Source organism: Candidatus Woesearchaeota archaeon (genome assembly GCA_018302225.1).
Taxonomy (GTDB): Archaea; Nanobdellota; Nanobdellia; order SCGC-AAA011-G17; family JAGVZY01; genus JAGVZY01.
The window spans coordinates 1-49,216 of record JAGVZY010000014.1 but is presented as its reverse complement, the minus strand read 5'-3'; the positions used below and the strand labels follow the sequence as shown (position 1 = coordinate 49,216).

The window sequence follows — 49,216 nt, the reverse complement described above, 5'->3', positions numbered from 1 at the left end:
CTTTTGTTTTTCAAGTGAAGCACAGATAAAAAAGGTTAGTGCAACAAAAACGAAGATAATTGCAGATAGGGTGTAACTTTGTTCTTTTATTATACAAGCAGTATAAAGGCTACTGGATGTTAAGGCAGTACAAGTTTTTCCCCAACTTAAAGATAATAATTCAAGAAAAAAACTCAAAACTAATGCTCCTACTGCAAACACAAACCATTGACGTTTGTTCATAATATCTTCTAAATTTGTTCTGCCTTATAAATCTTATTCTGAATCTTAATTTTATTTATAAAGCAGTGAACTAAAAGTTCACAAATCGTGCACATCAACTATATATCCGACTTCTGCGTTTAATTCAATATGAAAAAGCGTTACGAATTACGTTTAACTGAAGAACAAGAAAATAAGCTTAAAGAAAGAGCAGACGCTATGGGCTTTGCTAAAAAGAGTGACTATCTTAGATTTATGGTTTTTATGGAACTTTCTTTTATTGAAAAAATAAATCAGATTCATAAGAAAGTGTGTGAAGATGTTAGAAAAGGTTAGAAAAAGAATGAGATCCAAAAGCATTAGTATATCCTTGGAATTATGGGAGAGAATTAAAAAAGAGTGTAATGATAATATATCTATCTCTTCATTTATTAGAATGACTACATTAAAAGAGTTAGAAAGAAGAGGTATGCTGAGAGGTTAAAGTTTATTTATCCTTTTTTAGTTTTTCTATATCTAACTTTAAAATCATATTTTAGAAGTTTATCAAATTCTTGTTCGTTGAGGGGCATAGAAAATAAACTTGACCCTTTCTTATCTTGTAATTCAATTCTATACTTAAATTCTTTCGGAAGCTTACTAGAACTAATTTTAAGCTTTCCGCAAGTTGGGCAGACTTTCACTTTTAGGTTCATCTAACTTATTTGATTAAAGAAGTATAAAAAGATTATTGTGATATGAAATAAACTTTTTAGAAAGTAAAGATAACCTAATGCCCCTTTCAGTAGTTCAACGCTCCGCAGGGTTACGTATTTTTCATTAAAACCATTAATATATTTCTGCTACTATAAGATTAGTATGAATTGTCATTGCTGTCCAGCAAGCAGAAGAAATTAAATAACGGAGGGTTTTAAAAAATGTAAGTTCAAAAGAGAAAATTAAGTGGGATGCATTCCAAGAGGAATGCACCTCGTTGGGAGCGTTTGAGTTATAACTTAACAGTACCCCTCGATTTGAGTGAGGGTAGACTTGTCTATCTTTTTTACACTCAACTTTTTCTGAGATCCACACAATAAGGAGGGGATTTGAATGCAAGATATCTACCGAAGAGAACCAAATTATGAGAGAGAGTTGAAGCGTTTAGAATCAGGAAATATAAGCCAAGAAAATAAAGAACACATTTTGAAATATCATAAACATCTTTTTTCAGATGGGGTGAGTAAAAATAGGGTCATAAAAGTTTCTGGGGAACTTAGGAGAATTGCGATTCTGTTAAAAAAAGATTTTCTTAACACAAATGAGGAAGACCTTAGAACTTTGATTGTTGATGTCAACAAGCTTCAAGGAATTAGAAATGGTTGTCCTTTATCTGAAATGACCAAAGTAGATTATAAAAAAACAATAAAAAGATTTTACAAGTGGTTAGAAGGAAACAATCGAAGATATCCTGAAAAGGTTGATTGGATAAGAGGTAAGGAAAAAGTTAATGGTAAAGAAGGGATGGATATTCTTACTCCCAAAGATATTAAGAAAGCTATTTCGTGCTGTGTTACTCCGCGAGATAAAGCACTTGTTTCTTTACTCTATGAAGGGGGTTTTAGAATTGGAGAAATATTAGGAATGAAAATTAGAGATTTCAAAAATGAACAAAAGTATGGTAAAGTAAGAGTAACTGGAAAGACTGGACCAAGAGAGGTTTTGATTGTGCAATCAATTCCTTATCTTAATCAATATCTTAGTTTTCATCCTTCAAGAGATAATCCTGAAAGTTATTTTTGGCTTAAAAAATCTGATTCGGTTCTTCCTGAAAGATTGATGTATTGTGGTGCAAGAGCTTTAATTCAGAGACTATTCAATCGTGCAGGAATAAGCAAAAAAAGGCTTTATCTACATTTATTTAGACATTCAAGAGCAACTGAGTTAGCTAAATATTTGACGGAAGCACAAATGAAAGCTTATTTTGGTTGGACTCAAGGATCCAATATGGCTTCTGTTTATGTGCATTTAAGTGGTAGAGATATAGACAGTAGTATGTTAGGATATTATGGATTAAGTTCTCTTCAAAGAAGTAAAGAAAGAGTGAGTAAAAATGTTAATTGTTCGAGATGCAACACTCTTAATCCTGCAAATAGTAAATTTTGTTCTCAATGTGGTCTAGTTTTGGAACTTGAAGAATTTATTGGTACAGAAAATGAAATTCAAGAAAAAGATTTAGACAATAGTCAATTGTTTATGAGAATAGCCAAAAATCCAAAATTAAGACACGCCATTGAAATTCTTGAGCAGAATTAAACTTTTTTTATTTTTTTATTTGTGCTTCCGTTGTACACTTGCGGTCAATCACTTTTATTAATATGCATTGCTTTCTAGTAAGAAGTTTGTGTTGCTGCTGAAAGGCAGTTGGAAGATGGCTTTAAAATTCGAAAGGTTTATATATTATATAAGTTTATGAATATATAAGTTTATATAACTAGGTGAAAAACATGCAAAGTCAAATATTACACTATCCAAATTTAAGGACCGTATTGATAATCGAAAAGATTATACAAGAATCTGATACTGTGGTTTCTAAAGCGGAATTAAAGAGAAAACTGCCTGCCCAAATTATGCATCAAACTTTAAATCTGATTTTAGATTACTTAGAAGAAAGTGGTAAAATAATGGTGGGATCAAAGGGGATAACTTGGATTAGTGATACAAGTCCAAAGCTAAAAGCGTTACTAAAAGATGCAGTGAGGGTAGCATAAATGAAAGGTAAAGAAGTTTGGGTGCAATTTTCAAAAGATGCAGATAGTAGCTATAAAGAATTACAAAAAAAAGTCTTACTTGAAATAGAGCAAGGCATTGAAAATTCACAAAATATGCAATTGTTAAAAGCTATTGAAAGAGAAAAGAATAATATTAAAATTGATCCTCAACATGGAATCCATATTCCTAGACAAAATATTTCTAAAGCTACTATCACTCGTTATGGAACTGATAGATTGTGGAAAGTAGATTTAGTTGGCTATTGGAGAATGATATATACTCTCACTGGAGATGAAGTAAAAATAATTGCATTTGTTCTTGAATTTATGGATCATAATAAATATAATAAAGTCTTTGATTATAGAAAAAGATAATCCTTGTGCCTTCCTTGTACACTTTTAGTCAAACGCATTTATTAATATGCATTGCTTTATAGTAAGAAGTTTGAGTTGCTGCTGTTCAGCAAGCAGAAGATATTAAATAATTTGAAGGTTTTCACATAATTAAAATCAGAAAACTAGTTGGGAGGTATTGCGTTGTTATAACAGAGCAATTCGGCGGGAGCGTACTTATTTTTTCTTAATGAATAGCTTTATAAATAGACTTCTTAATCTAAAGCAAATGGGAGATTTCAGACGCGATAGAGGAAGTAGAGGCCGTGATAATAGAGGCTCAAGAGATTTTGATAGAGACGGAGATTCTGGTGGCTTCAGAGAAAGAAGAAGCTTTGGAGGAAGAAGTTCTGGTGGATTTGGTGGCGGCTTTGGAAGAAAACCTCGACGTGAAATGCATGAAGCAACTTGTGATAAATGTGGAAAAAGTTGTCAAGTTCCATTTAGACCAAGTGGAGATAAACCTGTTTTATGTAGCGAATGTTTTGAAAAACAAGGTAATACTCATAGACCTTCAAGAGAAGGATCTTCAGGTATATCAGCAGATCAATTTAACCAACTTAATTTAAAAGTAGATAAGATTTTAAAAATACTTGAAAGTCTTGAATTTGAACCTATGGATGCTGACGATTCAGAAGATGAAGAAGAAATTGAAGAAAAATCTGTTGAAGAGAAAAAAGCAAAAAAGAGTAAAATTAAAAAAAATTAATTCTAATTTAAAGTATATTTATATATAAGTAAATTATTTCAAGAAAAAGTAAAGGAGGAAAAATGGTAGCAAAAATCGGAGAATTTAAAGGACACAAAACCTTAATATTAACAGAAGGAGATGCTGAACAAGATAAATTTCCATTTTCTTTTGGATTGAAAAAAGCAAAGTTAATACTTCAACATATTAATGATATTAAGAAATTTGTAGAAGATAACGAAAAGTAACTTATTTTCTTTCTTTTAATTTTTAATTAGTAACACCCAATCAATAGCCCACCATAATCAATAACTTTTTATATCACTTCAGACCATAATCTAATATGGAAGAAGTAAATCAATTCTTAGAATCCCAAACTAGAGAAATAAAGAGATTATATATTCAGTCTGCTTATGCTTGGTGGGATTCAATGATTTCTGGAAAGCTAGAAGATTACAAAAAATCTGAAAAATATAGTAAAGAATATGCAAAATTCTTTAATAATAATAAAAATTTTGAAATTGTTAAGAGATTTCTAAAAACAAAAATAAAAGATAGGCTAGTTGAAAGACAATTAAAATTATTATACAATTCTTATCTTGGAAGTCAAGGAGATATAAGTTTAATAAATAAAATAATTAAAAAATCAACAGAAATTGAGAAAAAATTTAATACTTTTAGAGCTAAAGTTGATGAAAAAGAGTTAACAGATAATGAAATTAAAGAAATTCTTAAAAAAGACTTAAATTCTGAAAGATTACAAAAGGTTTGGGAAGCAAGTAAAGAACAGGGAGCATTAGTTGAAAAAGATTTGATTGAACTTGTTAAATTAAGAAATCAGTTGGCTAAGAGTTTAGGATTTAATAATTATTATGAAATGTCTCTTTTTTTAAATGAACAAAAAAAAGAAGAAATAAAAAAAATATTTGATGAGTTATATAAACTTACTAAACGGCCGTTTAAGAAGGTAAAACAGGAAATAGACTATTATCTTAAAAAAAGATTAAATGTTAAAGAAATAAAACCTTGGCACTATCAGGAATTATTTTTTCAGACAGGTCCAGAGATTTCTAAAGTTAAATTAAATAAATATTGTAAGAATATTTTGAGAGTAACCAATAGATTCTACTCAAATATGGGATTGGAAACTGAAGATATTTTTAATCGAAGTGATTTGTATGAAAAGAAAGGAAAATATCAGCATGCTTGTTGTATGAGTTTAGATAAAACTAATGATATCAGAGTAATCATGAATCTTAAAGATGATGCGTATTGGTTTACTACTTCATTACATGAGTTAGGACATGCAGTTTATAATAAATATATTGATAAGAAATTGCCTTTCTTGTTAAGAGAGGCTTCGCATATATTAACTACAGAAGCAATTGCTTTGTTATTAGAAAGAAATTCTAAAAATCTCCTTTTTATTAAAAGATATTTAAATGTAAACTCTAATGAAATTGAACAAATTCAAAAAGATATTGAAATAAGTTTGAAAATAAGACAATTAGTATTCTCAAGTTGGGAGCAAGTAATGGTTAATTTTGAAATGAAAATGTATGAACATCCAGATCAAAATCTAAATAAATTATGGTATGATTTAATCAAAAAATATCAATTAATTGATTTTGAGAGAGATAAACCTGATTGGGCTTCAAAAATACATATAGCAACTTCTCCAGCTTATTATCATAACTATATGTTAGGAGAATTATATGCTTCACAAATAAATAATTATATTACTAAAAATATTTTAAAACAAAAAAATGCGAAAAATTTAGATTATGGTGATAAGGAAATTGGAAACTATTTAATCAGTAAGATATTTTCTCCAGGTACAAAGTATCCTTGGAATGAATTGATTAAATATTCTACTGGAGAAGAATTGAACCTTAAATATTGGGTTAAAGAATTTTGTTAGTTTATGAATAAAAAGCAATATTTTTATAAAGATTAAAAATTTTAGAAAAGTATGCCTGAATACAATTCTAGCTCATTAAAAGGAAAAGATGTTAATTCAATATATACCTTTAATGATTTAAGGTTTATTATCGATTTATATCGATCTTTAGCGGTGGAATCTGGCAGGATAGATTTAAATGCTAATAAAGAGACTAAAAATAAACTTGAAATTTTATTAAAACAGATAGATAATATTCCTCTAGCATTATTACAAGACAAATCATTAAAGCAGGAGATATATAGGTATAAACAAAATATTGAATTTCGATTAAAAAGATATAAGTTTCCAAGTCAGTGGTCAGGGTTTAATCTTGAAGATGAGACTATTACACAAGAGTTGTGTGACAAAATTAATGAAGCAGGCAGAGAAATTGCTAAATCAATAAGCCCCGAAGATATGGACGCACTTTTGGGTAATTGTAGTGATGGGAAATAAGAGATAAACTTAAATATTTCTGGGTTTTTTGAGATTATATGAAAAAAAGGATGATTATTGGTGCAATTATAGTTATCTTGATTTTAACAGGTTTCTTTTATTTTAATAGATTTTATTTTAATAAGAAAGACAATCAAATTTTAGATAAATATTCTTGTAACCAAGATTCTGATTGTGTTAAAGGGCAATGCTGTCATCCAAGTAGTTGTATAAACAAGGAGTTTAAACAAGAATGTGGTGAAGATGTTATATGCACTGCTCTGTGTGCTCGATGTATTGATTGTAGGTGTGTTAATAATAAATGTACTTCAAAGCCAGTATTGACTGAAGGATGTTGTTAATGAAATCATTAAAATTTGGTTTGATTGTATTGTTTCTTTTAATTAATATTAGTTTGGGGTTTACAATTAAAACTGCAAAAGTAGATTCTGAAATTGAAAAACAGTTTGAAAAAGTAAAGAGTGAATCTCAAGGGAATGAAAAAGAAATTGAAATTCCAGTTATTATTCAAATGAGAACTTCTGAATTAAATGTAAAACAACAAAAAGAACTTGCAAAATCAGGGGTTTTAGAAAATGAATTTAAAACAGAAAATGTTGGTTTAACATTAAGATTTTTTTCTGGAAAAATGACTGAAAAAGGATTAAATAAATTAAAATATAATGAAGAAATTGAATCAATCTCTTATGATTATCCTGTAAAATTAAGTGTTAATACTGCTCAGATAAATTCAAGTGTGTTAAATACAAAAATTATTGATAATTTAAATATTACGGGTGTAGATAATTCTGTGTGTGTTGTTGATTCGGGTGTTGATTATACTCATGAAAGCCTTGGAGAGTGTTTTGGTTCAGGATGTAAGATTGTTGGCGGTTATGACTATGCAAATGATGATTCTAATCCTCTAGATGATAATGGACATGGAACTCATGTTGCAGGCATTGTAGCTGGAAATGGAACTATTGTCGGTGTTGCACCTGGAGCAAATATTGTTGCTTTAAAAGTTTTAGACTCAAGTGGTGGGGGATCTACTAGTGATGTTGCATCTGGAATTGATTGGTGTATTACTTATAAAGAAAATTATAACATTACTTCAATGACTTTAAGTTTGGCTTTAACTTATGCAAACTTAACAGAAAAAATATTTTCAAGTTATTGTGATAGCAGTGATACAAGTGGTATTGCAGCAGCTGCAAGTGAAGCTGCTTCCTATGGAATATTTGTCGCCGCAGCTGCAGGAAATGATGGTTCTACAGAAGGTATAAGTTCACCTGCATGTGGAATTAATGTTACAAGTGTTGGTGCTGTAAATTCAGCAGATTCAATTTTATATAATCGTGGAAGTATATTGGATGTTTTGGCTCCAGGTGTAGATATTCTTTCTACGAGTTCAAGTCAAGGGTCTGTATGTGGCGCACCAAGTAGTGATGGCTCTGGAACTTGTTCTGGAACAAGTATGGCTACACCCCATGTTGCTGGTGCAGCAATTTTAATTGTGCAATATAAAAGGTTAGAATCTAATACAACTTTAACACCCCAAGAAATTGAATCTTATCTTAATAGTACAGGAATTTTAATCAATGATGCTAGTTCTGGTCTAAATTTTCAAAGAATAGATATTTTAAATGCAACCATAATAAGTGATGGTCTTGCACCTGCATTAGAACTATCTTCTCCACTAAATCAAACATATAATTATAATGAAAGTTTAATTTTAAATTATACAACAAGTGATATTTTCTTAGAAAGTGTATGGTATGGGGTTGATAATACTAATAATCTCTCTTTAAATGGGGAAATAGAATTTAATGTAAGCGATGGAAGCCATAGTTTATTTTTATATTCCAACGATAGTAAAGGAAATATAAATGCAACACAATTAGACTTTACAGCTAGTGGAGATTTACCTTTGAGTTATATAATTTCTCCAAGCGATAATTATATTGGCTCAACAGGAAATTTTACAGTTATATGTAATGCAACAGACAATGTTTTAGTAAATAATATTAGTTTATACCATAATTTAACTGACGAGTTTGTATTAAACCAAACAACTGAAATCTTAAGTATTTTTAATGAAACTGAATTTAACATAACTAATGTTCCTGATAATACTAGTTTTATTTTTGGTTGTTATGCAGCTGATGCAACAACCGAAGGTTGGTTCAGTGAAAATAGAACTGCAATTTCAGATTATAATGATGTGCCCATATTTTTAGATAATTTTAATGATTTGAGTTGGAATGAAGATACTTCAACTGCTATGAATCTAAGTTTAAACTTTAGTGATCCTGATCATTGGGATACTTTAACTTTTAGAGCAAGTGAAACAGAAAGTATTAGTATTTCTATTGAGAACTTAACAGGCATTGCAACTTTTACACCTACATCTAATTGGTATGGTTCTGAAAATGTAGTATTCTATGCTTATGATTCAAGTTTTGCTAGCATAGAAAGTAATAATATTACCTTAACAGTTTCTAACACTGCTGATTGTGGAGATGGAAATAAAGAATCTGGAGAAGGATGCGATGATGGAAATACTGCAAGTGGAGACGGATGTTCAAATTCTTGTCAGACTGAAAGTTCTGGTGGTGGTTCTTCTGGTGGGGGTGGCGGAGGCGGTGGAAGTTCAACTATTGCAAGTACCCCCGTAATTTTAACTAGAATAGTTACTTCTGAAATTAAACCAGTTATAACTTCTTCTGGTCCTATAATTGAAGAAAAAGAATATGAAAACTTGGTGTATTCAGAAAATGATTATCTTGCTAAAGTAGAGTTAGATAATTCGTTAAAACAAACTGCCGAAAGTATTTTTGGAAAGGAGTATAGTAAAAAGATAATTAATTCTGCAGAAGTTTCAAAAAGTATAAAGAGTTCAAAAAGATTAGAAATAAATGAAGATAAAAGTGAATTAAGTGTGAAAATTGAATATACAGGCGAAAAGAATATCAATAAACTCTATATCTATGATGAAGTTGATAAAAGATTTGCAGAAAATGCAGATCAAATTGAAGTTATTACTAATGCTAATATTACTATAATTCAAGCAGATCCAATATTTATGTTTACATTTGAAAATGTAAAAATGAATGAAAGCCAAGAAATAAAGTATTCTGTGAATAAAAAGGTTGATTTAAAAATCAGTGAAATAAAAGAATCTGTTTTTCTTTCAGATATTAAAGAAGAAGTAGACATATTTGAATGGTATAATTATTTAGGAATTGCATTTATTTTAGTTTCGTTAACATTTGGTATCATTGAGTTGGCCAGATATAGAAGTATAAAAAATGAAGAAGAAAGAATAAAAAAACAACTTGAGAGAATGAAAGAAAAAAAGAAATAATTTTTTGTGTGTATTTGTTAACTATAATTTAACGAAATTAAGTTTATTTTAAAAATAAATTATAGTTTCTTAAAAAAACTAAGTTAAATTTTTCTAATTTAACAATAGTTAATATTAAATTTAGAAAAAAAGCCATAATCAGGCCTGGCTTTTTGAAAATTGGGTTTAATGATGAGTTTTCTCATTTAATTTTTGTTGATTGCAAGGTAGGTTAGATAAAGTAAAATGAGTAAAGCACTTATTGTTCCAAACACAAAAGTGCATATTAATGCAGCTTTCTTGATACTCATCTGAACTTTAGGATTTGATGTCCAAATGTAATTGGTAGGGTATTTATTTTCATAATATACAAAATAGCTAAAAGAACTGAATACTAAAGAAATGAAACTGTATAACCTTAACATAATTTTCTCCTTTTAATTGATTTTGATATCCTTGAAATAAATTAATTGAATTAAGATTCAAAAAAGAAATAGACTATATCGCACGCACCGATTAAACCTGTAATAATTAGCATGGCTATGCCTATTGTAGAGGTATAAATGAATAAATGTATTGAAATTGGAAGATTAGAGGGTATTGTTCCAAATACTTCATTTTGATTAGGCCATAACAAATAAGCAAAACTGATTAGGAGGTTAAATACTATTACTAAGTAGGTATGCTTCCGATTGCACTTTCTATTCTCTTCTTTCTCAAAGATTTCGGAATTACTAATAGTAGTGATTGCTTTTTTATCTTTTATTTTGAGCTCAGTTATATTACCTAGAAAAAAAATGAAAGTTATAAAGATGCCCCACATTATAATACCAAAATGAGCAAATTGCATTACTGACAAAGTAGCATTAAACATAAAATTTTCCTCCTGAATAAAAATTAAATTTTAAATTGAAATAAAGCAGGGTAGATGTATAGTCCACCCTGCTAAAATTTAGAAAATAAATTCTTTCAGTCCGAAACGAGTCAAGAGCTTTGAAAAAGCTTTTGATTCATAATGATCTATGCTCGCACTAGGAAAGTTCCAAATGGGTGCAAGTATTGAAATCAGATCTTTCTGTTGATCTTTTGAAAATTTTGATGAAAACAATTCTTCCCAGACCGTATCTTTAATATCATCTGGAGATATATTGTGATGAAATAATCTGGAAAGTAAATCCAGCTTGTTCCACCATTCTTTCAAAAGATAAATCTCGAAATACTTTGCACCTTCAGAAGAATCGTTAAAATAGAAACTGCGAAACCCATAGGCCCCAAGATAATCTTTCACTGCTTGAGGCTTACCTGATCTTAAAAGTGGCCCGATTATCTCCCGGAGTTTATCCTCAAATTTAGGATAACTATTATAATAGGGATATAACTTTTCGCCTATGATTTCTGAAAGCAAAAGTAACTTTCTTTCTTTGCTTTTGCTTGAACCACTTTTTATCTTAGAAATTGCCTCAAGGATTTCAGTTCTATTAAACAACTTTGTGCAATTGGCCAAGCCAACCAGTTGCTTTAGCTGTCTTATGCGCATGAGGGGATTTGCAGAAATGTCTACAAAGTCATCATCTTCATCATCTAATTCTCTCTTAAGAGTTATAGATGACAAGATTTTTGAAAACTCAGCTTTTATAATCTCTTTGTTAAATTCAGGTCCGCAGGAAAAAAGAGAGTATATAGAACTGAGATTATTTAACCTTCCATTCACATCTGTTTCGGTTGCAAGATAATTTAATGAAAAAGAAGTAAGCAACTTAGAGATGCTAGTGGGAGATTCATTTGGAAGTGCTGAACCACCTGAAGGAAAGCAAGTCTTGTACAGGAAAAAGAGAATTCTCAAAGTAGAACGATTTCTTGGCTCCTGGCTTTCTAAGAGTTTGGCAAAAAAGTATGTCCCTTCTTGGAAAGAGACATCACTTGCTTTATCAAACTTACGAAGGAATGAGAAACATTTTTCAAAATAGTAACAGGTTACTTTGTCTTCATCCATTCCAGAAATGATATCCTTAAAATAGGTGTCCATTTCTTCAAAAACCTTCTGAAAAGGAATATTTTCCTGAATAATCGATTGAGGGAATGAAGCATCCAATAAACTATCTGTTAAAGTCTCAACATTGTTTATACCCTTTACACCATCAAACAAATTTCTTACAAAAATTTCCTGATTCAAAGTTTCCTTTTTTTCAGGATACTTTTTTAGAAAAAGTTTGAATGCTCCGATGCTTTTACTGTGGAGAATTAACTCTGACAAATGTTCTGCAGGAATTTCTGGAAAATCAAGATTCTTTGGATCTCCTAATTTTTCCAGAAAAGAATTAAACAAATTCTTGTACTTAATCTGATCCGCGTTTGAAATCTGGGCTACGCCCTGTGTGTTTGACATACTTGGTTACTCCTTTGTCAAATTTTTTAAAATACAAAGAAAAAATTCACCTCCTTTCAAAAAAATAATCAAAGTTTATATCCCTTTACGAAGTGCATAGAAAATTATTCCGAAAAATGAAGTGAGCATAGTTCCTAAGAATAAATTGTCTGGTTGAACTAGCCCAGGAAATGAAATAATCAAATTCGCGATGTGACCTAAAAAATTAAACAAAATGAATCACTTCTCCTTTAAAGAATGTTTCTAAGATTATCAAATCCAAATAGAATTTTGTATCCATTTTTTTCTGGAAACCAAGAAGAGAGCAATTCTGATGCAACCTTTTCTCCCTTTTCTATGTTGTGGGGGATAGAGTTTAAATCATCAAATGCTCTTTGTGCTGTGTCTCGGGGTATGATCTTGTCTCTTCTGAAGATAATATATGAAAACAGACGTTTGGATTTATCTTCACCCTTATCTATGCAAAGTACCCTGTACTTAGTTCCGGCATTTTTAGACGCTTCGTAAAAATGAAAAACCATTAATCCATTTCTTTCTATATTTGTTTCTGACATTTAAATTTCCTCCTTAGTAAAAATATTATTGAGTATCAGAATTAGAATTAAGAAAATGAAATAATTTTATCCTTAACGATTTACTAAAATAGTCCTTTATTTCCTGGGGATATTTATCCAGAATGACTTTTTCATCTTCTTTTCTCCAGATATCTCCCCAGTGTTTTGCACCTACTGCCCTTGTGAGAATTTCTTCTTCTCTGGTAAGAAAATAGGGTGTGTCTGAAAGGTTATTTCTTTTTAGAATTTCTAGATCTTCAGAATATTCTTTGCCGATATTTTTCATTCTAGCCCCCCATAAATAAGCTAATTTCGAAAGTTCTTCTGATACTTGGTATTTTAGATAAGCAACTGAATCTTCTGAATTAGTAATCTTGTGAGTCTTTGTATCTGAAGTGATTGGAATAGGTGTTGCTTTTTGCGAAGATTCCTGGAGAGTGGTGTATTCTATTTGGAGAGAGTTGTATTTTTGTTCAAGTGAAGTATATTCTTTGTTTTGATATAAAAAAAGAGATGCTGAAGCGAGGCAAATAAATATCAAAACTATAAGAAAGAAAATAATTCGTGAGCTAAATATAATCCTTTTCATGACTTCCTCCAAACTTAAAATTTAAATGATTAATTATTTATTCTCTTAAAAGAGGAGTAATTAAAGGCACAACATAAATGCTTATTGCACAGATAAATGAAAGGATTAAATAAGCATAAAAAATGTCTTCTTTAAAGTGATATCTAAAGAAGAATGTTAAAAGAAAAAGAACAAAATAAAAGAGAGTTAGAGTTACAAAAAAGAGAGCTATAAAAAAGGTGGGGGGTTGGTTCTGAATTACCAGACTATGAAAAAAATTAAACATAATAATATCCTCCTTAAAGATTAAAATTTATTTTCCAAGTTATTCCAAGGGTTTTTATTAAAATAAGTTTAAATTAGAAAAAAGTTTGAGATTTAAAACTAAACAAAAATATGCTTAAATTGAAAAAGTTGGAATATCCAAAAATTCAAAGGTATTTCGCCTTTGAAAGGCATCCATATAAGCTCCTATTTCAGTTAAATTAATTCCAAGTATTTATATTTAAAGAGTTTATAAAACTAATCAAAAGGTTTATAAATAATGTTTTGTTTAAGTGTTATTGTGAGAGAGAAAGAGAATAAGAGCAAGATGAGAATTAAGACATTTACTTTCTCAATAATATGTCTTTGAAACCTAGTTTAAGACCGAACAAAAGATATATAGCATTTAGGTTAGAAGAAAAAGCATATTATGATGCAAAGGAAATAAGCAAAAGTATTATTGAAGCTTATTCAAAGCTTAACAAAGACTGTTCAAAAACAGGATTAAGGCTACTTTCTCACGAATTTAATAAAAATAAACAAATAGGAATAATAGTAATAAACCGAGAATATTTAAATAAACTAAAAGAAAGTTTAGAACATACAAAAATAAAAACTTTATACACTTCAGGTGTAATAAATAAGGTAAAAAAGAAAATAGATTCAATAGTATTAAAGGAGGAATAAAAATGCAACAAATGTCAAATCAAATGATGGGTTATGATAGAACTCAGTCAATGTTCAGTCCAGATGGAAGATTATTACAGATTGAATATGCAAAGAAAACTGTAAGACAAGGAACAACTGCTTTAGGTATGGTATGTAAAGATGGAGTTATACTAATTAGTGATAAGAGGATTATAAGTAAATTAGTTGTTAGTAAGAGTATAGAAAAATTATTTCAAATAGATGAGCATATTGGTGCTGCGGTTTCTGGATTAGTGAGTGATGGAAGAATTTTGTTTGAAAGAGCCCAAATAAAAGCACAACAACATAAAGTTACTTATGATGAACCCATAGATATTCAAAGTTTAGTTAAAGATATTTGTAATGTTAAACAAGCCTATAGTCAGTATGGTGGAGCAAGACCCTTTGGTGTAAGTTTATTGTTTGCTGGAATAGATGAAGATGGTGCAAAATTATTTGCAACTGAACCGAGTGGAATTTTCTTTCAATATAATGCAGCCGCAATTGGTGAAGGTGAAACTGAAATTATGGATGCTCTTGAAAAAGAGTATAAAGATAATTTAACTATGGAACAAGGCTTTGCATTAGCAATAAGTATTTTCAAAAAAGTATTACAGAAAGAATTTGATATAAATAGATTCTGTGCATCATATATTGCATTAAAAGATAAGAAATATGTTGCAATAGGACCAAAAGAATTAAAAAAATACGCATGAGGTTAAAATGGATTTCAATAAAGCTACAATTGTAAAATTAAGAAAAGCTGGAGAAGAATTTGAAGTTCTTGTAGAATTAGAAAAAGCTCTAAAATTTAGAAAAAATGAAATAATAAGTTTAGATGATGTTTTAGTCGCAGATACAGTCTATAAAGACTCTAAAAAAGGAATGAGAGCTTCTGAAAATGAAATGAAAAAAATCTTTGGAACTGACGATTCTAGAAAAGTTGCTGAAATAGTAATTAGAGAAGGAAACTTAGAAGTAAATGCAGATCATAAAAGGAAATTGTTTGAAGAAAAAAGAAAACAAATAGTTTCAATTATACACAAAAATGCAATAGACCCAAGAACAAAATTACCCCATCCACCTCAAAGAATTGAGGCTGCAATGATTGAAGCTAAAGTAAAAATTAGCGAATTTAAAAATGCAGAAGACCAAATACAAGATGTTGTGAAACAATTAACTGGTGTTCTTCCAATTAAATTTGAAACAAGAATAATTGAAGTTAAGGTTGCTGCACATTTTGCTGGAAAGGTAAATAATGTTTTGAAAAATTTTGGAAAAATAAAAAAGTCTGAGTGGGGCAATGATGGCTCTTTGAAAGCTGAAGTAGAAATGCCTGCTGGACTTTCAACAGAATTTTATGACGAAATAAATCGAATAAGTCATGGTGAAATAGAAACAAAAATCATATCGTAGGAGGATATAAGATGAGTAAAATATTAGTAGAAAATAAAGATATAGTAACTCCTGGACAAGTCTTGGCAGAGGGAATGGATTATTTGCCGGCTGGAGGAGCATTTAGAGAAAATGATAAAATTGTCGCATCACAAATGGGATTAGCAAATGTTGATGGTAGACTTATAAAAGTCATTGCTTTAAGTGGAAAATACGCTCCTAAAAAAGGAGACACAGTAATAGCAAAAGTTGTTGATATAAATGTTTATGGATGGAGATTTGAAATAAATTGTGCATACCAAGCATTTCTTTCAATGAAAGAAGCAACACAAGAATTTATAACAAAAGGTGCTGATTTAACCAAGTTTTATGACTATGGCGACATAGTTGCAACAAACATTTTAAGTGTTTCAGCTACAAAAACTGTTGATTTATCAATGAGAGGACCAGGATTAAGAAAATTAATTGGTGGAAGAATTATTGAAGTTGCACCTTCTAAAGTTCCAAGAATAATTGGAAAACAAGGAAGTATGATAACTATGATAAAAGAAGCAACAGGTTGTAAAATTGTTGTTGGACAAAATGGTTTAATTTGGATTTCTGGAGATAATGCAGAAGCAGAATTAAGAGCTACTGAAGTTATATTAAAAATAGAAAGAGAAAGTCATACTGAAGGATTAACAGACAAAATAAAACAGCTTCTTGAAAGCGAGACTGAAAAGAAAAACAGTAAGGACAAGGAGGCTAAAAAATGAGTTACGACAAAAGAGTAGACGGAAGAAAATTTGATGAACCAAGAAAAATGGAAGCTAAAGTTGGCGTTGTAAAAAGAGCTGACGGAAGTGCCATGTTTAGAATGGGAGATACAATAGCTATAGCTGCTGTATATGGCCCAAGAAACCTTTATCCTAAATTCTTACAAGATCCTCAAAAAGGAATATTGAGATGTAATTACAACATGCTTGCATTCTCAGTAGATGAAAGAATAAGACCGGGTCCATCAAGAAGAAGTAAAGAAATCAGTTATGTTACTGAATCTGCACTATCAAGTGTTCTTGACTTAAGTCAATTTCCAAATGCAGTTGTAGATGTATTTATAGAAATTATACAAGCTGATGCTGGAACAAGATGTGTAGGAATAACTGCTGCTGCAATGGCTTTGGCTGATGCAGGATTGGTTATGAGAGATTTAATAGCTGCAGTATCTGTTGGAAAAGTTGGAGATAAGATAGTTGTTGATCTTAACAAAGAAGAAGAAGATTATGAACCAAAAGATGGACACAAATCTGTTGATATACCTGTTGCAATTTTGCCTAGAACCGGTGAAGTAAGTTTATTGCAAATGGATGGGGAATTAAAAGCTGAAGAACTAATAGAAGCTATAGAAAAAGCAAAAATAGCTGCTAAGAAAATAAATGAAGTTCAAAGAGAAGCTTTATACAAAAAATACAAAGAAATAGGGGCTGATGAAAAATGAGTCAAATTAAAGCTTCAAAAGAATATATTTTAAAATTACTTAAAGAAGGAAAAAGATTGGATGGAAGAAAATTAGATGAATTTAGAAAACCAATAAAGATTGAATATGGGATAAGCAACAAAGCTGAAGGAAGTGCGAGAGTAATAATAGGTGAAACTATTGTTGCAGCTGGAGTTAAATTAGAAGTCGGCGAAGCTTATCCTGATACACCTGATCAAGGTGCAATTATGGTTGGTGCAGAAATGTTACCCTTATCATCTCCTGATTTTGAAATGGGGCCGCCAAACAATAAAAGCATTGAATTGGCAAGAGTTGTTGATAGAGGTATAAGAGAAAGTCATGCAATTGATTTGAAAAAATTGTGCATAAAATCTGGAGAAAAAGTATGGATGGTTTGTATTGATATCTATACTCTAAATGACGCTGGAAATCTACAAGATGCAGCATCATTAGCCGCATTAGGTGCATTAATGGATGCAAAATTACCTACCTATAATGAAAAAGAAGACAAAGTTGATTATAAGAAAAGAACAGGAAAAATTCCACTTGTAAGAAAACCTCTTGAAGTTACTTTAATTAAAATAGGCGATGAAATTGTTGCAGATGCTTCTTTAGCAGAAGAAGAAGTGATGGATTCTAAGCTAACTATTGCAGTTGATGACAATGGGATGTTATGTGCACTGCAAAAAGGTGGCTCTGGAACTCTAACTTCAGAAGATGTTAAAAAAATGACTGCAATTGCTATTAAAAGAACTGCAGACTTGAGAAAAGTTTTGTAAGCCATTCTACAAGGAAACCTTTGTAAAAACAAAGGGTTGTTGGTCTCAACCAACAAAATCTCTGTAAAACAGAGAGTTGTTAGCTTCGCTAACAAAAGGTTTATAAACGCTTTCTTTTTTATTTTTTATATTCAAAATGATTCAAAATACTAAATACGAAAAAGCAAGAATAATTGGTGCTAGAGCCTTACAAATAGCTATGGGTGCACCTATAATTGCTAAGCTAGGAAAAGAAGATTTTGAGAAGTTACATTACAATCCTATTGAGATTGCAAAGTTAGAGTATGATAAAGAGATTATACCTTTAACAATTAAAAGGCCAATGCCTCAAAAAAAAGAGTAAAATTATTTTTAAAAATGAATTTCTTTTTTGGTTATATCTAATTTATTTATATCATAAAAAGTTAGTAAAGCATATCGTTCAAATAGATTAACTAGGGCCCAATCTTTTTTGTTTGATACTAGAGATATATTTGAACTCTTTTTTGTAGAGATATAACCATTAAAATAATCATATAATTTGTTAAAGTTTATTCTTCTTTGTTTAAAATCATCACAAATATCATCTATTACATTTGGTTGCCAAGGATATTTATCTGGATGTAAATTGATTTCTTGATTATCTAAAAGGGTATTAATAATATAAGAAGGAATAATTCCTTTTTTTAATGATTTAACTATATTTTTATATTCCTCACTAGGAAAACCTAGATTAGTTAAATCTGCGCAGTCTATAAGGTCTTTGTTTATTCTTAATTTACCCATAATCTGAAAAGCTAAATAAGCTTTATAAAACTAATGAGCCAAATTTTCTTTTAAACAATTTTAAAGGATACCTGACATCCTGACATAGATGCAGAGGTTATATAAATAGGAGTTATATCCTCAAAATATGGAAAAAATATTTCCTTATGAAAAGATTAGAGAGTCACAAATAGACTTAATTAATGATATATCCTTAGCAATAAAAACTGAAAATCACTTAATTGCGCATGCTCCAACAGGTATTGGAAAAAGCGCTGCATCTCTAACGGCTGCTTTAAAATATGCACTAGAAAAGAAAAAAACTATTTTTATTATAACTCCTAAACACACACAACATAAAATAATTATAGAAACTGTGAGATTAATTAATCAAAAAACAAAAGTAGTTGCTGCAGATTTTATTGGAAAAAAGTGGATGTGTTGTATTCCTGGAATTGATACTTTATCAAATCAAGAATTTTCTGAATATTGTAGAGAAGCAAAAGAAAAGGGTTTGTGTGATTTTTATTCAAATACTCGAAAAGGAAAGGATTTGACGACTTTAGGAAGCTATACTGCTGAGCAAGCAATGCATAATCCATTGCATGCTGAAGAATTATGTAGTTTATGTTCACAAAAAAGACTTTGTCCTTATGAAATAACTGGTGCAATTGGTAAAGAAGCAAATGTAATAATTGGAGATTATTATCATATGTTACAACCAAGTATAAGAAAAAATTTATTATTAAAAACGGGAAAATCTATTGATGATGCAATTGTTATAATTGATGAAGCGCATAATGTTCCTTCTAGAGCAAGAGAAATTTTAACTACAGCTACAAGTTTAATTGCAATTAAATTTGCATTAAAAGAGGCAAGAGCCTTTAATTTTGAAGATGCCTTAGACAAGATTAAAGTTGTAGGCGATGCTTTAAATGAACTTTATAGTAGGTTGGATTTAAACACTCATGAAATTACAATCAAAATTAATGAATTTGTAGATAAAATAAATATAAAATATAATTATTCTAAATTAATTAAAGAATTTGAAAGTTTAGCTGAAGCAGTTAGAGAACAAAGAAAAAAATCTTATATTGGAAATCTTGGTGCATTTATGAGCTCTTGGCTTGGTCCAGATTATGGTTTTGTGAGAATATTAAAACGAGTTTTTAGTAAACATGGAACTAATGCAGTCTTGACTTATAGATGTTTAGATCCAAGTTTTTGTACAAAAGAATTAATCGAAAATGCACATTCTGTAGTCTGTATGTCAGGAACATTAACACCCTTAGAAATGTATAGAGATTTAATGGGTTTTGATAATAAAACACTTTTAAGAGAATATAAAAATCCTTTTCCAGAAGGAAATAAATTAAGTTTAATTATTCCAGATACAACTACAAAATATACTGCACGAGATGAATCTATGTTTAAAAGAATTGCAGGAATTATTGCAGGAATAACAAACACTGTTCCAGGGAATACAATTTTATTTTTTCCATCTTATGATTTAAGAGATAAAGTATATATTTATTTTAATAAAATTTCAAGTAAAACTGCTTTCTTAGAGCAAAGAGGTTTAAAGAAAAAAGAAAAGAATGAATTACTTGAAAGATTTAAATGTTATAAAGATGTAGGTGCAGTTTTATTAGCAACATCTTCTGGAAACTTTGGTGAAGGAATAGATTTAATGGGAGATTTTCTAAAAGGTGTGGTTATAATTGGTTTACCATTAGATAGGCCAAATATTGAAACTAAAGCTTTAATTGATTATTATGAAAATAAATTTAAAAAAGGGTGGGATTATGGTTATATTTTACCTGCAATAACAAGAGTAATGCAAAATAGTGGAAGATGTATTCGTTCTGAAACTGATAGAGGAATAATTGCTTTTGTAGATGAAAGATATGCTTGGGAAAGTTATAGAAAATGTTTTCCTAATGATTCTAATTTGAAAGTAACTAAAAATTATCTTGAAGAGATTGATAAATTTTTTAAGAAAAATTAGTTAATTGGCTTTTTTCTTATTATGCATTAATTGAAAGCTTGAAGCAATGTCAATAATATATTTACCTTCATCCATTTTGTAAATTAAAGGATTTCCATCAAATAAGTGTAATAAATCGATCTCGAATTTCCCTGGTTCTAGAACTCTTATACTTTCGAAATCAAGGATAACTGGTTTGTCTTCATCTTGATCACCAATTATTTCTCTTATGTCTACTTCAATTTGTTTTTTCTGATCTTTTGAAAGGTTAACAATTTTATCTTCTTCTTTTTTTAAATTATCAAATTGTTCTTGTCGAATAAAATAGAAAAATTTTCCACCACATTTACATCCAGTTAAAAGTTCAGCAGAACCATCCTCATAATAAGAACCACACTTTACACATCTGTGAGGCATTAACTTCTCCTAACTGAACTTGTCAGTAAAGTTATTTTATCTGGGTCTCTTTTGATTTCTTTGATTATACTTGCAGGACCAATTATTGTTAATCCTTCTCGTTTTCCAAGAAGTAAACTGTAAACTGTTTTGGAAAAAGATTCTAACACTGTAAGATTTTTTGAGCTTGAAGAGATTGTACAAATTTCAATTCCTTTAAATTTTCCTTTAATCTCTTGCATGGTAATTTCTATTAATTTTGCTTCTTCTAGAGAAGATAATTTTCCTTCTAATAAAATTATTTTTTCTGCTTTTACTATTTTTAATAATTTTCTTATTTTTTCTTCTGAACTTAAATGTTGTAATTCATAATGTGGAACATATTGCAATTGCAGTTTTACCATTTTTTCATAACCTCTTTTTTAGACTAATTCAAATTAAACTAATTCGAATAATGATTCGTAAAAGTTTTCGATATTATCTCCATATTCCGCTGAAATTCCTAAAACTTTGTATTGTGGGAATGCAGCTTCTATTTTTTTCAAATCTGCTTTTTTTAAATCAACTTTGTTTGCAGCAATTAAAACAGGAATGTTTCTTGCGGCAATATTGCCAATAATAGTTATATTAACTTGAGAGTATGGATCCATCGTACTATCTAAAACAACAATTATTGCATCCATATCATCTAACCATTTTATGGATTCAACAACACCTTTTGTTGCTTCTTTTGCTCTATCTCTTGCTTCTTTTCTTTTTAAACCTTCTTTAAGAAAATCTTCATAATCTATTCTTGTTGCGATTCCAGGTGTGTCTACTAAATTAAAACTTAACTTTTTACCTTTTGATTCGACAGTAATTTTTTCTTTAATGTGAATCTCTCTTGTTTCATGAGGAATATTGGAAACTGAACCCATTTCTTCTCCAATCCAATCTCTACAGATCCTATTTGCTAGAGTAGTTTTACCAGAATTTGGTGGGCCGTATAATCCTAATTTGATTTGCTTCTTACCTCTGAATAATTGCTTAAAGAATTTATTAAAAAATAGACTTAACTTTTTTAGCATGTATTTTTGCTATTTTAGATTGTTTTTAAAGTTTTCTATGCAGTAGAATAGAGATTATTTTATCACTAATAAGTAACCAAAAGGTTTATAAATAAAAAGGTTATTCCATTGTTATTACGGGGCTATTCCGGGTTAATGAATATGAAAGAAGATTTACTTGCAGGATTTTTAGATGAAGATACTAATAAAGGTAAAACTCCTGTTAAAGCTAATCCTTTTAATATACCTCTAACACCTCAAAAATCTAAAGAGGTTTTACAAAAATCAATTCCACCTATAGCACCAAAAATGCAAGAGTCTTTTGTGAATAATCCTCACCATTATACTATGGATTTTCAGCAAAGACCTGCTAAACCTATTCAATATATAACTCCACCACAATTAAGACAAGAAAATCCTTTGAAAGTTCCTGAAGATGAGGATGATATGGATGCTTTGCTTAAAGAGATTCAAGGTTCTGGAATTGATTCTCTTAAAGAAGTAATTAATGATATTAATATTCTGATTGAGGCAAGAAAGATGTTAAATCTAGAATTGTTTAGAGATTTAGAAGCTATAAAAACAGATATTAATAATTATATCTTACAACTTGGAACAGATACAGATGTCAATAAAGCAGAGCAATTAAAATTAAGACAGAAACAAGTAGATATAGAAGAAATAAAAATTCAAGAGAAATTAAATTGTTGGAGAGATATTGCTAACTTAAAAGAAGAATTAAGAGAAAGAATAAAAGAGTTTAGAGAAAAAGAAAGTAGTCTTGCAACTATAGGAAAGATACTCGAATAAAATGGGCTTTTATAATCCAAATCGTCATCAACAGGGCAATAGAATGAGACCAGAGAATTATTTAACAGTGCCGGAAATTTGCAGGAAATTAAAACCAATATTTGGTAAAAGAATTGATGTTCTTTTTTTAAGATATACTTTGTCTGATGACTTAAATCAAAAAAGAGAAATTGAGCAAACAATAAATGCACTTTATCAAAAACATTTGAGTGAAAGTTTATTGGTTGAAGAATTATTATTAGAGCCTCCAGAACAAGGTATTGTAAATGGAGAATATCCCCTAGGAAAAATAGTTTATGCAAATAAGCAGCTTTATACTTTTGGTTTACGAGAGTCTGACTGGCCAAGACATGTTTGTATAACAGGTATGTCTGGTTCTGGAAAAACTAATTTTGCTTTTCAGATATTATTTAATTTTATAAAAAAACAAAAACCGTTTATCGCATTTGATTGGAAAAAGTCTTTTAGACCTTTGATGTTAATTAATGAAGAGATTTTATGTTTTACAGTTGGAACGGAAAAAATAAGTAATTATTTTAAATTAAATATAAACAAACCTCCAAAAGGGGTTCCACCAAAAGAATGGATAAATATTCTTTGTGATATTTTAAATGAAAGCTTCTCTGCAAGTTTTGGAGTACATAAATTATTATCTGAAACTTTAGACAGAACTTTTACAGAATTTAAAGTGTATGAAGGTTCTGAAAACTACCCAACTTGGTACCAAATAAAAGATAGATTAAATGAAATGCAAAATGATAAAAAGTTTAGAGGTAGAGAATCTGAATGGTTAGAAAGTGCTTTAAGAATTGCTCATTCTTTAACTTTTGGTGCATTCGGTGAGGCTTTAAATTATAAAGGCCCAGATTCTTTAGATATAGAAAAATTAATGTCTAAAAAGATAATATTTGAATTGAATTCATTAGATACTGCAGAAAAGAAATTCTTCTGTGAATATATGCTAACTCATATATTTAAATTGAAAAAGGCCAATTATGAAACCAAACATAATTTTGAATCTGCGATTTTAATTGATGAGGCGCATAATATTTTACTTAAAGATAAACCTAGTTTTATGAAAGAAACTGTAACTGAAATGATTTATAGAGAAATTAGAGAGTATGGGGTTAGTTTGATATGTTTGGATCAGCATATCTCTAAGTTGAGTGATGTTGTTGCAGGTAATAGTGCTTGTGAGATTGCATTCCAACAGACTTTACCCCAAGATGTTGATACTATTGCAAATATTATGCAAATGTATGATAGAAAAAAATTCTTCTCTATGTTGCCTGTTGGTTCAGCAGTTGTAAAGCTTGTTGAAAGATTTCATTTACCTTTTATTATTACTACGCCTTTAATACCTTTAAGAGAAAAGATAGTAACAAATGAACATGTCCATAACTTTATGACTGAAAAAATGAAAAATATGAAAAGAATAGAGATATTTAATGAGTCTGTCAAAGATTCTGAGTTAAAAAAGAAAATAGAAGACTTATACCATACCTTTGGGACTTCAGGTGTGGGAACAACAGAAAGTTTTTTAAAGGAACAACTTGATATTTCTAATTTATCAGATATTTCAGAAGAAGAAAACAAATTTATCAATGCAGTTAAGCAGAACCCAGGTTCTGGCACAGCAGAGATATACAAACTTTTAGGCGTATCAGCTCGAAAAGGCAATATACTTAAAAGTCAAGTAATGGCAAAAGGATTAATCAAAGAAGTTGTTGAAAAGAACGACAAAGGTTGGAAAAAGATTCTTGAAGCCATTAAGTAAGTGGAATAGACTGGAAAAACTGGTTTTATTTCTGATTTTTTTAGATTTAGGGATAAATTATTTTCTGAAATAAATTAAATTCTTTTGAAATATGTGCGGAATACCTTGGAATTGTTTGAATTTATGGTGGGTTAGCATGGCTGAATGTTTCATTTTGAGGCAGATTAATTTTATGGTTATATTCATCTGCCTCCTTTTTTGAAATTAATAAGGGTAGGGATTCTCAGGGAGCAGGTCAATTTTGAAATTATAATTGAGAAGTTATAATATGTCTGCTCCCTCTTTTTGAATTTAATTCATTTTTAAATAAATTTAGGAGTGATTTATGAATCTGGCGAAACAACTATCTAAAAAAGAAATAAAGAAATTTTTAAGTGAAAATTTTGAAAGATTAAAAATTATTAAGGTGGCTGTTCAAAAAGAGATTAAAGCAAATGAAAAACTGAGAAAAAAACTTGAATCCGGGGAAAATCCATTTCGAAATCAACAAATAAAAAGTTTTGTTTAAATAAAGGCTGAAAAAGGAGTAAGCAATTACATCCTTATTTTCTATGACAGCCCGCTTGTAAATTTTCAATGCTTTTTTAAGCTGAAAATAAGCGGGTTGAAAACAATTTCAATGTGTAATAAATTTCTTAAACAAATTTTAGGAGGTGAGATATGATTTGTTTTAAAATCATGGAGAAGGGGGTGTATGAATCTTTATTGCCCCTTTCACGTCCAGATTGGGTCAATTCAAGGAATAGGGAATGTACCAAGGAAAGAAATTGTTCAAGGATGAACACAAAAAAATAGAAAAAGAGGTACATATGCTAAAACTTAGTGATCCTTTAACTATTAATCTCAAAAAAAGAGCAAGAACTCCTGAAGAGAAAAAAGTTGTGCTTGCAGCTATCCAGGCTGTAGAAGTATTCAGAGAGAATGGAAGAGATATGAGTATCCATATGGGTAGAGATGGAGAAGGAAACGAGCAGATTATTAAAATCCGCAGTAGCGAACCTTTGGACAAGGCACTTCATAGTGCAGTTACTTGTGCTCTCACTAATCATCGCAAGAAATTCTAAAGTTTGTTAAAAAGGAGGTTGAAAAATGGCATCAAAAAATGCGATAATGGTGGGTGAGAACAAGAGTGAAGCTGCCGCGGGTGTTTCAGTCAAGGTTGGAAAGATATACCATATCTTTGAGACTGTGGAAGATGTTCCTCAGCATCTTAAGGATTTGATTGTTTCTGACAGCGTTATTATAACTGGTGGCAGGAAAAATCGCAATAGCAATTCTTCGATGTTTTTCAAGCGTCAGCTCAAAAGAGGGAAGTAGTTTGTTCTTTTCATAGAAAAAAGATGAGTAATAAAAATTTAAAATTATAGCTATTTCTGCACGATTAATGCAGGAAGAATTCGCACTGATTTAGTGCAACTGGAATTTCTTTGCAATATTATTAAGTGCAATGAGTTTTGCTATAGTTCTTACTTGTGCTTAATCTAGGGTATATCGGTTCGATTAAAGCAGCCCAACAAATAAACCTCAATGGGTTATCTTGTCTCTGCTTTTTGAATCTAATCGTTTAGACTATTTTGCAAGGAAATTCCTTTTATTTTATGTATGGCGCCCCGAATAATTAGGCCTTGACTTAATTTATAATTAATGATGTCATAAGGATATCTACTATTCGGGGCGCTTTTAATTTTGAAAACAAGCCAAGAAGAGATATATTTTTTATTTGTTTAATAAAAGCTACTTCAACCACCTAACCTTGCATAAATCATGCACTCTCATAAAAAGTGTATGTAATAGGTGTTAGATAAGTAAGTGTTGGAGTGGCTTTTTAATTTTCTATTAAAGGAGGTAGATAGTATGGGAAAACCAGGTGACGGAGCAAAAAAGCCGAATGATGGCGGGAGGAAACCTGATGAAGGTTTCAGTTGTGAAGGCGCGAGCACATCAACTGCAAGAGAAAGCAGAAAAGGATTACATGCAAAAAATGAAGGCTGCAGCGATAAACCTGATGGCGGAGCGCATTCCAACAAAATGCATCATGTCCAAGCCGGCGCGAAGTGTGAAAAAGAACGCGGAGACTAGAGAAGTAGCTACTAACTGTTCCATTAAAAAAAGGCATCTTCTTTAATTTCTATAAAAAGAAGTTGAGAGTGCCTTTTTTATTTCTCAGAATATTAACTATTGTTAATATTTAAGATTAAAAAATAAAATTATCTCTCACAACAATTTTCTAAACTTGCTTGTTTATCTTTATCCAAATCAGATTCGTGTTAAATTTTTAGGATTTCAAATAAACAATTAGTAACATCTTTTATTTCAGATATTGGGCTATTATAGGTTATCTTATTTGACAAAGGTGTTGAATGAATGTCTAAGACTTCTCCTTTTTGAGATAGGGTGCGCATAATATTAATATAATAATTAATATTATCAGGAACTATTTCTTGCTTTCTTATAACGCGATTATATAGTTCTTGTGCTTTGTTTATTTCATCTTTAGAAATATGTACAATAATTTGTTTATATTGCTGTTCATCCATAAAATAACCGAGAAATTAAAGATTTAAATAGCTTTTTTTTAGTTTATAAATAAATTATCTAAAATGTAGGGGGTGCAAAGGTTAACATAATTAAAGCAGAGGTAATAACTAAAATAACTGCGTGTTTAATTCCATCTTTAAAATGTCCTTCTGAGAATTTACCTATCATCAAACCTGCAAATAAACCTTGAATTAAAATTAACGCTGTAAATATCATTGAGAAATTTAAATTTGATTTTGCAGCAGCTACTCCTGCGACTGAGAGTACTCCGCCTGCACCACTCAAACCAGTACCAATATCTACAGCCATGTCTGCAATCTTTGGAAGCAATTTAACTTCTAATAACAACATAATTCCTAAAAATACAAAGAAAACTACATAACCTTGCATAGTTTGAGAATATGAACTTGCTTTCATTTCTTCTTTTAATTGTTTGACTTCAATAACTGAATTAGAAACACTTTGAAGAACATCACCCATATCTCCACCACTCTCTTCTGCTTGTATAACAATAGCCATAGATCTTTTGATTACTGCGTTTTTAGTATCATAAGAGAATCTTTTTAGTGCTTCATGAACTGGAATTCCCCATTCAAGTTGGTTTGCTAATTTTTTTATGTAAGGAGATAATGCACCATAATCTTCTTCTGCAACGTGCTTTACTGCTTGAGGTATTGGAATTCCTGAACCTACAGTTTCTACTAAATTTCTAACAAATTCTAAGAATTTTGTTTCTATTTCTTTTTGTCTTTTATTTTCTGCTAAGAAATCTAATAAGAAAGGCAAAAATATAATTACTATTGAAACTACTAAAGTTGGCCAGAACCACCTTGCATTTATTAAAGCTAATTGGAATGTAACTAAGACACTTGCAACTAATAAAATTATTCCTACAAATATTGAAATTGCGTGTTTTGCACTAAATTTTATTTCATACATTTTTATTTTTCCCAGTTTATATTTCCATATGAGTAATATTAAGGAAAGCCATAAATATTATATTAAGGAAAGGTATTAAACCAAAAACACCTATTAAACCTATTGTGTTTATGGATACTCCACCTAAGCTTGCTAAGTCTGGAATAGCATTCATAATTGCTAAAATAACTACAAATAATAATGGGCCTGCGATAAGTAATGCAGTATAAATTTCTGAATAAGTTGATAAGCTTTCAACATACTTTTTTCTATCTAATCTGTAAGTATTCATAGAATCTTCTGCTTTTCCTTTTAAATATAATTTTAAATCACCACCACTTTCTATTGTAGCTACAATACCATTTAATAATTCTGAAAATTCTTTTGAAGGTGTAGTGTTTGCAACTAATTTTAAAGCAGTTGTTAAGTTATAACCAAATAAATTAATATAATTCATTAAACGTTTAATTTCATTTGCAAGTTCACCATATTCTTTATTATCTAAAAGCATTTGAAATATAGTTATAGGCTGAGCACCAGAACCTGCAACTGCAGACATGTGTATTGTTGCAAAAGGAATACTGTTTTTTATGCTTCTACGTCTATCATCTACTAGCATAGAAGGATAATAATAAGTTACTGCTGCAGCTATAACTGCAGCTACAAACCCTGCAGCAAAACCTTTTAAAATTGCAAGAGGTATTGAACCTCTTATACTTAGAATAGTTACTATAATAAAACCAAATATTCCTCCAAGAAGACCAGCCATAAAAATCATATTAACATAAGTTTTGGAAAATATTTTCATGCCTGAAAGGTTTAATGAGTAAAATAAATCTTTGAAAGTTTGAGGATTTTTTTCAATATAATCAGAGGTAATTGAACTGAAAAATCTGTTTGACATTGCTCCAAAAGTAGAGGTTTGATAAGCTGAATAAACCTCTTCTTTCTTTAAATCTTTTTGTGATTTGGTTTGTTTAGTTAAATTTTCTTTAATTTCTTTTAGTACATAAGGATCTAAGTTTAATTCTTTTGCGAGTCTTTTTGAATCTGCTCTAAGAGGATTTTCAGAACCATATTTTTTTCCAGAATTATTTTCTGGTATGGGTGTTTCTGAAATTTGTTTTGGTAAAACAAAATCTTTTTTTGAAAGACTTGTGGAATTTAAGGTTAATAGCTGGAAAGTGAGGTTTAAGGCATTCTCTATAGCGGTTTTAACATTTTCTAGATAGTATTCGTGCCATTGGTTTTCAGTTTTGTCTTTAAGCAATTTTTTCATTGACGTTTGGAATTGCTCTTCAGTTATTTTCTTTTGAGATTTCCAGGTTCTTAATTTTAATATATAATCTTCAAAATTCTTTTTATAATTAGAATAGAGTATTGCTCTATTTACATTCTCTATTATTTTTCGTGTGCTATCACTAAGCGACATTTTCTAATTCTTCCTGGAGAAGATTTTTTAGTTTTTCTGAAGCAGAGGAGATAAATTTTTCTAATTCTGCAGTTTTTAATTTTAATTCTTCTATTCTTTTGTTTGAGTAGGCAAGTTTATCTCTATCTTTAAGAAGAGGTTTATTTTTTTCTAGTTTTAACTTTTCATCTTTAAAAGATTCATATTCAGAAATAACCTTATTTAATGATTCTACAGTCTGCTTAGCCAGTTCTAAACTCATTTTAAGCAAACCTCTTTTTTAAGTTTTCAAACCATCCTGCTTCATTTTTTGGTTGGGTTTGTTGAGTTGGTGCTTGACCCAATTGATTAATTTGAGGAGTTTTTTGCTGTAGTGAAGGACGGGCAGTTATAATTTGAGCATTTGTATCTATGTTAAACTCTTTTAGAATGTCTTTTGGATTTTTATAATATCTATGGATTATTTCTTGTACTTTTTCAGAATCAAATATTTTTTTATTAAGCATTTCCATTAATAATTTTGAACGTATTCTAAATTCTGAGGCCAATTGTTCTTTTGTAACTCCATGGCGTGTAGTTATTTTTTCAAATATTCTACTTTGTGTTTTGAAAAAGAATCTGTCTGTTGCAGGATCCCAAACAAAAGGAGTATTAAGTTTAACATCTCCAAGGGTTTGTCCTACTGAAACTACTTCTTGAATAGCTTTTAATCTTCTTGCAGGTGCACCTTTTATAGTTACATGTGCCATTAAACAAACTGTGTCTAAACTTTCTACTAAAGCAGGAGAAAGATTTATTGGTGGAGTTTCAAGTCTTCTGACTACAGTTGGAACATCATTTGCATGCATTGTACCAAAGCTTGGATGACCTGAGGCCATACCCTGAAATAAAACATAAGCTTCTGCACCCCTAATTTCTCCAACTATAACATAATTAGGATTTTGTCTAAAGCTTTCTTTTAATAAATCAAATAATGTAACTTCTCCGTGTTTTCTTCCTTCTATATCTACTGAACCAGAACCTTCTCTTGCAACACTTGGAAGCCAGTTATCATGAGATAATTGCAATTCGTGAGTATCTTCAATACTTACTACTCTTGCTTGTGGGGGAATAAAAAAGGCAATTGTATTTAACAACGAAGTTTTACCTGAACCTGTCCCACCAACCATCAAAATATTAAATTCATATTCTACTGCTAACCATAAGTAAGCCATAATTTCTGGACTAAGAGTTCTTGTTTCTATCATTTTAGTTGGTGTCCAAGGTGTTTTTGTGAATTTTCTAATTGTAAATGTTGGACCTTTTGAAGAGACATCTTCTGTGTATGTTGCGTTGACTCTTGATCCATCCGGCAGTGAAGCATCTAATAAAGGATTTGAATAAGAAACATAACGTCCTGATTTTTGTGCAAGTTTTTCTACAAAGTTTGCAAGTTTTTTCATATCAGTATAAGCAACACTTGTTCTAATATTTCTGAATTTTCTATGGACAATATAAATGGGTGCACCAAGCCCATTACATTCTATATCTTCAATATGATAATCTTTCATTAAAGGTTCAATTTCATTTAAACCAACAAAATCTCTGTAAATATAATACATAACTTTGTAATAAGTATCTTCAGTGATTTTTAATCCTAATTCTGAGATTAAAAGTTTTACATTTTTTTCTAGATATTCTATAACTGTTTCTTTTTTGTTGACAGCTATAAAGCTCATATTAATTAATTCTTTAATTCCTTCGCTAATTATATTAAGAGTTTTTTGTTCTGATTCATCTATTATTGGCTCTTCAACTTGATAAATAAGTTCGTTTCTAGAAGAATCCCAATAAATATGGGCATAAGCAAAGGGTTCTATTAAGGGATATCTTACATCTACCTGATCTTTACTTTTAAAATCTGGAATTACAGGTATTTTTTGTTCTTCTTGGATATTAAAGCCCTCTTTTTTAGAGTCTTCAGATTCAGGCACAATATCACCTCTTTTTTAAATCAAAAGAAAACTTTACTTTTAAATGTTTTGGTGAGAAAATGAGTTAATTTTGATTAGATAGCCTTGAATGATAAGGTTAAAGTAAGATAAAAATTAAGATTGAAATAGTTATTGGGGTGAGGAGATTTTGATTATTATTCCTGACTTTGAATCTATCTCATCGAAGTATGCTCTATATCCTTCATTAGAAACTAAAATATTTGTCTTTGCAATTTTAGGAATACTATCTTCAGTTATAATAATTGCTCTATCTGAGTAATCTAATTTTATTTTTAATTTGTATGAATCTTCTGAAATTTTGTCTGCATGCAATAATAAAGCTCCTTCTTTTACCCATAATCCAGGTTCAATTCCCAAATTATTTTTAGAATCAAATGTCCAGATTAAAGAATTATTTTCTGAATTTCCAGCTATAGTAGAATTATAACCTAAAATTTTTAACTCACCTTCTTTAATATTAACTGAAGCAGGCATTTGTGAGCCTGCAGATTCACTTGCAACTTGTCTTATCATATCATTGATATTATTCATTATATCTTTTGTTTGAGTAAAAGTATTTTTTGCACGCATTTTTGCAAGAATTGGATTTCCTGCTGCAAGAATAACTGTTAAAACTACAACACTAAGAGCCATGTAAATAGCAACTGATATCCACATATCACCTTTTTTGTTGTATTTTTTCATTTTTAAAATGTTAAACTCATTGCTCTTTCTGGGCAGTCAATTAATTTGTTATCTGCTTTTATTCTTGGAACTATTGTGACTTCATTGTTTGTACTAAATGAAATCGGGGTATTTGTCGCGTCTAAAAGAGTATATGCTCCGAATGCAGGAATTAAATGAGTTGTATAATCTTCTGCTGCAGCACCATTTTTTCTGTAATGAAAACCAATTATATCTATTTCACCATCATTAGTTATAATTAAATTAGTGTCTGCTTTTTTTAAGTCCATTGCAACTTTATCACATTCAACAGAAGTAATAAGACCTTCTTGTGTTGAATCTATTGCTTTTTCAGTTGTTGAACGCATAAAAGTAAATATTGTTCCACCAATTGCAATTGTAAATGCAATTAATAATATGGTTGCAATTAAAGGTGAAACACCTTTTTTATTTGAACTTTTTTTATTTATCATTTTAGACTGTTTTTGAAACGGTTGAGCAAACATTGGTTCCTACTTCTGTACCTTCTTTTGCTTCATTAGCTTCTATAATTATTTGAGGAAAAACTTTTACTTTACTAGATGGACTTAATCCAGGTATATCAAATGAACTAGAACCATAATTGGATAATTCTGCCCAATCAGATTTTAAAGAACTTGCCATATAAGTTTTTATATCGGCAGTATCTGGATTTATTTGAACAAAAATGTCTTTAATTGTTCTTGGAGAGCCATTTTTAACTGTAATTGTATTTCCACTTCTTGTAACTTCGAATCCAATTACGGTTTTTAAACAAATACTATCTGCATTAAGTTTTTCTGATTGTTTTTGTCCAAGTTCTCCTGTTGAACTTCTTATCCAGACAAAAAGAACTCCTGCAATTGCAACTGCGAATCCTATTAGTAGAACTGTTGCAATTAAAGGTGAAACACCTTTTTTATTTTTTAAATTTGTCATTTTTATCACCATTTGAATATTATACTAGCCCACATGGTGGGAAGGTACTTGCTGGACAAGTTCCACCTGAAGCTTCAAAACTTACTTTTTTATTACTGCAAGCTTTTGGATTTCCATCTTCATCATTAATGAAAGGAATTATTTCTAATCTTTGAATTGTATCTCCAAGAGTTATAGTACATACACTGGGTTTACCTTCACCATTTGAAGGGTAAAGTTTTGTTTCTGAGCTTATTGAAAATTTATCTTTTAAGCTTGGGTCAGTAGATATACTTCCATCATCATAATATTGTCTTGTTGCAACTTTAACTATACTTAATGTTCCTGTGTTAGAAATTGTAAATCTATGTTGAGTAGTAGGAGGAGGAGTAGTAGTAGTAGTACATCCTTCAATTATCTGCAAACCAACATCTTCTCTGCATTCAGATTCTTCAACCATACCTTTTGTTTTATCAATTAATTTATCTGTAGAACTTGTAGTAAAATTCATAACTATGCCTGCAATAGCTAAACTAAAAGCAATTAATAGAACGGCAGCAATTAATGGAGATACACCTCTTTTAAATCTCATTTTAAATTAAGAAAACTTTGGGATTTAAAAACTTAACTAGTTTTAAGCTGTTCATTCATTTTTTCAAAGATTTATTGTTCTATATTTGTTTCTTGATTTGATTCAGGTAATTCATCTAAGCTTGTGCTAGGATTTTCTTCTGTTAAACTTTCTTTATCAGAACCAAATAATCCTTTAAAGAATCCGCCAATTGCATCAATTACATTTCCAACTGTATCTCCAACTTTAGATAAAATTATCCCTGGACCAGTTCCAGGTTCATCTCCAAATTCTGTAGAAGCATCTTTACATTCAACATCAACTATGCATTCATAACCTTCACCTGAATCTCCCATTATAGGTTCACCATAACAGCGTTCACAAGTATTACATGCTGATTTTTTAGCTTCTAATTTTTCTTCATTTAGACAAGGCCCAGCATAGAGATGAACACATTCTTCAGCACATCTTTTGCAAACTTCATTTCCTTGCTCGCCACCTTGTGCAGCTTGACACATTATTGAAGAATCTACTTTTGCAATACAATCCCTAATACATTGTTCTTCTTCACTCTTTGCTTCAGGTTGTTTAATCATATTACATTGTTTTTCACATTTGTCTTTGTATTTATTCTGGCAAGCAAAATCATACTTATCACAATCTTGAGTAATACAACTTTGCATACATTTTTGGTCTTCATCTTGAGGTTCTGGCTCTAAATTACACTTACCCATACATTCAGCCTGATTACCTGTGCAATTCACACCAATAGAAACACAATTCATACAACTAGCCATGCAAGTTATAGAATCTTGACTTGGACCAAGAGTTGTTGGCGCTTTTTTAGAAGAATCATAATTACTATCAAAAGCTTTTCCAGTTATTTTATTCCATGTTTCTTGCAAGGAAAAAGCAGAAACAGAAAGACATAGTAAGAGTGTTATTAATAGCACCAGACTTATTTTATACTCTTTTTTATAACGCATGATTATTAAATAAATAAGGTTATTTAAATAATTGTCGCCAAAATTAGAGTTTAAGATAGTTTTAAATAGTTTTTTCAGAGTTTATAAGTGAAGTTCTACTGACATAATGACATCTATGCATAGACTATTTAAAGCTAGTTTTATAGAATAATAAAATGATAAACATAAAAGAAAAACCAGATACTGAAGAGCAGGTAAGAAAGATATTAAATCCTGTTGTAGATAAATGGTTCTTTAGTAAGTTTAAGGAATTTTCTTTACCTCAATTGTATGGAGTTAGAGAAATTCATTCAAGAGGTAATATTCTCATTTCTGCTCCAACAGGGGCAACTAAAACTTTGACAGCTTTTTTATCTATTTTAAATGAATTGGTTGATTGTTCACAAAAAGGAATATTAGAAGATAAAATTTATTGTATTTATATTTCTCCATTAAAAGCTTTGTCAAATGATATTTTTAGAAATTTAGTTGAACCATTAAAAGAAATTGAAAATATTCAAGGCAATGATTTAGGAATAAGGGTTGCAGTAAGAACTGGAGATACTACGCAAGCAGAAAAATCTGAAATGTTAAAACATCCGCCACATATTTTAATTACTACACCTGAGTCTTTAGGCATTCTATTAAGTTCTATAAAATTTAAAGAGTATTTTAGAAATACTGATTGGTGTATAGTTGATGAAATTCATGCTTTAGCAGAAAATAAAAGAGGAACTCATTTAAGCATAAGTTTAGAAAGATTAAATTTAGCAAGTCCTGGAATAACAAGAGTTGGATTAAGTGCAACTATTTCTCCAATAGAAGAAATTGCAAAATTCTTAGTTGGAAATAATAGAGATTGTAAAATTGTTGATGTGCAGTTTATTAAAGAACTTGATTTGAAAGTTTTGAGTCCTTCAAAAGATATGATTAATAAAAGTTATGAAGAAACAACTAGAAAAACTTATGAGTTAATTGATAAATTAGTTCAAGAACATAAAACAACTTTAATCTTTACAAATACTAGGGCAGGAACTGAGAGAGTTGTTCATCATTTAAAAGATAAATATCCTAGTAAGTATACTGAAATTGAAGAAGGACCACCCCAAATTGTAACCAGTTTAATTGGGGCACATCATGGCTCATTATCTAAAGATCATAGATTTAGAATTGAAAATGCGTTAAAAGAAGGCAAATTGAAATGTGTAGTTTGTTCAACTTCTTTAGAATTAGGAATTGATATTGGTTATATTGATTTGGTTATTTTACTTGGTAGTCCCAAATCTGTTGCAAGAGCACTCCAACGATGCGGTAGGAGTGGTCATCAATTACATGCAAAAACAAAAGCAAGAATAATTGTAATGGATAGAGATGATTTAGTTGAATGCTCTGTTTTATTAAAAAATGCAGTCGAAAAAAAGATAGATAAAATACATATTCCTGAAAATTGTTTAGATGTTTTAGCACAGCAAGTATTTGGAATGTGTACTGAACAAGAATGGGAAGTTGAAGAAGTTTTTAAAATTGTTAAACAAGCTTATCCTTATAGAAATTTAACTAAAAAAGATTTTAAGGATATTTTAGATTATTTATCTGGAGAATTTGCTACTTTAGAAGATAGGCATGTTTATGCTAAAATTTGGAATAAAGAAGGTATAATTGGTAGAAGAGGTAAGATGGCTAGAGTTATCTATATGACAAATATAGGTACTATTCCTGATCAATCTGGAATTATAGTAAAAGTTGGAGAACATAGAATTGGAATGATTGATGAAGGTTTTCTTGAAAGATTAAAGAGAGGAGATATATTTGTTTTAGGCGGAGATACTTATAGATTTAAATTTGGTAGAGGAATGACTGCGCAAGTTGAAGCCGTTTCTGGAAAAAAACCAACAGTACCCTCTTGGTTTTCTGAAATGTTGCCTTTAAGTTTTGATTTAGCTTTAGAAATACAAAGATTTAGAAAATTAATAAAACAAAGATTGAAAAAATGCGATGAAAAAGAAGAAATAATTAAATTTATTTTAGATTATCTTTATGTTGATGAAAATGCTGCAGAAGCAATTTATCGTTATTTAAAAGAACAATATGATTTTTCAGAAATTGCAGATATAGATGATATTTTAATTGAGACTTATGATGATGGAAAAAAGAAATATCATGTTTTCCATACATTATATGGAAGAAGGGTTAATGATGCTTTATCTAGAATTTTAGGTTTAATAGTGGGTCGAGGAGAGCATAAAGATGTTGAAGTTGGAATTAATGATAATGGTTTTTATTTATCTGGAAAAAATATTAATGTTGTAAAAGCTTTAAATTATTTGAAAGAAAATGTAAAAGAAACAAGAAAGTTAGCTGAGATGGCAATTGATAATTCTGAAATTCTAAGAAGAAGATTCAGACATTGTGCAGGAAGAGCTTTGATGATATTAAGAAATTATAAAGGGAGACGAAAGGCAGCAGGAAGACAACAAGTAAGTTCTATGATTTTACTAAATGCTGTAAGAAGAATTTCTGATGATTTTTCAATTTTAAGAGAAGCTAAAAGAGAAGTTTTAGAAGATTTGATGGATGTTAAAAATTGTGAATTTATAATTTCACAATTAAAAGAAGGCAAAATAAAGGTCAAAGAAGGATTTACATTAATACCTTCACCATTTGCATTTAATATTATATTACAAGGTTATTCAGACCTCTTAAAAATGGAGGATAGAGTTGAATTCATTCGAAGAATGCATGATATGGTGCTGACTAAGATTGCCTTGAAAAATGGAAAAAGTAGTTGAAATAATCCAAGGAATTAGAATAGTAAAAGAATGTTTGTATTTAGAAAAAGAAAAAATTTTGATTATTTCTGATTTGCATATTGGTCAAGAAGAAGCATTAAACAAGCAAGGATTGTTAGTTCCAAGATTTCAATTGGAAGATATAATTAAAGAAATTAATGAAATAAAAAGTAAAGTTGAGTTTGAAAAGGTAATTATCAATGGAGATTTAAAACATGAATTTGGTTTAATTTCTAAACAAGAATGGAATGATACTTTGAAGTTTTTAGATTTATTTGAAAATAAAAAAATAATTCTTATAAAAGGAAATCATGATATTATTTTGAAACCTTTAGCAAACAAAAAAAATCTAGCGGTTGTTGATAATTTTAAAATTGGAGATATTTTGATTATTCATGGAGATAAAATAATTAATGAAAAAGAAATTAAGGATATTAAGATTATAATTATTGGGCATGAGCATCCTGCAATAAGTTTTCCAGAAAGAAGAACTGAGAAATATAAATGTTTTTTAAAGGGAAAATATAAAGGAAAAACTTTGGTGGTTATGCCCTCTTTTAATTTTTTAAATGAGGGTTCTGATATTACTAAGGAGAGCTTATTAAGCCCTTTAATTGAAAATATAGACACTTTTGAAGTTTATGTTATTACTGATGAAATTTTAAATTTTGGAAAATTAAAAGATTTAAAAGAATAAATTTATTTCTTTTTATACCAATTTATTAAGAATAAGATTCCTACTAAAAATGCAATTCCTGAGATTTGTAAAATCCAAACTAAAAAATGCCATTGAAATTCATTTCTTCCAAGAGTAAAAAAAATATAAGTAATTCCTGCCAAAATGTAAGTTATTCCGCCGACAATTTCATATTTCCAAGAAATAATTAAAGCTATTGTTAAAATAAATACAGGAATATTATGCATAAATAATCTTAATAATATTTGTTCCAGAGGTAATTCTGGTGAGATAACATCTAAAGAAAATAATGCTAAGAAAAGAATGAAAGCAATTGATAATATTCTTGGGGTCCAGTATATAAATTTACTAATTTTTTTAGGTTTCATTTAAAATTCTTATTATTTTATTTGTTTTAAATTTAATACTTTGTCTTTTAAATAATTATCCCTTAAAATAGTATTTAAAATGTCTTTAAGGCTTGTTTGCTTTCTTTTTAAGTAAGTACATAAACGTTTATTTTTTTCAAAAGTAGATTTGTGTTTCTTTTTAAAAGCAAAAGCATGCTCGGTAAGTTTTAAAGGTGGACCAAAGATTAAAACTTTTTTTGGAATTTCTTTGTTTTTTATAGAGATATAAAATAAAGCTTCTTTTTCTGAAAATCTCCATTCGGATTTTAAAACTTTAAATTCTCTAAGTTTTCTTAAAATAAATTCAAAAGCTTTTAGTGCTTTTGCACCCGCAACATCTTCTTTTCTTTCTAAGGGTATGGCTTTAATTATTAAATTATATTTGGAATCGTCTACTTTTTTTTCTATAAAAAATTCGTCTGAAGGTTTTTTTAGGTAAGATTCTGCAATTTTTTTAAATTCCAAAAATTTTTCTTGGGATAAAGCAGCTGCAGCATTTCGGTCGTATTGCACTGGATCTATAATAATTAGGGGTGAAAGTTTTGAATGATTTAAAGATTTAATTCCATGCTTTTCAAGGTCTATTCTATCCCCTATTTTCCATTTTAAAGCATTTTTAAGCAGATTTTCTAAGGATTTGTACTTTGAAATTAAAATCTCTAGACTATATCCAGAAAAACTTTTAATAAATGATTCAGCACCATAAACATTATTTGCCTTACAAAATAATTTTGCTTTTCTAACTTCATTTGAAAGTTTTTCTGTTGAAATGTGTTTGTTTACCCAAGTGACATGCAAAGGAGAAATATCAGTTATATTTTTAGCTTCTGAAGATTTATTTATTTTTATTATTGGAACGATTTCAAAGGAAAAGGGTTTTTGTATAATTCTATAATAATCTCTTGAGCCATGTAGGACTTCAATTTTTTTAAATTTCTTTTTTAAATGTTTGTGTAAAATCTCTGAAATTTTTTCTGTGTTTGAGGATTTTGGAAATCTAATAAATATATCTAAATCATAATTATCTTTTAACCAAGTATGTTTTGCAAAAGAACCCCCAATTAATAATTCGGTTTTTAAGGGTTTAATTTTGTTTAAAATAGGTTTAATTTGTTTTAGAATTTCTTTTTCATCTTTTAATGTTGGAAAGTTAAAGTTCATTAATTAAAGATTATAAAAATAGCTTATATAGTTTTCTATAATTTGTTAAATGCTTTTAGAGCATTACTTAGATACCCTTTTGCTTGATTAATATCTAAAAAATCTTGTCCATAGATTTCAGTGACTTTATTTCTTAATCCGCCTTCAGCATCTATACAGAAATCTGAAGATTTAATTAAATTTAGAATTTTGTTTGTTTCAGAATAAACATTTGTGCTGTTAAGACCACCTGCAAAACCAATAGTTAAATGTGAAAAATTGTTAGTTATTAGATTATAAAAATTTAAGGATTCTTCTAAATTAAACTCTTTACCTATTCCGCTAGAGGGATCAATCAAAAAATAATCAAGATTATTAACATACTTGTTAAGCTTTTCAACAATTTCATTTTGATGCTCAGTCATTACTTTCTTTGAAGCCTGAAAAACTATTTTCATTTCTGGAAAACTATCTTTAATGAGACTTATTTGTTCAGCTGGAGGCCAGATTACATTAAATTGTATAGCTCTGCAACCCAATGGGTAGATCTTATCAAACAATTCCTTAACTTGCTCAAAAATAGTTGTTTTATCATGAGTGTTATAGTGAATCATACTAAATGCTTCTTTACTTGCTTTCTCGACTAAATAGGGTATATCTCTTACTGATGGATATCTATAATTTTCTGTTGAAGAACCTCTTAAGGTTTTATCTGAGACTAAAAATCCTAACATAGGCAAATGATTACTTTCCAAGGAAAGATTGAGATTTTTATTTATTTCAAATATTGCTCTTATTTCAGACATAGAAGTTAATCCAGTTATGCCAATATAAGGTTGGGGTTTGACTTTTTGCATATTTTGTAATAAATCCTTAAGTTTATAAAAATAATGAAAAAGGTTTAAATAAATGTAACTCTTTTTAGGATTATGCAAATATTACTTGGTCCCGCAGGCTCTCCTTTAAGTTCTACTTTAGAAGGTATTTCTGAGTTAAAAAGATTGGGATTACAATGTATAGAAGTCCAATTTACACATGGAATTAATATGTCTAAGGAACTTGCTAAAAAAATAGGTGAAGAAGCAAAAAGAAAAAATATAACTTTGAGTATACATGCACCCTATTTTATCAATTTAAATTCTTTAGAAAGTGAAAAAATAACAGCCTCTAAACAAAGAATTTTGAAAAGTTGTGAATTGGGAGAAATAATGGGTGCAAATTATCTTGTATTTCACGCAGGATATTATTCTAAAAAAACTCCTGATGAAACTTATAAAATAATAAAAGAAAAGGTTTTAGAAATACAAAAAGAAATAAATTCTAAGAAATGGAAAATTAAACTAGCAATTGAAACAACTGGAAAAACTACAGTTTTTGGTTCTTTAGAAGAAACAATAAGATTAGTTAAAGAATGTAAAACATCTATTTGTGTTGATTTTGCACATATTTACGCAAGGCAACAAGGCAGAATTAACTATTCTGAAATTTTTGATAAATTAAAAATTTTAAATTTGAAAGATTTACATATACATTTTTCTGGAATTAAATTTGGTAAAACTGGAGAACTAAATCATGAAGTTATGGGCAAACCAGATTTTGATGAACTTGCAAAAGAAATACTTAAAAGAAAAATAGATGTGCAAATAATATCTGAATCTCCTATTACTTTTGAGGATTCTTTAAAACAAAAGAAGATATTTGAAAAGTTAAATTATAAATTTATTTAAGCGTTTTTGGAAATAAATTTGAAAGTAAAAAAGTCTTTGAGAGTACTATATCTATCAAGAAAGGTAAATTTTCTAAATTATTTGAAGCTTGTGCCTTTTTTTGAATATAATCTAAATCAATTAATATTTTTTCTACATTTTCGTCTATTCGAGTATTAGATTTAGTACAAAAAATAACTGAACCAGAATAGGTGGTTAAGAATGCGAAATCTCCATAAAATAAAGTTGCATAAGTCCCACAATTTTTAGTGGGGGCAGGATAACTTCTTTGTTGTTCCATTTTAAGTTTAGGTATTGTTAGAGTTATTAAATTTTGTTAATCCGAGAGTAGGATTATAACCCAAGATAGCTCCAAATTATCTTCGGAGCTAGCCTGGGAAAAGAGAGGTGTTTTATTACTATTTAGTAATACTAGGTTATATATAAATCTTTCGCTACTAAGTAGGGGTAATAGCGCTTTTTTCTGAAAATCAGTTATTCAGTCATCGATAAGTATAAAACTTGAAAACCTCGAATTTTAGAGTTTTAGGCTCTATACTGCCAGAACTGTCAAGAGGCCAAAAAGACTGACTTTGAACCGAGGTTTGCCTGCTATGGAGGGGAGAAACCGAAAAAACAAGGAGTAATAACCCTGAAAAATATGGAGATGGTCTAAAAGTACCGCCAAAGTGAAGTTGATAAATGAGTAAAGAAAGACTATGCAGAACAGCGCTCTGTAGATAATTAGGCAAATCAGAAAGGGTAAGCTTACTATTAATGAACATAACATGATGATTAGTTATCTGGGACTATGCAGGATATTTTTGCACCAAAAGATTTATAATCATATTAGAATATACTAATATGTTATGAAGAAAAAACTCTTTGAACTGCATGCGGAAATGTGTAAAGTGTTTTCCAATCCGACTAGGCTTGAAATTCTAAACCTATTGAACGATAAGGAGTTATCAGTTAGTGAAATGATTCAGAAAACAAATCTGAGCCAGGCAAACATCTCCCAGCACTTATCGATTATGAAAGCAAAAGGAATTGTTGTATCAAGAAGAGATGGCAAAAATATCTATTACAAACTCGCAAACCTAAAAATCATTAAAGCATTTGATATTATACGGGAAGTTTTGTCTGAACGATTGTCAAAAAAACCCTTCTGGGGGTAAATGAATATGAAAAAAATATTAATAAATGTGCTGTTTTTTGTGATCTTAATGAGTTCTGTATTTGCCCAGAAAGATCATGATTTTACCCAAGCAAAGCATATTATTGATTCTGGAGTCGGCTGTAGCGAGCTTACTGATGAACAGCTTGAAGAAATTGGAGATTACTATATGGAGCAGATGCATCCTGGCGAGGCCCACGAGATTATGGATAACATGATGGGTGGCAAAGGCTCTGAATCTCTGGAACAAGTGCATATCAACATGGCAAGGAGACTCTATTGCAATGAGGGTGTTTACGTTGGTTATGAAATGATGCAATCTGGAAGGATGATGGGCAACTATCTCTCATCATATGATTATGGGTATGGGAATTATGTGCGGATGCTAATCTTCATAGCTCTCATCGGTGTCATATGGTGGCTTAGCTACAAATTTGGAATAAAAAAGTCAACAGAAACATCTCTTGGCATTTTAAAGAAAAGATTTGCCAAAGGAGAAATTACCAAAAAACAGTTTGATGATATAAAAAAGGAAATGGGGGAATGAGAATCATGGAAGAAAATAAGAATGTGTGGATTTGGATCTTTGTTGTTGTAGCTTTGCTTTTTCTTTTCGGAAGCTTTAGTATGGGCGGATACGGAATGATGGGCTTTGGAATGGGATTTGGCTTTCTGTTTATGATCTTATTCTGGGGAGTTATCATATGGCTTGTCTACACCTTGATTAAGGCAGCCCAGTCAAATACACAGAGTGAAGGAGAAGATGCAATGGGAATACTCAAGAAAAGATACGCCAAAGGAGAAATCTCCAAAAAGCAGTACGAAGAAATGGGAAAAGAGCTAATTAGGTAATATGATTAAAATAGGTATTGTTATCGGGACAAATGAGCCAGAGGCAGTTTGGAACGCATTCAGATTTGCAGTAACCGCACTGAAAGCAAATCATGAAGTCAAAGCATTTCTTATGAATAAAGGCGTTGATATTGAAGAGATAGCAGATGAAAAATATAATGTGAAAGAGCAGACTGATGCATTCCTGCAGAACAACGGACAGATTCTTGCCTGCGGAACTTGTCTCAAGTCAAGGTATAAAAAAGGAAGCAACGTCTGCTCTATATCAACAATGCAAGATCTGTTAAAGTTAGTTGAGGAATCAGATAAAGTCCTGACCTTCGGCTGATGGCTGTCAGAAAATTATTTAATAATAAAAATAAATTCTTTTTCTGTTGCTTATGCTTTGCCTGGATTTGTCCACTTGACATGGTGGATGCAAAGTATTTATCCAAGTCCACCCATTAACCAGATAAGACGGGCCATTTCTGACGATAAACAGAAAAAGGCCAGAAAGTCAAAAACAAGCATGCTCATCCGCTAATAACGATTTTGGCGAAAGCGTTACAATTTAGTAACGGAAATATAAACTTTCTATTTATTGTTATTTTATAGCAGTTAAATACAGAGGGAGCTAAATAAGGTGTTAAAAAACTAAATTTACAAGAAAAGAGAGAAAAAAACAAAAAGAATTATCTTCTTGACTTCTTTTTAGATTTTGCTTTTAAAACGGGTTTAACTGCTTTTTTAACTGGAATTACTTCAATTTTTTGGCAGCATTTTGAGAATACAAATATGTATAAAATCTCAAGCAAACCTAAAGTATTGAATAATAGCAAGATAATAAACCAAACCATATGGTTACTTCTTGCAGATTTCCATAAAGCAAGACCTTTCCAAATAGCACTCCAAATGAAGATAATTAACATAATTCCTATAAGCGTGGGCCCTATACTTATCCCAAAATTATTATAAAACATCATTAAATACCACCTCTTTTTAAAAATAAGATTAAAGAATATTTAAACTAATCTATTTACTCTGGAGTTGGTCAAAAACTTATTTAATCTTTAGAAGTTGTTTTATTTTTGCTTGATCAAAACCAATTATAATTTCAGAACCGATTTCAATTACTGGAACACCCATTTGCCCTGATTTTTTAATCATTTCTTGAGCATATTCTCTGTTTGTTTGAACATTCTTTTCTGTAAATTTTATATTCTTCTCTTTAAAAAAGTTCTTTGCTACAGTACACCAAGGACAGGCGTTAGTTGAATAAACTGTTACATTTGTCATTTTAAGATTTTGCAAATCCAAATTTTAAAGGATTGATTGAAAGTTGAATCTTAAGGTTTTTATAATTTATGATTTCAAGGGGATTTTCTTCAGAAAGTTTTTTATTAAACTTTGAAGCTATCTGATTGATGTAACTTCTCAAATCATCTTCAGAATTAAAATTTAAATTGGTAGGTATTGTTTGCGAATCTCTAGTTATTGAAATTTTATCAAAACTATCGCAAATAATTGAAGAAATAGATTTATCGTCAATTAAAGGATCTAACAACCCAAATCCAAAAATTATCTTAAATAGATTATATTTTATTTTTAGAGTATATTCTTCAGATATTGGAAGACCCATATCTTTACAAACTTTTATTATCTTAGTATCAAGGTAATCTAATTTTTTAGTTAGTTCAGAATCTTTGTCTAAATCATCTAAAACTAGTAGTCTGGTTCTATTAATTATTTGTCTATCTGTTTCTGAAAGCTGAGATTCTACTAATTCGTATACTCTCCCTTCAGGTGTCTTTTTTATATTAACACTAGCTAAGATTTTTTATTATTGATATTTGTAGATATTAGAGAATATGAATAATTATCTAAATCTATTCCTGGTGGTGGGGGGGGTGGGGGTAATCTAAAGGGTTGTTCTTTTGGTAGAGCCATTTCTAAATTTGTAACTTTGGCTTTTTTTAATATTTCAATTTTTTCTTTATCTTTTTTCTCTGTTTTACCAGCTAAAAACATGCCTTTTGTAAGTCTTCTAAGAAGTCGAATATACTTTGTTTGTTGTAAAGTAGGTTTTCTAGAAAGAAGTCTGATAATATTTTGTAATTCTTCTATGTCTTTTATTTCTTTTTCATTTGGATACAAAAAATTTACCATTCCACACCTCTAAGCCTAGAAGCGGGATGATTCTTGCATTCCGCTTGTTGTTTTGATATATTTTTCTAAAAGTATTAATCCCTTTGCAATGGTCTTATTCTGCTCAAGCAAAGATTCAAGTTTATCAAATAAAGGCCTCAATTTTTCATCTTCACTTTCTGCAACCATTTGCTCTCCAGCTTCTTTAAAGAAGCCAACAAGCTCTGAAACTTGCTTATTATTCTCTTTGATTGAGGATACTAACTCAACAACTTTTGATTGCAATAAAACATTACTTTCAAGTAATTTGTGTAGAAGCTCTTTTTCTGAGATTTGATTTTTTTCAGCCATGATTTTACAAAAGCGAGGGTTATTTAAAAAGTTTGCTATTTTTATTCAATTCTAAGATACAAAACAATAAACCTTAAATAAAGAAGGTTATACAATAAAGCTATGGGAATTATAATTATTTTACTATTATTGTTAATTCTACCTTTTGTATTAGGTAGTTTACTTTTATACTACTTGTTGAATTCTAAAAAATTTAATCCTAAGGGTGAAAAAATTAAATTTTACAAATGTTTAAGTTTTTCTGTAGCTTATTTATTGATAGTAGGAATATTATCTTTTTTAGTTGGTTTAATATTTCCAAGTTGGATTGCGGGAATTGTTTCATTTTTAATATATTTTTGTATAGCTTATTATCTTATTAAATATTATTTTTATATCTTTGACAAAAAGATTTTACTTAAGTTTGTTTTATTCTGGCTTTTATTTATTTTTTTAATTAGTTTAATCATGCAAATTGGGTTTGTTAAACTAAACCCGAATAAGATTGTTGCACCTACTGAAGCTAAAAGTGTAGTTAATGTTTATCTTATCTTTAAAGAGAATTATACTCTTGAGGATATTCAAGTAAATCAGGAGATTATACAATTATTTAATAAAACCAATGTAATCAATTACACACTAAATGAACAAACTTTATTTTCTAGAAATACTTTGAATATTAATATTTTCTTAAATGAAGATAATGAAAGTTTGAAAGAAGAGTTTAGTAAATTTAATGGTTTTAATTGGGTTGAAAATAATTCAGTATATTTAAATTATCTTTCTGAGAAATATTTGATTAAATCCAATTAACTATAACATCATCTGTTCTTTCATAAGGTCTTATGTCTTGCTTTTCTTTAGAGTTTCTTTCTAGGTAGCCTTGCCAAGCAATCATAGCTCCGTTGTCGACAAGAACTTGATTTTCTGGAATAAAACATTTGGCATTTCTTTCTTTACACATAATATTAGCCATTTCTTGCAGTCTTTTGTTGCAAGCAACTCCCCCACCCAATAAAAGTTCTTTTTTATTGCAATGTGCCATTGCACGTTCTGAAATTTCTAAAAGCATTGCAAAAACGGTTTCTTGTGCTGAATAACATAAATCATTTTGATTTAAACCTTGATCATATTTTGTTTTTAGATTTGTTAATAAACCTGCAACTGAGATATCCATACCTTTTACAGAATAAGGCAATTTAATATAATTTTTTGAACTTAGAGATAATTCATAGATTTTTGGTCCACCAGGAAATCCTAGTCCCATATATCTTGCAAAAGAATCTAAAAAATTTCCAACTCCTTGATCTAAAGTTTCTCCAAAGATTCTATAACGTTTTCCTTCATAAGCAATAATTTGAGTGTTAGCTCCAGAAGTATATAATAAAACAGGATCTTTTGCTTTTGTTTGAATTTTCCCAATTTCTAGGTGAGCAACACAATGATTAACTGGAATTAAAGGTTTTTTAAGCGATTCTGAAAGTTGTTTTGCTTGATTAAATCCAACATGTAAAGAAGGTGCCATTCCTGGACCTCTTGAATAAGAAATTAAATCTATATCTTCAGGTTTTATTTTTGCTGCAATGATTGCTTCATCTATTACAATTTTCGCTATTTTTTTGTGATGTTCTGCAACTTCTGTAGGTATCATCCCACCTTTTTCTGTTGTAAAGACTCTTTTAACATTAGCTAAAATATTTCCTTTAGATGAAACTATTCCTACTCCAAATGTATGTGCTGTGCTTTCTATTCCTAGGCAAATCATAAATTCATTTAAAAAGAGTTTATTTATATTTATATCGATTGAGTGAGCTGTTAAGTTAGAGGGATATAAGCTCTTTAAAAAATAAAAGATTAACCTTTTATTTATTTAAATACTAAAAATGTTAATACAAATATAACTAACCAAACTATGAAAGAGATTATTGCCCAATTTTTATTCTTAATAAAACTCGCAAATGATAGGGAAAGTGTTGCAAGTATTATGGGTATAAAGTTTATTGGATTCATTTCACATTAGCTCCTATTACCATTAAAAAGTTTCCAAAGGCGAATATACCTTGAAATATTGGGTTTTGAGGATTTATTATCAAGAAAGGTAAAGATAGACCAATTACTACCCCAGAGATTAATCTAATCGTAATTCCAGTTGTTAAGTGAATTTGTCCTTTTTTCATCATTTTTTAAGATAAGTTCTACACCTATTTATTTTTTTCTATTATAAGTTTATCGTTTTTTACTTCTGCGTTTAATTCTTGACCTTTTTTCCAATTAAGTTTTTCTAATACTCTGGAAGGTATTACAATCCAAAACTTCTCATATTTTGTGCCTTGATATTCTCTACTTATTTGAGCTTGTAATTGCATAAATTAGTTAGGTATCTAATACTATATAAATGTTTCGTTTTAGATACCGAAAGGTTTATATATTTAGGTATCTAAATAGTAATATGAAAAAAAATAAAATGTAGGTTTTGTGGCTCTGAGAATACAGCTAAAAGAGGCTTTAGAAAGACACAAAATAGAGGTTTAATACAAAGATATATTTGTAGAAAATGCAATAAATCCTTTGCTGTTAATGATGGTTTTTTGAGAATGAGAAATAATCCAAATAAGATAACTTCTGCAATAGACTTATACCTCTCTAATCTTTCAAGCAGAAAAACAAGAAACTTCTTTAGAAGACACTTAGAGCATAACGCTTCACACGTAACTATTCTTAATTGGTGTTTAAAGTATATAAAAAGAGTTGATAAATATACACGCAAACTAAAACCCAATATTTCTGGAAAAATATATTTAGATGAAACTGAAATAAATTGTAAAGGCAAATATCATTTTCTTTGGGTTGGTGTGGATTGGGATACAAGATTTATCCCTTCATCGCAATATACTACTTTTAGAAGCTGTGAAAAAGCAAGAGAAATTTTTGATGATATAAAAAGCAAAGGTAATACTAAATTTGTTCAAACTGACTCTGCTATGTTTTATCCTTACGCCTTTAGAAAGTCTTTTGCTTATCATAAAAGAAAGAACAACGAAGTAGAGCATAGAGTAATTAATACAAGAAGAACTGGAAAATACAACGTGAGAATAGAAACTGTCTTCTCTAAACTTAAAGACAGGATTGATGACTTTAGAAGTTTAAAGTCTAAAGAGTGTGCTGAAATCTTAATTAAAGGTTTAATCTTGCAACATAACTTTATAGAGCAACATTCAACAACAGGAAAGATACCTTGTGAGTTAGCAGGAATAAATTTAGAGTTAGGTAAAGATAGGTGGATGGATTTGATTAAGTTAAGCAGTATGAATTAAACCTTTGATTAGAAGAATAATTATTATACAGAGTAAATAAATTACACTAATTAAAATTATTTCCCATAGTTTCATTTTAT

General features: G+C 29.6%; 68 protein-coding genes. 34 read left to right on the top strand and 34 right to left on the bottom strand.

The annotated features are described in order from the left end of the window. Positions 1-222 (bottom strand): hypothetical protein (locus tag J4403_04200; GenBank protein ID MBS3167381.1); only part of this gene is annotated, 222 nt, incomplete at its 3' end. 129 nt (positions 223-351) lie between these two features. Between J4403_04200 and J4403_04195 the strand changes: the two genes are divergently transcribed. Beyond that, positions 352-537, top strand: coding sequence for a hypothetical protein (locus J4403_04195; protein ID MBS3167380.1), 186 nt, complete (start codon positions 352-354; stop codon positions 535-537). Between the two features lie 7 nt (positions 538-544). Beyond that, entirely contained in the window at positions 545-685 is a 141-nt protein-coding gene (locus tag J4403_04190) for a hypothetical protein (GenBank protein ID MBS3167379.1), read from the top strand. 7 nt (positions 686-692) lie between these two features. Here J4403_04190 and J4403_04185 read toward each other — a convergent pair whose 3' ends face one another. Further along, positions 693-896: a hypothetical protein gene (locus tag J4403_04185; protein MBS3167378.1), complete on the bottom strand. Its 204-nt coding sequence runs from the start codon at positions 894-896 to the stop codon at positions 693-695. Positions 897-1,290: 394 nt separating this feature from the next. On the opposite strand from J4403_04185, the gene J4403_04180 reads away from it, so the two are divergent. The 9 genes from J4403_04180 to J4403_04140 all read left to right on the top strand — a co-directional run bounded on the left by J4403_04180 (position 1,291) and on the right by J4403_04140 (position 9,773). Further along, a complete protein-coding gene (locus tag J4403_04180; protein ID MBS3167377.1) occupies positions 1,291-2,493 on the top strand; it encodes a tyrosine-type recombinase/integrase in 1,203 nt (400 codons plus the stop codon). 191 nt (positions 2,494-2,684) lie between these two features. Beyond that, complete coding sequence (locus J4403_04175; GenBank protein ID MBS3167376.1) at positions 2,685-2,948, top strand: hypothetical protein; 264 nt, start codon at positions 2,685-2,687, stop codon at positions 2,946-2,948. Further along, positions 2,949-3,323: a hypothetical protein gene (locus J4403_04170; protein MBS3167375.1), complete on the top strand. Its 375-nt coding sequence runs from the start codon at positions 2,949-2,951 to the stop codon at positions 3,321-3,323. A gap of 247 nt (positions 3,324-3,570) precedes the next feature. After that, positions 3,571-4,050 carry a hypothetical protein gene (locus J4403_04165; protein MBS3167374.1) on the top strand — a complete coding sequence of 160 codons (480 nt, stop codon included), beginning with the start codon at positions 3,571-3,573 and terminating at the stop codon, positions 4,048-4,050. 62 nt (positions 4,051-4,112) lie between these two features. Next, positions 4,113-4,277 carry a hypothetical protein gene (locus J4403_04160; GenBank protein MBS3167373.1) on the top strand — a complete coding sequence of 55 codons (165 nt, stop codon included), beginning with the start codon at positions 4,113-4,115 and terminating at the stop codon, positions 4,275-4,277. A gap of 95 nt (positions 4,278-4,372) precedes the next feature. Further along, positions 4,373-5,950, top strand: coding sequence for a peptidase M3 (locus J4403_04155; GenBank protein ID MBS3167372.1), 1,578 nt, complete (start codon positions 4,373-4,375; stop codon positions 5,948-5,950). A 51-nt stretch (positions 5,951-6,001) separates the two neighbouring features. Continuing rightward, positions 6,002-6,427, top strand: a complete 426-nt coding sequence (locus J4403_04150) for a hypothetical protein (GenBank protein ID MBS3167371.1) — start codon at positions 6,002-6,004, stop codon at positions 6,425-6,427. Positions 6,428-6,465: 38 nt separating this feature from the next. Next, positions 6,466-6,768 carry a hypothetical protein gene (locus tag J4403_04145; GenBank protein MBS3167370.1) on the top strand — a complete coding sequence of 101 codons (303 nt, stop codon included), beginning with the start codon at positions 6,466-6,468 and terminating at the stop codon, positions 6,766-6,768. Continuing rightward, positions 6,768-9,773: a S8 family serine peptidase gene (locus J4403_04140; GenBank protein ID MBS3167369.1), complete on the top strand. Its 3,006-nt coding sequence runs from the start codon at positions 6,768-6,770 to the stop codon at positions 9,771-9,773. The genes J4403_04145 and J4403_04140 overlap by 1 nt, the downstream gene beginning before the upstream one ends. A 185-nt stretch (positions 9,774-9,958) precedes the next feature. Here the strand turns inward: J4403_04140 and J4403_04135 are convergent, their stop codons facing one another. From J4403_04135 to J4403_04115, 5 genes are all read right to left on the bottom strand, one after another. Next, positions 9,959-10,177 carry a hypothetical protein gene (locus tag J4403_04135; GenBank protein ID MBS3167368.1) on the bottom strand — a complete coding sequence of 73 codons (219 nt, stop codon included), beginning with the start codon at positions 10,175-10,177 and terminating at the stop codon, positions 9,959-9,961. A 50-nt stretch (positions 10,178-10,227) separates the two neighbouring features. Next, entirely contained in the window at positions 10,228-10,626 is a 399-nt protein-coding gene (locus tag J4403_04130) for a hypothetical protein (GenBank protein MBS3167367.1), read from the bottom strand. Positions 10,627-10,704: 78 nt separating this feature from the next. Continuing rightward, complete coding sequence (locus tag J4403_04125) at positions 10,705-12,138, bottom strand: hypothetical protein (GenBank protein MBS3167366.1); 1,434 nt, start codon at positions 12,136-12,138, stop codon at positions 10,705-10,707. 230 nt (positions 12,139-12,368) lie between these two features. Further along, complete coding sequence (locus tag J4403_04120; GenBank protein MBS3167365.1) at positions 12,369-12,692, bottom strand: hypothetical protein; 324 nt, start codon at positions 12,690-12,692, stop codon at positions 12,369-12,371. 25 nt (positions 12,693-12,717) lie between these two features. Then, the gene (locus J4403_04115; protein ID MBS3167364.1) at positions 12,718-13,281 is read right to left on the bottom strand and encodes a hypothetical protein; all 564 of its coding nucleotides are present in this window, start codon (positions 13,279-13,281) and stop codon (positions 12,718-12,720) included. A gap of 603 nt (positions 13,282-13,884) precedes the next feature. On the opposite strand from J4403_04115, the gene J4403_04110 reads away from it, so the two are divergent. The 7 genes from J4403_04110 to J4403_04080 all read left to right on the top strand — a co-directional run bounded on the left by J4403_04110 (position 13,885) and on the right by J4403_04080 (position 18,205). Then, positions 13,885-14,211, top strand: coding sequence for a hypothetical protein (locus tag J4403_04110; protein ID MBS3167363.1), 327 nt, complete (start codon positions 13,885-13,887; stop codon positions 14,209-14,211). Positions 14,212-14,213: 2 nt separating this feature from the next. Beyond that, entirely contained in the window at positions 14,214-14,927 is a 714-nt protein-coding gene (gene psmA / locus J4403_04105) for an archaeal proteasome endopeptidase complex subunit alpha (protein MBS3167362.1), read from the top strand. Positions 14,928-14,934: 7 nt separating this feature from the next. Beyond that, positions 14,935-15,627, top strand: coding sequence for a ribosome assembly factor SBDS (locus J4403_04100; GenBank protein ID MBS3167361.1), 693 nt, complete (start codon positions 14,935-14,937; stop codon positions 15,625-15,627). Between the two features lie 11 nt (positions 15,628-15,638). Then, positions 15,639-16,361, top strand: a complete 723-nt coding sequence (locus J4403_04095; protein ID MBS3167360.1) for an RNA-binding protein — start codon at positions 15,639-15,641, stop codon at positions 16,359-16,361. Continuing rightward, positions 16,358-17,083, top strand: a complete 726-nt coding sequence (locus J4403_04090) for an exosome complex exonuclease Rrp41 (GenBank protein MBS3167359.1) — start codon at positions 16,358-16,360, stop codon at positions 17,081-17,083. The genes J4403_04095 and J4403_04090 overlap by 4 nt, the downstream gene beginning before the upstream one ends. Further along, positions 17,080-17,862, top strand: coding sequence for an exosome complex protein Rrp42 (locus J4403_04085; protein MBS3167358.1), 783 nt, complete (start codon positions 17,080-17,082; stop codon positions 17,860-17,862). The genes J4403_04090 and J4403_04085 overlap by 4 nt, the downstream gene beginning before the upstream one ends. Positions 17,863-17,998: 136 nt before the next feature. Continuing rightward, the gene (locus J4403_04080; GenBank protein MBS3167357.1) at positions 17,999-18,205 is read left to right on the top strand and encodes a DNA-directed RNA polymerase subunit K; all 207 of its coding nucleotides are present in this window, start codon (positions 17,999-18,001) and stop codon (positions 18,203-18,205) included. A gap of 8 nt (positions 18,206-18,213) precedes the next feature. Here the strand turns inward: J4403_04080 and J4403_04075 are convergent, their stop codons facing one another. After that, positions 18,214-18,627 (bottom strand): hypothetical protein, encoded by a 414-nt coding sequence (locus tag J4403_04075; protein MBS3167356.1) that lies wholly within the window; start codon positions 18,625-18,627, stop codon positions 18,214-18,216. Between the two features lie 127 nt (positions 18,628-18,754). Between J4403_04075 and J4403_04070 the strand changes: the two genes are divergently transcribed. Then, on the top strand, positions 18,755-20,614 hold the full coding sequence (locus J4403_04070) for an ATP-dependent DNA helicase (GenBank protein MBS3167355.1): 1,860 nt from the start codon (positions 18,755-18,757) through the stop codon (positions 20,612-20,614). Here J4403_04070 and J4403_04065 read toward each other — a convergent pair whose 3' ends face one another. The 3 genes from J4403_04065 to J4403_04055 are packed head-to-tail and all read right to left on the bottom strand — an operon-like array spanning position 20,615 to position 22,056. Further along, positions 20,615-21,010, bottom strand: coding sequence for a hypothetical protein (locus J4403_04065; protein MBS3167354.1), 396 nt, complete (start codon positions 21,008-21,010; stop codon positions 20,615-20,617). After that, entirely contained in the window at positions 21,010-21,393 is a 384-nt protein-coding gene (locus J4403_04060) for a DUF2073 domain-containing protein (protein ID MBS3167353.1), read from the bottom strand. The genes J4403_04065 and J4403_04060 overlap by 1 nt, the downstream gene beginning before the upstream one ends. A 33-nt stretch (positions 21,394-21,426) precedes the next feature. Next, positions 21,427-22,056 (bottom strand): 50S ribosome-binding GTPase, encoded by a 630-nt coding sequence (locus J4403_04055; protein MBS3167352.1) that lies wholly within the window; start codon positions 22,054-22,056, stop codon positions 21,427-21,429. Between the two features lie 135 nt (positions 22,057-22,191). On the opposite strand from J4403_04055, the gene J4403_04050 reads away from it, so the two are divergent. The 6 genes from J4403_04050 to J4403_04025 all read left to right on the top strand — a co-directional run bounded on the left by J4403_04050 (position 22,192) and on the right by J4403_04025 (position 26,701). Further along, entirely contained in the window at positions 22,192-22,845 is a 654-nt protein-coding gene (locus J4403_04050; GenBank protein MBS3167351.1) for a hypothetical protein, read from the top strand. A gap of 43 nt (positions 22,846-22,888) precedes the next feature. Continuing rightward, entirely contained in the window at positions 22,889-24,622 is a 1,734-nt protein-coding gene (locus J4403_04045) for an ATP-binding protein (protein ID MBS3167350.1), read from the top strand. Positions 24,623-24,947: 325 nt separating this feature from the next. After that, complete coding sequence (locus J4403_04040) at positions 24,948-25,130, top strand: hypothetical protein (protein MBS3167349.1); 183 nt, start codon at positions 24,948-24,950, stop codon at positions 25,128-25,130. Between the two features lie 241 nt (positions 25,131-25,371). Beyond that, complete coding sequence (locus tag J4403_04035) at positions 25,372-25,686, top strand: hypothetical protein (GenBank protein MBS3167348.1); 315 nt, start codon at positions 25,372-25,374, stop codon at positions 25,684-25,686. Between the two features lie 25 nt (positions 25,687-25,711). Further along, entirely contained in the window at positions 25,712-25,939 is a 228-nt protein-coding gene (locus J4403_04030; GenBank protein ID MBS3167347.1) for a hypothetical protein, read from the top strand. 537 nt (positions 25,940-26,476) lie between these two features. Further along, entirely contained in the window at positions 26,477-26,701 is a 225-nt protein-coding gene (locus J4403_04025) for a hypothetical protein (GenBank protein ID MBS3167346.1), read from the top strand. A 188-nt stretch (positions 26,702-26,889) separates the two neighbouring features. Here the strand turns inward: J4403_04025 and J4403_04020 are convergent, their stop codons facing one another. The 10 genes from J4403_04020 to J4403_03975 form a co-directional block, all read right to left on the bottom strand. Next, a complete protein-coding gene (locus J4403_04020; GenBank protein MBS3167345.1) occupies positions 26,890-27,159 on the bottom strand; it encodes a hypothetical protein in 270 nt (89 codons plus the stop codon). Positions 27,160-27,217: 58 nt separating this feature from the next. Next, positions 27,218-28,099, bottom strand: a complete 882-nt coding sequence (locus J4403_04015; GenBank protein ID MBS3167344.1) for a type II secretion system F family protein — start codon at positions 28,097-28,099, stop codon at positions 27,218-27,220. A gap of 16 nt (positions 28,100-28,115) precedes the next feature. Beyond that, positions 28,116-29,510 (bottom strand): type II secretion system F family protein, encoded by a 1,395-nt coding sequence (locus J4403_04010; protein MBS3167343.1) that lies wholly within the window; start codon positions 29,508-29,510, stop codon positions 28,116-28,118. Further along, on the bottom strand, positions 29,500-29,751 hold the full coding sequence (locus J4403_04005; protein MBS3167342.1) for a hypothetical protein: 252 nt from the start codon (positions 29,749-29,751) through the stop codon (positions 29,500-29,502). Before J4403_04005 ends, J4403_04010 begins: the two co-directional genes overlap by 11 nt. 1 nt (position 29,752) lies before the next feature. Next, positions 29,753-31,462, bottom strand: coding sequence for a type II/IV secretion system ATPase subunit (locus tag J4403_04000; GenBank protein ID MBS3167341.1), 1,710 nt, complete (start codon positions 31,460-31,462; stop codon positions 29,753-29,755). A gap of 129 nt (positions 31,463-31,591) precedes the next feature. Next, positions 31,592-32,167 carry a hypothetical protein gene (locus J4403_03995; GenBank protein ID MBS3167340.1) on the bottom strand — a complete coding sequence of 192 codons (576 nt, stop codon included), beginning with the start codon at positions 32,165-32,167 and terminating at the stop codon, positions 31,592-31,594. 2 nt (positions 32,168-32,169) lie between these two features. Continuing rightward, the gene (locus J4403_03990) at positions 32,170-32,619 is read right to left on the bottom strand and encodes a hypothetical protein (GenBank protein ID MBS3167339.1); all 450 of its coding nucleotides are present in this window, start codon (positions 32,617-32,619) and stop codon (positions 32,170-32,172) included. 1 nt (position 32,620) lies between these two features. Next, positions 32,621-33,103 (bottom strand): hypothetical protein, encoded by a 483-nt coding sequence (locus J4403_03985; protein MBS3167338.1) that lies wholly within the window; start codon positions 33,101-33,103, stop codon positions 32,621-32,623. Between the two features lie 19 nt (positions 33,104-33,122). Then, entirely contained in the window at positions 33,123-33,674 is a 552-nt protein-coding gene (locus tag J4403_03980; GenBank protein MBS3167337.1) for a hypothetical protein, read from the bottom strand. A 71-nt stretch (positions 33,675-33,745) separates the two neighbouring features. After that, positions 33,746-34,639, bottom strand: a complete 894-nt coding sequence (locus tag J4403_03975; protein MBS3167336.1) for a hypothetical protein — start codon at positions 34,637-34,639, stop codon at positions 33,746-33,748. A 155-nt stretch (positions 34,640-34,794) separates the two neighbouring features. On the opposite strand from J4403_03975, the gene J4403_03970 reads away from it, so the two are divergent. Together J4403_03970 and J4403_03965 are read left to right on the top strand one after the other, a co-directional pair. Beyond that, positions 34,795-37,407 (top strand): ATP-dependent helicase, encoded by a 2,613-nt coding sequence (locus tag J4403_03970; GenBank protein ID MBS3167335.1) that lies wholly within the window; start codon positions 34,795-34,797, stop codon positions 37,405-37,407. After that, positions 37,391-38,104 carry a metallophosphoesterase gene (locus tag J4403_03965; protein ID MBS3167334.1) on the top strand — a complete coding sequence of 238 codons (714 nt, stop codon included), beginning with the start codon at positions 37,391-37,393 and terminating at the stop codon, positions 38,102-38,104. Before J4403_03970 ends, J4403_03965 begins: the two co-directional genes overlap by 17 nt. A 2-nt stretch (positions 38,105-38,106) precedes the next feature. Here J4403_03965 and J4403_03960 read toward each other — a convergent pair whose 3' ends face one another. The 3 genes from J4403_03960 to J4403_03950 are packed head-to-tail and all read right to left on the bottom strand — an operon-like array spanning position 38,107 to position 40,490. After that, on the bottom strand, positions 38,107-38,472 hold the full coding sequence (locus J4403_03960) for a hypothetical protein (protein MBS3167333.1): 366 nt from the start codon (positions 38,470-38,472) through the stop codon (positions 38,107-38,109). A 12-nt stretch (positions 38,473-38,484) separates the two neighbouring features. Further along, a complete protein-coding gene (locus tag J4403_03955; protein MBS3167332.1) occupies positions 38,485-39,654 on the bottom strand; it encodes a nucleotidyltransferase domain-containing protein in 1,170 nt (389 codons plus the stop codon). Between the two features lie 35 nt (positions 39,655-39,689). Next, complete coding sequence (locus J4403_03950; protein MBS3167331.1) at positions 39,690-40,490, bottom strand: hypothetical protein; 801 nt, start codon at positions 40,488-40,490, stop codon at positions 39,690-39,692. A 72-nt stretch (positions 40,491-40,562) separates the two neighbouring features. On the opposite strand from J4403_03950, the gene J4403_03945 reads away from it, so the two are divergent. Then, on the top strand, positions 40,563-41,360 hold the full coding sequence (locus tag J4403_03945; GenBank protein ID MBS3167330.1) for a TIM barrel protein: 798 nt from the start codon (positions 40,563-40,565) through the stop codon (positions 41,358-41,360). Here J4403_03945 and J4403_03940 read toward each other — a convergent pair. Then, positions 41,353-41,640, bottom strand: coding sequence for a hypothetical protein (locus J4403_03940; GenBank protein ID MBS3167329.1), 288 nt, complete (start codon positions 41,638-41,640; stop codon positions 41,353-41,355). The two genes, J4403_03945 and J4403_03940, sit on opposite strands and share 8 nt — an antisense overlap. 568 nt (positions 41,641-42,208) lie before the next feature. Between J4403_03940 and J4403_03935 the strand changes: the two genes are divergently transcribed. The 4 genes from J4403_03935 (at position 42,209) to J4403_03920 (ending at position 43,696) form a co-directional block, all read left to right on the top strand. Further along, a complete protein-coding gene (locus J4403_03935; GenBank protein MBS3167328.1) occupies positions 42,209-42,517 on the top strand; it encodes a winged helix-turn-helix transcriptional regulator in 309 nt (102 codons plus the stop codon). A gap of 6 nt (positions 42,518-42,523) precedes the next feature. Beyond that, a complete protein-coding gene (locus J4403_03930; protein MBS3167327.1) occupies positions 42,524-43,063 on the top strand; it encodes an SHOCT domain-containing protein in 540 nt (179 codons plus the stop codon). An 80-nt stretch (positions 43,064-43,143) separates the two neighbouring features. After that, on the top strand, positions 43,144-43,368 hold the full coding sequence (locus J4403_03925) for an SHOCT domain-containing protein (protein MBS3167326.1): 225 nt from the start codon (positions 43,144-43,146) through the stop codon (positions 43,366-43,368). A gap of 4 nt (positions 43,369-43,372) precedes the next feature. After that, a complete protein-coding gene (locus tag J4403_03920) occupies positions 43,373-43,696 on the top strand; it encodes a DsrE family protein (protein MBS3167325.1) in 324 nt (107 codons plus the stop codon). Between the two features lie 343 nt (positions 43,697-44,039). Here J4403_03920 and J4403_03915 read toward each other — a convergent pair whose 3' ends face one another. The 5 genes from J4403_03915 to J4403_03895 form a co-directional block, all read right to left on the bottom strand. Further along, positions 44,040-44,327 carry a hypothetical protein gene (locus tag J4403_03915; protein MBS3167324.1) on the bottom strand — a complete coding sequence of 96 codons (288 nt, stop codon included), beginning with the start codon at positions 44,325-44,327 and terminating at the stop codon, positions 44,040-44,042. A 79-nt stretch (positions 44,328-44,406) separates the two neighbouring features. After that, positions 44,407-44,643: a glutaredoxin family protein gene (locus tag J4403_03910; protein ID MBS3167323.1), complete on the bottom strand. Its 237-nt coding sequence runs from the start codon at positions 44,641-44,643 to the stop codon at positions 44,407-44,409. Position 44,644: 1 nt separating this feature from the next. Next, positions 44,645-44,986 carry a hypothetical protein gene (locus J4403_03905; GenBank protein ID MBS3167322.1) on the bottom strand — a complete coding sequence of 114 codons (342 nt, stop codon included), beginning with the start codon at positions 44,984-44,986 and terminating at the stop codon, positions 44,645-44,647. 188 nt (positions 44,987-45,174) lie between these two features. Next, a complete protein-coding gene (locus J4403_03900; GenBank protein ID MBS3167321.1) occupies positions 45,175-45,513 on the bottom strand; it encodes a hypothetical protein in 339 nt (112 codons plus the stop codon). Positions 45,514-45,528: 15 nt separating this feature from the next. Next, positions 45,529-45,843, bottom strand: a complete 315-nt coding sequence (locus J4403_03895; protein ID MBS3167320.1) for a hypothetical protein — start codon at positions 45,841-45,843, stop codon at positions 45,529-45,531. 102 nt (positions 45,844-45,945) lie between these two features. On the opposite strand from J4403_03895, the gene J4403_03890 reads away from it, so the two are divergent. Continuing rightward, entirely contained in the window at positions 45,946-46,635 is a 690-nt protein-coding gene (locus tag J4403_03890) for a hypothetical protein (GenBank protein ID MBS3167319.1), read from the top strand. On the opposite strand, the gene tsaD is transcribed toward J4403_03890, so the two are convergent. The 4 genes from tsaD to J4403_03870 all read right to left on the bottom strand — a co-directional run bounded on the left by tsaD (position 46,622) and on the right by J4403_03870 (position 48,188). Further along, complete coding sequence (tsaD, locus tag J4403_03885) at positions 46,622-47,587, bottom strand: tRNA (adenosine(37)-N6)-threonylcarbamoyltransferase complex transferase subunit TsaD (GenBank protein ID MBS3167318.1); 966 nt, start codon at positions 47,585-47,587, stop codon at positions 46,622-46,624. The genes J4403_03890 and tsaD overlap by 14 nt on opposite strands. Before the next feature lie 101 nt (positions 47,588-47,688). After that, on the bottom strand, positions 47,689-47,832 hold the full coding sequence (locus J4403_03880; GenBank protein MBS3167317.1) for a hypothetical protein: 144 nt from the start codon (positions 47,830-47,832) through the stop codon (positions 47,689-47,691). After that, entirely contained in the window at positions 47,829-48,002 is a 174-nt protein-coding gene (locus J4403_03875; GenBank protein MBS3167316.1) for a hypothetical protein, read from the bottom strand. The genes J4403_03880 and J4403_03875 overlap by 4 nt, the downstream gene beginning before the upstream one ends. A gap of 21 nt (positions 48,003-48,023) precedes the next feature. Next, a complete protein-coding gene (locus J4403_03870) occupies positions 48,024-48,188 on the bottom strand; it encodes an AbrB/MazE/SpoVT family DNA-binding domain-containing protein (GenBank protein ID MBS3167315.1) in 165 nt (54 codons plus the stop codon). Positions 48,189-48,416: 228 nt separating this feature from the next. On the opposite strand from J4403_03870, the gene J4403_03865 reads away from it, so the two are divergent. After that, a complete protein-coding gene (locus tag J4403_03865; GenBank protein ID MBS3167314.1) occupies positions 48,417-49,136 on the top strand; it encodes an IS6 family transposase in 720 nt (239 codons plus the stop codon). Positions 49,137-49,216: the final 80 nt, after the last annotated feature.

Bases quoted from the DNA above. Each gene is read 5' to 3' on its own strand.
- J4403_04195 (MBS3167380.1), top strand. From the start codon at position 352: ATGAAAAAGCGTTACGAATTACGTTTAACTGAAGAACAAGAAAATAAG.
- J4403_04190 (MBS3167379.1), top strand. From the start codon at position 545: ATGAGATCCAAAAGCATTAGTATATCCTTGGAATTATGGGAGAGAATT.
- J4403_04185 (MBS3167378.1), bottom strand. From the start codon at position 896: ATGAACCTAAAAGTGAAAGTCTGCCCAACTTGCGGAAAGCTTAAAATT.
- J4403_04180 (MBS3167377.1), top strand. From the start codon at position 1,291: ATGCAAGATATCTACCGAAGAGAACCAAATTATGAGAGAGAGTTGAAG.
- J4403_04175 (MBS3167376.1), top strand. From the start codon at position 2,685: ATGCAAAGTCAAATATTACACTATCCAAATTTAAGGACCGTATTGATA.
- J4403_04170 (MBS3167375.1), top strand. From the start codon at position 2,949: ATGAAAGGTAAAGAAGTTTGGGTGCAATTTTCAAAAGATGCAGATAGT.
- J4403_04165 (MBS3167374.1), top strand. From the start codon at position 3,571: ATGGGAGATTTCAGACGCGATAGAGGAAGTAGAGGCCGTGATAATAGA.
- J4403_04160 (MBS3167373.1), top strand. From the start codon at position 4,113: ATGGTAGCAAAAATCGGAGAATTTAAAGGACACAAAACCTTAATATTA.
- J4403_04155 (MBS3167372.1), top strand. From the start codon at position 4,373: ATGGAAGAAGTAAATCAATTCTTAGAATCCCAAACTAGAGAAATAAAG.
- J4403_04150 (MBS3167371.1), top strand. From the start codon at position 6,002: ATGCCTGAATACAATTCTAGCTCATTAAAAGGAAAAGATGTTAATTCA.
- J4403_04145 (MBS3167370.1), top strand. From the start codon at position 6,466: ATGAAAAAAAGGATGATTATTGGTGCAATTATAGTTATCTTGATTTTA.
- J4403_04140 (MBS3167369.1), top strand. From the start codon at position 6,768: ATGAAATCATTAAAATTTGGTTTGATTGTATTGTTTCTTTTAATTAAT.
- J4403_04135 (MBS3167368.1), bottom strand. From the start codon at position 10,177: ATGTTAAGGTTATACAGTTTCATTTCTTTAGTATTCAGTTCTTTTAGC.
- J4403_04130 (MBS3167367.1), bottom strand. From the start codon at position 10,626: ATGTTTAATGCTACTTTGTCAGTAATGCAATTTGCTCATTTTGGTATT.
- J4403_04125 (MBS3167366.1), bottom strand. From the start codon at position 12,138: ATGTCAAACACACAGGGCGTAGCCCAGATTTCAAACGCGGATCAGATT.
- J4403_04120 (MBS3167365.1), bottom strand. From the start codon at position 12,692: ATGTCAGAAACAAATATAGAAAGAAATGGATTAATGGTTTTTCATTTT.
- J4403_04115 (MBS3167364.1), bottom strand. From the start codon at position 13,281: ATGAAAAGGATTATATTTAGCTCACGAATTATTTTCTTTCTTATAGTT.
- J4403_04110 (MBS3167363.1), top strand. From the start codon at position 13,885: ATGTCTTTGAAACCTAGTTTAAGACCGAACAAAAGATATATAGCATTT.
- psmA (MBS3167362.1), top strand. From the start codon at position 14,214: ATGCAACAAATGTCAAATCAAATGATGGGTTATGATAGAACTCAGTCA.
- J4403_04100 (MBS3167361.1), top strand. From the start codon at position 14,935: ATGGATTTCAATAAAGCTACAATTGTAAAATTAAGAAAAGCTGGAGAA.
- J4403_04095 (MBS3167360.1), top strand. From the start codon at position 15,639: ATGAGTAAAATATTAGTAGAAAATAAAGATATAGTAACTCCTGGACAA.
- J4403_04090 (MBS3167359.1), top strand. From the start codon at position 16,358: ATGAGTTACGACAAAAGAGTAGACGGAAGAAAATTTGATGAACCAAGA.
- J4403_04085 (MBS3167358.1), top strand. From the start codon at position 17,080: ATGAGTCAAATTAAAGCTTCAAAAGAATATATTTTAAAATTACTTAAA.
- J4403_04080 (MBS3167357.1), top strand. From the start codon at position 17,999: ATGATTCAAAATACTAAATACGAAAAAGCAAGAATAATTGGTGCTAGA.
- J4403_04075 (MBS3167356.1), bottom strand. From the start codon at position 18,627: ATGGGTAAATTAAGAATAAACAAAGACCTTATAGACTGCGCAGATTTA.
- J4403_04070 (MBS3167355.1), top strand. From the start codon at position 18,755: ATGGAAAAAATATTTCCTTATGAAAAGATTAGAGAGTCACAAATAGAC.
- J4403_04065 (MBS3167354.1), bottom strand. From the start codon at position 21,010: ATGCCTCACAGATGTGTAAAGTGTGGTTCTTATTATGAGGATGGTTCT.
- J4403_04060 (MBS3167353.1), bottom strand. From the start codon at position 21,393: ATGGTAAAACTGCAATTGCAATATGTTCCACATTATGAATTACAACAT.
- J4403_04055 (MBS3167352.1), bottom strand. From the start codon at position 22,056: ATGCTAAAAAAGTTAAGTCTATTTTTTAATAAATTCTTTAAGCAATTA.
- J4403_04050 (MBS3167351.1), top strand. From the start codon at position 22,192: ATGAATATGAAAGAAGATTTACTTGCAGGATTTTTAGATGAAGATACT.
- J4403_04045 (MBS3167350.1), top strand. From the start codon at position 22,889: ATGAGACCAGAGAATTATTTAACAGTGCCGGAAATTTGCAGGAAATTA.
- J4403_04040 (MBS3167349.1), top strand. From the start codon at position 24,948: ATGAATCTGGCGAAACAACTATCTAAAAAAGAAATAAAGAAATTTTTA.
- J4403_04035 (MBS3167348.1), top strand. From the start codon at position 25,372: ATGTACCAAGGAAAGAAATTGTTCAAGGATGAACACAAAAAAATAGAA.
- J4403_04030 (MBS3167347.1), top strand. From the start codon at position 25,712: ATGGCATCAAAAAATGCGATAATGGTGGGTGAGAACAAGAGTGAAGCT.
- J4403_04025 (MBS3167346.1), top strand. From the start codon at position 26,477: ATGGGAAAACCAGGTGACGGAGCAAAAAAGCCGAATGATGGCGGGAGG.
- J4403_04020 (MBS3167345.1), bottom strand. From the start codon at position 27,159: ATGGATGAACAGCAATATAAACAAATTATTGTACATATTTCTAAAGAT.
- J4403_04015 (MBS3167344.1), bottom strand. From the start codon at position 28,099: ATGTATGAAATAAAATTTAGTGCAAAACACGCAATTTCAATATTTGTA.
- J4403_04010 (MBS3167343.1), bottom strand. From the start codon at position 29,510: ATGTCGCTTAGTGATAGCACACGAAAAATAATAGAGAATGTAAATAGA.
- J4403_04005 (MBS3167342.1), bottom strand. From the start codon at position 29,751: ATGAGTTTAGAACTGGCTAAGCAGACTGTAGAATCATTAAATAAGGTT.
- J4403_03995 (MBS3167340.1), bottom strand. From the start codon at position 32,167: ATGAAAAAATACAACAAAAAAGGTGATATGTGGATATCAGTTGCTATT.
- J4403_03990 (MBS3167339.1), bottom strand. From the start codon at position 32,619: ATGATAAATAAAAAAAGTTCAAATAAAAAAGGTGTTTCACCTTTAATT.
- J4403_03985 (MBS3167338.1), bottom strand. From the start codon at position 33,103: ATGACAAATTTAAAAAATAAAAAAGGTGTTTCACCTTTAATTGCAACA.
- J4403_03980 (MBS3167337.1), bottom strand. From the start codon at position 33,674: ATGAGATTTAAAAGAGGTGTATCTCCATTAATTGCTGCCGTTCTATTA.
- J4403_03975 (MBS3167336.1), bottom strand. From the start codon at position 34,639: ATGCGTTATAAAAAAGAGTATAAAATAAGTCTGGTGCTATTAATAACA.
- J4403_03970 (MBS3167335.1), top strand. From the start codon at position 34,795: ATGATAAACATAAAAGAAAAACCAGATACTGAAGAGCAGGTAAGAAAG.
- J4403_03965 (MBS3167334.1), top strand. From the start codon at position 37,391: ATGGAAAAAGTAGTTGAAATAATCCAAGGAATTAGAATAGTAAAAGAA.
- J4403_03960 (MBS3167333.1), bottom strand. From the start codon at position 38,472: ATGAAACCTAAAAAAATTAGTAAATTTATATACTGGACCCCAAGAATA.
- J4403_03955 (MBS3167332.1), bottom strand. From the start codon at position 39,654: ATGAACTTTAACTTTCCAACATTAAAAGATGAAAAAGAAATTCTAAAA.
- J4403_03950 (MBS3167331.1), bottom strand. From the start codon at position 40,490: ATGCAAAAAGTCAAACCCCAACCTTATATTGGCATAACTGGATTAACT.
- J4403_03945 (MBS3167330.1), top strand. From the start codon at position 40,563: ATGCAAATATTACTTGGTCCCGCAGGCTCTCCTTTAAGTTCTACTTTA.
- J4403_03940 (MBS3167329.1), bottom strand. From the start codon at position 41,640: ATGGAACAACAAAGAAGTTATCCTGCCCCCACTAAAAATTGTGGGACT.
- J4403_03935 (MBS3167328.1), top strand. From the start codon at position 42,209: ATGAAGAAAAAACTCTTTGAACTGCATGCGGAAATGTGTAAAGTGTTT.
- J4403_03930 (MBS3167327.1), top strand. From the start codon at position 42,524: ATGAAAAAAATATTAATAAATGTGCTGTTTTTTGTGATCTTAATGAGT.
- J4403_03925 (MBS3167326.1), top strand. From the start codon at position 43,144: ATGGGCGGATACGGAATGATGGGCTTTGGAATGGGATTTGGCTTTCTG.
- J4403_03915 (MBS3167324.1), bottom strand. From the start codon at position 44,327: ATGTTTTATAATAATTTTGGGATAAGTATAGGGCCCACGCTTATAGGA.
- J4403_03910 (MBS3167323.1), bottom strand. From the start codon at position 44,643: ATGACAAATGTAACAGTTTATTCAACTAACGCCTGTCCTTGGTGTACT.
- J4403_03905 (MBS3167322.1), bottom strand. From the start codon at position 44,986: ATGGGTCTTCCAATATCTGAAGAATATACTCTAAAAATAAAATATAAT.
- J4403_03900 (MBS3167321.1), bottom strand. From the start codon at position 45,513: ATGGTAAATTTTTTGTATCCAAATGAAAAAGAAATAAAAGACATAGAA.
- J4403_03895 (MBS3167320.1), bottom strand. From the start codon at position 45,843: ATGGCTGAAAAAAATCAAATCTCAGAAAAAGAGCTTCTACACAAATTA.
- J4403_03890 (MBS3167319.1), top strand. From the start codon at position 45,946: ATGGGAATTATAATTATTTTACTATTATTGTTAATTCTACCTTTTGTA.
- tsaD (MBS3167318.1), bottom strand. From the start codon at position 47,587: ATGATTTGCCTAGGAATAGAAAGCACAGCACATACATTTGGAGTAGGA.
- J4403_03880 (MBS3167317.1), bottom strand. From the start codon at position 47,832: ATGAATCCAATAAACTTTATACCCATAATACTTGCAACACTTTCCCTA.
- J4403_03875 (MBS3167316.1), bottom strand. From the start codon at position 48,002: ATGATGAAAAAAGGACAAATTCACTTAACAACTGGAATTACGATTAGA.
- J4403_03870 (MBS3167315.1), bottom strand. From the start codon at position 48,188: ATGCAATTACAAGCTCAAATAAGTAGAGAATATCAAGGCACAAAATAT.
- J4403_03865 (MBS3167314.1), top strand. From the start codon at position 48,417: ATGAGAAATAATCCAAATAAGATAACTTCTGCAATAGACTTATACCTC.